Annotated in this window: 38 protein-coding genes (1 of these 38 running past the window's edge); 17 read left to right on the top strand and 21 right to left on the bottom strand. The window is 74.0% G+C overall.

Annotation, left to right across the window (positions count from 1 at the left end; all coding sequences use genetic code 11):
* The 3 genes from Ae331Ps2_RS32925 to Ae331Ps2_RS00435 form a co-directional block, all read right to left on the bottom strand.
* Window positions 1-496: transposase family protein (locus tag Ae331Ps2_RS32925; protein WP_305775545.1), on the bottom strand; the 496-nt coding region annotated here is incomplete at its 3' end.
* A 76-nt stretch (window positions 497-572) separates the two neighbouring features.
* Entirely contained in the window at window positions 573-956 is a 384-nt protein-coding gene (locus Ae331Ps2_RS00440; protein WP_170918317.1) for an inositol monophosphatase family protein, read from the bottom strand.
* Between the two features lie 234 nt (window positions 957-1,190).
* Window positions 1,191-1,565, bottom strand: a complete 375-nt coding sequence (locus Ae331Ps2_RS00435) for a VOC family protein (RefSeq protein WP_371335783.1) — start codon at window positions 1,563-1,565, stop codon at window positions 1,191-1,193.
* Between the two features lie 230 nt (window positions 1,566-1,795).
* Between Ae331Ps2_RS00435 and Ae331Ps2_RS00430 the strand changes: the two genes are divergently transcribed.
* A complete protein-coding gene (locus Ae331Ps2_RS00430) occupies window positions 1,796-2,356 on the top strand; it encodes a DUF1707 domain-containing protein (RefSeq protein WP_075313062.1) in 561 nt (186 codons plus the stop codon).
* 153 nt (window positions 2,357-2,509) lie between these two features.
* Here the strand turns inward: Ae331Ps2_RS00430 and Ae331Ps2_RS00425 are convergent, their stop codons facing one another.
* Both Ae331Ps2_RS00425 and Ae331Ps2_RS00420 read right to left on the bottom strand, forming a co-directional pair.
* Window positions 2,510-2,935: a PPOX class F420-dependent oxidoreductase gene (locus Ae331Ps2_RS00425; protein ID WP_020622093.1), complete on the bottom strand. Its 426-nt coding sequence runs from the start codon at window positions 2,933-2,935 to the stop codon at window positions 2,510-2,512.
* 34 nt (window positions 2,936-2,969) lie between these two features.
* Window positions 2,970-3,572: a TetR/AcrR family transcriptional regulator gene (locus tag Ae331Ps2_RS00420; protein WP_075329672.1), complete on the bottom strand. Its 603-nt coding sequence runs from the start codon at window positions 3,570-3,572 to the stop codon at window positions 2,970-2,972.
* A gap of 71 nt (window positions 3,573-3,643) precedes the next feature.
* On the opposite strand from Ae331Ps2_RS00420, the gene Ae331Ps2_RS00415 reads away from it, so the two are divergent.
* Window positions 3,644-4,855 carry a cytochrome P450 gene (locus tag Ae331Ps2_RS00415; RefSeq protein ID WP_075311433.1) on the top strand — a complete coding sequence of 404 codons (1,212 nt, stop codon included), beginning with the start codon at window positions 3,644-3,646 and terminating at the stop codon, window positions 4,853-4,855.
* Between the two features lie 14 nt (window positions 4,856-4,869).
* Here Ae331Ps2_RS00415 and Ae331Ps2_RS00410 read toward each other — a convergent pair whose 3' ends face one another.
* The gene (locus Ae331Ps2_RS00410; protein WP_075311435.1) at window positions 4,870-5,712 is read right to left on the bottom strand and encodes a helix-turn-helix transcriptional regulator; all 843 of its coding nucleotides are present in this window, start codon (window positions 5,710-5,712) and stop codon (window positions 4,870-4,872) included.
* A gap of 102 nt (window positions 5,713-5,814) precedes the next feature.
* On the opposite strand from Ae331Ps2_RS00410, the gene Ae331Ps2_RS00405 reads away from it, so the two are divergent.
* From Ae331Ps2_RS00405 to Ae331Ps2_RS00390, 4 genes are all read left to right on the top strand, one after another.
* Window positions 5,815-6,573 (top strand): SDR family oxidoreductase, encoded by a 759-nt coding sequence (locus Ae331Ps2_RS00405; protein WP_075311437.1) that lies wholly within the window; start codon window positions 5,815-5,817, stop codon window positions 6,571-6,573.
* Window positions 6,574-6,675: 102 nt separating this feature from the next.
* Complete coding sequence (locus Ae331Ps2_RS00400) at window positions 6,676-7,932, top strand: alpha-hydroxy-acid oxidizing protein (protein WP_075311439.1); 1,257 nt, start codon at window positions 6,676-6,678, stop codon at window positions 7,930-7,932.
* Between the two features lie 61 nt (window positions 7,933-7,993).
* On the top strand, window positions 7,994-8,401 hold the full coding sequence (locus Ae331Ps2_RS00395) for a hypothetical protein (protein WP_075311441.1): 408 nt from the start codon (window positions 7,994-7,996) through the stop codon (window positions 8,399-8,401).
* A 144-nt stretch (window positions 8,402-8,545) separates the two neighbouring features.
* Window positions 8,546-8,749 (top strand): cold-shock protein, encoded by a 204-nt coding sequence (locus tag Ae331Ps2_RS00390; RefSeq protein WP_020624259.1) that lies wholly within the window; start codon window positions 8,546-8,548, stop codon window positions 8,747-8,749.
* Between the two features lie 67 nt (window positions 8,750-8,816).
* Here the strand turns inward: Ae331Ps2_RS00390 and Ae331Ps2_RS00385 are convergent, their stop codons facing one another.
* The 3 genes from Ae331Ps2_RS00385 to Ae331Ps2_RS31740 form a co-directional block, all read right to left on the bottom strand.
* Window positions 8,817-9,464, bottom strand: a complete 648-nt coding sequence (locus Ae331Ps2_RS00385) for a TetR/AcrR family transcriptional regulator (protein WP_020624258.1) — start codon at window positions 9,462-9,464, stop codon at window positions 8,817-8,819.
* Between the two features lie 160 nt (window positions 9,465-9,624).
* A complete protein-coding gene (locus Ae331Ps2_RS00380; RefSeq protein ID WP_075311443.1) occupies window positions 9,625-11,241 on the bottom strand; it encodes an alpha/beta hydrolase in 1,617 nt (538 codons plus the stop codon).
* Window positions 11,238-11,549, bottom strand: a complete 312-nt coding sequence (locus Ae331Ps2_RS31740) for a hypothetical protein (protein ID WP_075311445.1) — start codon at window positions 11,547-11,549, stop codon at window positions 11,238-11,240. Before Ae331Ps2_RS31740 ends, Ae331Ps2_RS00380 begins: the two co-directional genes overlap by 4 nt.
* A gap of 250 nt (window positions 11,550-11,799) precedes the next feature.
* On the opposite strand from Ae331Ps2_RS31740, the gene Ae331Ps2_RS00370 reads away from it, so the two are divergent.
* A complete protein-coding gene (locus tag Ae331Ps2_RS00370) occupies window positions 11,800-12,264 on the top strand; it encodes an SRPBCC family protein (RefSeq protein WP_075311447.1) in 465 nt (154 codons plus the stop codon).
* A 9-nt stretch (window positions 12,265-12,273) separates the two neighbouring features.
* Here Ae331Ps2_RS00370 and Ae331Ps2_RS00365 read toward each other — a convergent pair whose 3' ends face one another.
* Complete coding sequence (locus tag Ae331Ps2_RS00365; protein WP_020625994.1) at window positions 12,274-13,035, bottom strand: IclR family transcriptional regulator; 762 nt, start codon at window positions 13,033-13,035, stop codon at window positions 12,274-12,276.
* Window positions 13,036-13,161: 126 nt separating this feature from the next.
* Between Ae331Ps2_RS00365 and Ae331Ps2_RS00360 the strand changes: the two genes are divergently transcribed.
* Genes Ae331Ps2_RS00360 through Ae331Ps2_RS00350 form a run of 3 tightly spaced genes read left to right on the top strand, consistent with a single transcriptional unit; the run spans window position 13,162 to window position 17,783 of the window.
* On the top strand, window positions 13,162-14,631 hold the full coding sequence (locus tag Ae331Ps2_RS00360) for an aldehyde dehydrogenase family protein (protein ID WP_075311449.1): 1,470 nt from the start codon (window positions 13,162-13,164) through the stop codon (window positions 14,629-14,631).
* Between the two features lie 42 nt (window positions 14,632-14,673).
* Window positions 14,674-16,230, top strand: a complete 1,557-nt coding sequence (locus Ae331Ps2_RS00355; protein ID WP_020625992.1) for an APC family permease — start codon at window positions 14,674-14,676, stop codon at window positions 16,228-16,230.
* Window positions 16,227-17,783, top strand: coding sequence for a GMC family oxidoreductase (locus tag Ae331Ps2_RS00350; protein WP_075311451.1), 1,557 nt, complete (start codon window positions 16,227-16,229; stop codon window positions 17,781-17,783). The genes Ae331Ps2_RS00355 and Ae331Ps2_RS00350 overlap by 4 nt, the downstream gene beginning before the upstream one ends.
* Window positions 17,784-17,792: 9 nt before the next feature.
* Here the strand turns inward: Ae331Ps2_RS00350 and Ae331Ps2_RS00345 are convergent, their stop codons facing one another.
* The 3 genes from Ae331Ps2_RS00345 to Ae331Ps2_RS00335 form a co-directional block, all read right to left on the bottom strand.
* Window positions 17,793-20,231, bottom strand: coding sequence for a glycoside hydrolase family 3 C-terminal domain-containing protein (locus Ae331Ps2_RS00345; protein WP_075311453.1), 2,439 nt, complete (start codon window positions 20,229-20,231; stop codon window positions 17,793-17,795).
* 29 nt (window positions 20,232-20,260) lie between these two features.
* Window positions 20,261-21,043: a helical backbone metal receptor gene (locus tag Ae331Ps2_RS00340; RefSeq protein ID WP_075311455.1), complete on the bottom strand. Its 783-nt coding sequence runs from the start codon at window positions 21,041-21,043 to the stop codon at window positions 20,261-20,263.
* A 90-nt stretch (window positions 21,044-21,133) separates the two neighbouring features.
* The gene (locus Ae331Ps2_RS00335; protein ID WP_170918318.1) at window positions 21,134-22,033 is read right to left on the bottom strand and encodes a LysR substrate-binding domain-containing protein; all 900 of its coding nucleotides are present in this window, start codon (window positions 22,031-22,033) and stop codon (window positions 21,134-21,136) included.
* Window positions 22,034-22,100: 67 nt separating this feature from the next.
* Here Ae331Ps2_RS00335 and Ae331Ps2_RS00330 point away from each other — a divergent pair, with 67 nt between their 5' ends.
* Window positions 22,101-23,348, top strand: a complete 1,248-nt coding sequence (locus Ae331Ps2_RS00330) for an MFS transporter (protein WP_075311459.1) — start codon at window positions 22,101-22,103, stop codon at window positions 23,346-23,348.
* A gap of 462 nt (window positions 23,349-23,810) precedes the next feature.
* A complete protein-coding gene (locus Ae331Ps2_RS00325; RefSeq protein ID WP_083695082.1) occupies window positions 23,811-25,226 on the top strand; it encodes an MFS transporter in 1,416 nt (471 codons plus the stop codon).
* Between the two features lie 75 nt (window positions 25,227-25,301).
* Here the strand turns inward: Ae331Ps2_RS00325 and icmF are convergent, their stop codons facing one another.
* Both icmF and Ae331Ps2_RS30870 read right to left on the bottom strand, forming a co-directional pair.
* On the bottom strand, window positions 25,302-28,568 hold the full coding sequence (gene icmF, locus Ae331Ps2_RS00320; protein WP_075329813.1) for a fused isobutyryl-CoA mutase/GTPase IcmF: 3,267 nt from the start codon (window positions 28,566-28,568) through the stop codon (window positions 25,302-25,304).
* A gap of 127 nt (window positions 28,569-28,695) precedes the next feature.
* Window positions 28,696-29,079: a hypothetical protein gene (locus Ae331Ps2_RS30870; RefSeq protein WP_139318977.1), complete on the bottom strand. Its 384-nt coding sequence runs from the start codon at window positions 29,077-29,079 to the stop codon at window positions 28,696-28,698.
* An 85-nt stretch (window positions 29,080-29,164) separates the two neighbouring features.
* On the opposite strand from Ae331Ps2_RS30870, the gene Ae331Ps2_RS00310 reads away from it, so the two are divergent.
* Window positions 29,165-29,947: a maleylpyruvate isomerase family mycothiol-dependent enzyme gene (locus Ae331Ps2_RS00310; protein WP_075313068.1), complete on the top strand. Its 783-nt coding sequence runs from the start codon at window positions 29,165-29,167 to the stop codon at window positions 29,945-29,947.
* A gap of 58 nt (window positions 29,948-30,005) precedes the next feature.
* Here the strand turns inward: Ae331Ps2_RS00310 and Ae331Ps2_RS32920 are convergent, their stop codons facing one another.
* The 3 genes from Ae331Ps2_RS32920 to Ae331Ps2_RS00300 all read right to left on the bottom strand — a co-directional run bounded on the left by Ae331Ps2_RS32920 (window position 30,006) and on the right by Ae331Ps2_RS00300 (window position 32,733).
* Window positions 30,006-30,446: a hypothetical protein gene (locus Ae331Ps2_RS32920; protein WP_249265650.1), complete on the bottom strand. Its 441-nt coding sequence runs from the start codon at window positions 30,444-30,446 to the stop codon at window positions 30,006-30,008.
* Between the two features lie 87 nt (window positions 30,447-30,533).
* Window positions 30,534-31,727: an alkaline phosphatase D family protein gene (locus Ae331Ps2_RS00305; protein ID WP_249265651.1), complete on the bottom strand. Its 1,194-nt coding sequence runs from the start codon at window positions 31,725-31,727 to the stop codon at window positions 30,534-30,536.
* A 43-nt stretch (window positions 31,728-31,770) separates the two neighbouring features.
* Window positions 31,771-32,733, bottom strand: coding sequence for an ROK family protein (locus tag Ae331Ps2_RS00300; protein ID WP_020626789.1), 963 nt, complete (start codon window positions 32,731-32,733; stop codon window positions 31,771-31,773).
* Window positions 32,734-32,823: 90 nt separating this feature from the next.
* Here Ae331Ps2_RS00300 and Ae331Ps2_RS00295 point away from each other — a divergent pair, with 90 nt between their 5' ends.
* Window positions 32,824-33,945 carry a DoxX family protein gene (locus tag Ae331Ps2_RS00295; protein ID WP_158071469.1) on the top strand — a complete coding sequence of 374 codons (1,122 nt, stop codon included), beginning with the start codon at window positions 32,824-32,826 and terminating at the stop codon, window positions 33,943-33,945.
* A gap of 73 nt (window positions 33,946-34,018) precedes the next feature.
* Here Ae331Ps2_RS00295 and Ae331Ps2_RS00290 read toward each other — a convergent pair whose 3' ends face one another.
* Window positions 34,019-35,215 (bottom strand): hypothetical protein, encoded by a 1,197-nt coding sequence (locus tag Ae331Ps2_RS00290; RefSeq protein ID WP_075311463.1) that lies wholly within the window; start codon window positions 35,213-35,215, stop codon window positions 34,019-34,021.
* 312 nt (window positions 35,216-35,527) lie between these two features.
* On the opposite strand from Ae331Ps2_RS00290, the gene Ae331Ps2_RS00285 reads away from it, so the two are divergent.
* Window positions 35,528-35,965 carry an SRPBCC family protein gene (locus tag Ae331Ps2_RS00285; RefSeq protein WP_075311465.1) on the top strand — a complete coding sequence of 146 codons (438 nt, stop codon included), beginning with the start codon at window positions 35,528-35,530 and terminating at the stop codon, window positions 35,963-35,965.
* 22 nt (window positions 35,966-35,987) lie between these two features.
* On the opposite strand, the gene Ae331Ps2_RS00280 is transcribed toward Ae331Ps2_RS00285, so the two are convergent.
* Window positions 35,988-36,689 (bottom strand): TetR/AcrR family transcriptional regulator, encoded by a 702-nt coding sequence (locus tag Ae331Ps2_RS00280; protein ID WP_075311467.1) that lies wholly within the window; start codon window positions 36,687-36,689, stop codon window positions 35,988-35,990.
* 89 nt (window positions 36,690-36,778) lie between these two features.
* Here Ae331Ps2_RS00280 and Ae331Ps2_RS00275 point away from each other — a divergent pair, with 89 nt between their 5' ends.
* Complete coding sequence (locus tag Ae331Ps2_RS00275) at window positions 36,779-38,188, top strand: NAD(P)/FAD-dependent oxidoreductase (protein WP_075311469.1); 1,410 nt, start codon at window positions 36,779-36,781, stop codon at window positions 38,186-38,188.
* On the top strand, window positions 38,185-39,903 hold the full coding sequence (locus tag Ae331Ps2_RS00270) for a long-chain fatty acid--CoA ligase (RefSeq protein ID WP_075311471.1): 1,719 nt from the start codon (window positions 38,185-38,187) through the stop codon (window positions 39,901-39,903). Before Ae331Ps2_RS00275 ends, Ae331Ps2_RS00270 begins: the two co-directional genes overlap by 4 nt.
* Window positions 39,904-39,905: 2 nt before the next feature.
* Here Ae331Ps2_RS00270 and Ae331Ps2_RS00265 read toward each other — a convergent pair whose 3' ends face one another.
* Window positions 39,906-40,745, bottom strand: partial view of an alanine racemase gene (locus Ae331Ps2_RS00265; RefSeq protein WP_075311473.1) — the 3' portion only. Its footprint extends 171 nt past the window's final position; 840 of the gene's 1,011 nt are visible here — the last part of the coding sequence; the start codon falls outside the window, past its right edge; it ends in the stop codon at window positions 39,906-39,908.

Here is a 40,745-nt window from a genome sequence, read left to right as displayed (position 1 = left end):
GGGTGTCGTGCTCGCGGCCCGGCCGCACGTCGCTGGTCCATAGCGGCCATCCATCAGGTGCGGTGAGGACCTGGATGTTCCCGCCGTGGCGGCGGTGCTTGCCCGACCACCACAGGTCGACCCCGGGGGTGAGGCCGAGCGCGCGGCACCGGTCGGTGGCGATCAGGGTGCCGTCGAGATTCACGTGGGTGTGCCCGGCTGTGCGGGCGGCGAGCAGGGCTCCGTGCAGGCCGGGTGCGGCCGCGGCGAGGACGTCGATGCCTTCGTGCAGGTAACGGTAGGCCGTTGCAGTGCTGATCGCGTTGTCACCGGCCAAACATCGGACCCGGGTAGCATCACAGAACCAGCGGATCACCAGCACTGCCTGGGCGAACGGGGTCAACGCCCGCCGCCGGGTGCCACGTCGACGGCGTTGAAGGACCAGGAGCCGCGCCAGATAGGCCACGGTGCGCTCCCCGATCGGGAGGACAGCGGTGTAGGTGACAGGATCAGACATGCAGGACCTCGGTGACGGTGTCGATCTGTGCTGGACCGAACCGATCTACCGGGGTCCTGCCCCGTTCCCGCTCATCTCACCACCCTCGGCGTGTCGCCACGACCTGCCACCCCGCTACTGAGAACACCTCAGTGGGGGTGCCGTCGATGCAGAGCGCGACGTTGAGGCCGTAGTCCCCGGCGCCGGAGGCGAAGTTGCGGGTGCCGCAGAGCGGGTCCACCAACCACATGCGCGAGCGTGCTCCACCGGACTCGCCGAGCTCCTCTCCGGTGAACGCATCACCTGGTCGACAGGCTCGAAGTATCGATCGAATCGCGCGTTCCGCATCGAGGTCCGCAGCGGTCGCGAAGTCGACCGCACTCTTCTGAATGCGTCGGAGCTGCCCACCCGGCGTCCTCCGGATCACGTCCATGCCAGCTCGTACGGCGTCGATAGCCAGCTCGACATCTGTTCCCTGCATCGACGTAACCCCCATTGCTCCGCCATGTCGTCGGCATGCGCCGGTCGGTGATGATCCCGAATCCTGCCCCGGCAGACGCGTCGGTCGAGCCCACCGACCGGACGTCGCTCCCTCCTCCTCGCACGGGGCCGATCCAGATGCCCACCCGTGCCCACGACGATCTGATCAGGCGTGCCCCGCCGGCCCGGCGGGCGAGCCCGTCGCCACCGCTGGTCCGGCGGATGACGCGCCAGGTCAGGCCGGGCTCACGGGCTCGATCAGGTCCCAGCGATTGCCGGCGATGTCGCGGAACACCACGAAGCGCCCGTAGGTCTCGGTGCGCGGATCAGTGAGGAACTCGACCCCGGCGTCACGCATGTGTGCGTATCGGCTCTCGAAGTCCTCGACCTGGAGGAAGAAGCCGACCCGGCCGGCATGCTGGTCGCCGATCGCGGAGACCTGGCGATCTCCGTCTGCCCGGGCGAGAAGGATCCCTGTCTCCGCGTCCGGCGGGCGGACGACGACCCACCGCTTGGGTCGACCGTCGTTGCTCTGAGCGGGGGAGTCCTCGACCAACTCGAATCCCAGCGCGTGGGTGAAGAAGTGGATCGCCTCGTCGTAGTCGTCCACGATGATCGTGGTGAGTTGAAGGAATACCATGCTCGCCAGGGTGGCAGTTGCACCTCCTGGTGCGCTCCGGCCGGGGAAGCGGCAGCCGACTCCCGATGCCGGAGCGGGAGGCAACGCCACGGCGGTGTCGGTGTCGATGTTGATGTCGAGACCGTCCTCGGGTGGTCCCTGAACCGTGCTCCGGGAAGACCCCGAGTCGTTCACCGACGACGGTGCCTATGGTCGAGTGCATGACCTCGTACGAGAGTTCCGACGCCGCCGTCCCAGCTCGGGACCTCCGCGTCTCGTACGCAGAGCGGGACCACGTGTCGGCCTTGCTCAACCGGCACCATCTCGAAGGTCGGCTCGACGGGGCAGAACTGGCCGACCGGCTGGCCGCTGTGTCCACTGCGGTCACCCGAGCGGACCTGAACAGCGTCGTCCTGGATCTCCCGGGGGCCCAGGACGCCGTGCCGACACGTGATCTGCTCGAACTGACGAATACCGCGGGCGACCTCCGGCGTGCCGGCGAATGGCTGGTCCCGCCGCGCGTGGTCGTGCGCTCCTGGTTCGGCAACGCTCACCTCGACATGCGTCGCGCGCGCTTCGTCACCGGTGACGTCGTCGTCGACGTGGACATCGTCATCGGGAACATCGACGTTCGGCTACCGCCGGGGGCGTCCGTGGACATCACGGGCGTGCGCGCGGCGGTCGGAACCGTCCGCGACAGGGTGGGCGAGTCGGCGTCGCGTGGTACTCCGCACGTCATCCTCGTCGGCGGTACCCAGGTGGGGAATGTGACCGCACGATGACGCCGCGCGCACCGGTCCTGGCCGGTCGGGGTCGGGTCTCCTGACCCCGCACCTGATCGGTGTGCCCATGTGGGGAGGCGGTGTACGGCACGGTCCCCGATCACACCGCCCGCGTCTCGCCGCAGTGGGATCGACACGATGCCGCAGCGGCCCTCACCCCACGTCGCGCGCCCGGATCCCCGCCTCGTGCGGATCCACCTGCTGCTCCTCGGGTGACAGCGCGAGGGTGAGGATCCGCGTCGGGTGGATCCGGATGATCGCGCTCGACCCCGTCGACTGCCCCGCGGAGTCCGCCGGCTCGGTCAGCGCCTCGCCCCGTCCCCGGATCTCGACGAACCGCACCCGCCACGGGGCGGTCGACAGAACGTCGTCGACGACGAAGGCGACCTGCCCGTTCGCGGCGACGTTGCGGAACTTGCGGCTGCGCTCCATCCCGTGGCCGCCGATGTCGATGGTGCCCAGCGTCGTGTTCACACCGAACCCCACCGGGCTGGCCTGCAGCGTCCCGTCCGGCCGGGCGGTGGCGAGCCGCCCGATCCACTGGCTGCGCAGGTAGGCGATCTCCTCGTCGGTGAACATGACGGCGACGCTAGGACCTGAATGGTGCTTCAGGTCAAGACGTGGCTCGCGCGACCGCGGCCCGCGCGTCGGCCTCCGGCATCCCGAGGGTCAGCAGGTGCCCGAGGGCGACGTCGGTCTCGGCGCCGTCCCACCGCCCCTCCTGTGCGGCGCGCATGTAGGCCAGGGAGCCGGCTTGCAGTACCTCGGCCAGCACCGGGGCCGCGGCGTGCCGGGAGAACACACCGGATCGCTGCCCGTTCTCCAGCAGCCGGACCATGATCGTGTGGAACGGGCCCATCGCGGCGCGGACCTCGTCGTCGGCGGTCCGGCGGGCCAGCGCGATGACCGGGCCGTAGCGCCGCGACGTGCTCCAGGTACGCAGGAGGGTGGCCGCGAGCTCGACGGCCGGGTCGGCCGCGTCGGGGTCGACCTCGCCGACCTTCTCGACGAAGTCCGCCGACGCCGCCCGGACGAGTGCGACCACGAGGTCGTGACGGCTGGTGAAGTGGCCGTAGAGGGTGCGCCGCACGACCCCGGCGCGGGCCGCGACCTCGTCGAGCGAGGCATCCGGGTTCTCGCGCAGCACGGCCTGCGCGGCGTCCAGGATGGACCGCCGGTTCCGCTCGCGGGCCGACGGCCGCTCCGTCCGTTTCATCACGCGTGCATTTTTGCACGATGAGTGCAATCCTGGCGAGTGTCGAGGACACCCAGTGCGAGGAGCGGACGATGACGATCGACCACGACACCCGGCCGGTACGGCTGGACCAGGACTTCTTCGACGATCCCGACGAGCTCTACCGCCGGTTGCGCGACGAGAGCCCGGTCGTCCGCGCGACCGGGCCGAACGGGCTGACCTTCTGGATGATCACCCGCTACGCCGACGCCCGTGCCGCGCTCAACGACCCGCGGCTGCAGAAGGACTCCCGCCGGCTGCCGGAGGTGCTGCAGCGCCAGGGCGCGACCTCGATCCGCCAGTTCGCCGACTCCCTCGTCGCGCACATGCTCAACGCCGACCCGCCGGACCACACCCGGCTGCGCAAGCTCGTCGGACGGGCGTTCACCGTCCGGGCGATCGCCCGGCTGCGGCCGCGGATCGAGCAGATCGCCACCGAGCTCGCCGACGCCGCCGAGCAGGCGGGCCCCGAGCTCGACCTGCTGGACCACTTCGCCTTCCCACTGCCCATGACCGTCATCTCGGAGATCCTCGGTGTCCCGGGGGACCGCCGCGACGACTTCCGGCACTGGTCGAACCTACTGCTCTCCAGCGGGCCCGACGAGGAGCGTGGCGCGGCCGCCGCGTCGATGGCGCAGTTCCTGTCCGCGCTCGTCGCCGAGAAGTCCGCCCACCCCGGCGACGACATGCTGTCCGAGATCGTCCGCGCCTCGGAGGACGGCGACTCGCTCAGCCCCACCGAGGTCACCGCGATGGCGTTCCTGCTGCTGGTCGCCGGGCACGAGACCACGGTCAACCTCATCGGCAACGGCGTGCTGGCACTGCTGCGCGACCCCGACCAGCACGTCCGGCTGCGTGCCGACCCCGACCGGGTGCCGCAGGCGGTCGAGGAGTTCCTCCGGTACGACGGCCCGGTCAACCTCGCCACGATCCGCTTCACCGACGAGCCCGTCGAGTACTCCGGGGTGAGGATCCCGGCCGGCGAGGTCGTGCTCGTCTCGCTGATCGGGGCCAACCGCGACCCCGAGCGCTACCCGGACCCGCAGCGGTTCGATCCCGACCGCGACACCTCCGGGCACCTCGCGTTCGGCTACGGCATCCACCACTGCCTCGGCGCACCGCTGGCCCGCCTGGAGGCCGACGTCGCGTTCCGGACGCTGCTCGCGCGGTTCCCGGACATGACGCTCGCCGGCGCCCCCGGGCAGCACCGGCAGAGCACGCTGATCCACTCGCTCACGGCGCTCCCGGTGCGCCTGCACCCGTGACCGGCGCCGGGTGATCAGCCCGCGCTGAACTGCTCGCTGCCGATCACCCGGAGCAGCTCCAGGCGCCGTTCGGTCTCGCTGCGCGGCGCCGCGGTGAGTACCAGCAGCGCCTGGGACCGGTCCTCGGTGAACAGCGCCTGGCAGTCCACCTCCAGCTCGCCGAGCTCCGGGTGCAGCAGCGTCTTGTGGTCGGCGAACCGGCGTCCGACCTCGTGCAGCTCCCACAGGGCGGCGAACTCGGGGCTGCGCTCCGACAGCACCCCCACCAGCTCGCCGGCCCGCGACCGGGGCCCGAGCATCGCCAGTGCCGCCCGCAGCGTCGCGACCTGCGCGCGGCTCTGGCGGGGGCGGTCGTCGGGCGGGTACATGCGCCGGGCGTCCGGGTCGGTGAACCAGCGGAAGACCTCGCTGCGGGCGAGCCCGGCGTGGTGGGTGTGGTCGCCGAACAGCGCCCGGGCCATCTCGTTCTGCACGAGCGTCTCGCCGAGCACGGTCAGGATCAGTGCCGGGCTGTCGTGCAGCCGGTCCAGCACCCGCAGCAGCGCGGGGGCCACGTGCTCGGACACCGGGCCCGACGCCGGCGCGTTCCGGCCCGCGCACCGGAACAGGTAGTCGCGTTCCTCGGTGCCCAGCCGCAGCGCCCGGGCCAGCGACGCCAGCATCTGGTCGCTGGGCTGCGGCCCACGCTGCTGCTCCAGCCGCGTGTAGTAGTCGGTCGACATGACCGCGAGCGTGGCGACCTCCTCACGGCGCAGCCCCGCCGTGCGCCGGCGGGCACCGTCGGGGAGCCCGACGTCACCGGGACGGAGGCGGGCACGGTGCCGGCGCAGGAAGTCGGCCAGGGCTGCACGGTCCACGTCACCGAGTATCCGCGGGCACCCGCCGGGCAACCAGGGACCGGTGATCCCCCGATGACCGGTCTCTGCCGCCCCCGTCCGCCGCGCGGCGACGGTGGGGACATGCAGATCACCGGACGCACCGTCTTCATCCCCGGCTCGACGAGCGGCATCGGACTCGCACTGGCCCTGGCGCTGCACGGGCGCGGCAACACCGTGGTCCTCGGCGGCCGGCGCCGCGACCTGCTCGACGAGCTCGTCGCCGCCCACCCCGGCCTCGACGCCGTCGAGATCGACACCGCCGACCCGGCGAGCATCACGAAGGCCGTCGCCGAGGTCCTCGACCGGCACCCCGACCTCGACGTGCTCGTCGCGATGGCCGGGATCATGCGGGTCGAGGACTGGCACACCCCCGAGGGGTTCCTGGCCTCGGCCGAGCAGGTCGTCACCACCAACCTGCTCGGCCCGATCCGGCTGATCGGCGCGCTCGTGGAGCACCTGCGGGGACGGCCGGTCGCATCGGTGGTCACCGTGTCGTCGGGGCTGGCGTTCGTGCCGCTCGCCGCGACGCCCAGCTACAACGCCACCAAGGCCGCGGTGCACATGCTCACCGAGTCGCTGCGCCTGCAGCTCGCCGACACGACCGTCGAGCTCCTCGAGATCGTGCCGCCCTCGGTGGCGACCGAACTGCTGCCCGGCCAGCAGGACAGCCCGATCGCGATGCCGCTCGACGACTTCGTCGCCGAGGTCCTCACGCTGCTCGAGGCCCCGACCCCGGGCGGGGAGGTCCTCGTCGAGCGGGTGCTGCCGTTGCGTCGTGCCGAGGCCCGCGGCGAGTACGCCGACGTCGTCGCCCGGCTGAACGCGGCCGACCCGCACTGACCGTCGCACCGCACCCGCCCCCGGACGCGGCCCGGTCCGGCGTCCGTCCGGGCGGTCGGCGCGGCCCGTAGGCTCACCCGCGCGACGACGGGGGAGGGCGCCATGACGGCACCGGGCCGGGCTCGGCAGGACCGCATCTACCGCGACGGCGTCTCAGGCGCCCGGCCCCGGGTCCCGACCGGCCCCGACGAGCTGGAGCGCCGCGCGCGGCGGGCCATGAGCCGGCGCGCCGACGCCTACGTCACCGGCGGCGCGGGCGCCGAGACCACGATGCGCGCGAACCGGGCGGCGTTCGCCCGTCGGGAGATCGTGCCGCGGGTGCTGCGCGACGTCGGCGAGCGCGACCTGACCGTCGAGCTGTTCGGCCGCACGCTGCACGCGCCGCTGCTGCTCGCCCCGATCGGGGCACTGGACCTGGTCCGGCGCGGCGCCGACCTCGCCGTCGCCCGCGGAGCCGCGGCCGCCGGGATCCCGATGGTGATCTCCAACCAGGCCGGGGCGCCGATGGAGGAGATCGCCGCGGTCGGCGGCCCCACCTGGTTCCAGCTGTACTGGTCCACCTCCGACGAGCTCGTCGACAGCTTCCTGCGCCGCGCCGAGTCCGCCGGCTGCGACGCCGTCGTCGTCACCCTCGACACCACGATGCTGGGCTGGCGCCCCCGCGACCTCGACCTGGGGCACCTGCCCTTCGCCCGGGGCATCGGGATCGCCCAGTACACCTCCGACCCGGTGTTCCGCCGCCTGGTGGAGGAGACCCTCGCCGCGCCGTCGGCCGGGGCGCCGCCGAAGGTCACCCCGCAGGCCGTGCGGACCCTGCTCGAGATCACCCGCAACGCCCCCGGACGGTTCCGGGACAACCTGCGCTCGCCCGTCCCGCGGGCGGCCGTGGAGACCTTCCTGCGGGTCTACTCGCGACCGCGGCTGTCCTGGGAGGACCTGGCGACCCTGCGCTCGCGGACCCGGCTACCGATCCTGCTCAAGGGGGTCCTGCACCCCGACGACGCCCGCCGCGCCGCCGACGCCGGTGTGGACGGGGTCGTCGTGTCCAACCACGGCGGCCGCCAGATCGACCACGCGGTCGCCTCGCTGGACGCGCTGCCCGGTGTCGTCGACGCGGTCGGCGATGCGCTGCCGGTGCTGCTCGACTCCGGGGTGCGGACCGGGGCCGACGTCGCGACCGCGGTCCGGCTCGGCGCCCGCGCCGTGCTGCTGGGGCGCCCGTTCGTGCACGGGCTCGCACTGGACGGCGCCCGCGGCGTCGCGCAGGTGCTGCAGAACGTCGTCGCCGAGCTCGACCTGGTCTGCGGGCTGGCGGGGGCCACCACCCCGGCCGGGATCGAGCTGCGCGGGCGTCCCTGACGGGTCACCCGGCGGTGCGGTCCGGCGCGCCCGGCCGCCCGCGCCGTGGCACGGTCGGACCATGACGCGTACGACGGCGACCCGTACCCGGCAGGACCTCGCCCGCCTCGCGCTCGGCGCGATGCTGGTGTTCGCCGGGACCTCGCACCTCACCTTCGCCCGCCGCGAGTTCCGTGCCCAGGTCCCGCCGTGGGTCCCGATGGACACCGACGACGTCGTGCTGCTCTCCGGGGCCGCCGAGATCGCGCTCGGCGCCGCGCTGGCCGGCCTCCCGAAGGAGCGCCGCCGGGTCGGCGGCCTGGCCGCGGCGTTCTTCACCGCCATCTTCCCGGGCAACCTCTCCCAGTACCGCAACCGCGTCGACGGGTTCGGCCTCGACACCGACGCCAAGCGGGCCGCGCGGCTGGCCGGGCAGCCGCTGCTGGTGGCCTGGGCGCTCTACGCGGGCGGGCTGATCCCGCGCCGGTAGCCGGTGCCGGCCCGGAGAACCGGGCGAACGGGACGTCCGACACGACGCGCCGGTACCCGATAGCACGTCGCCTGTAGCACAGCGGGGTCCGGTACGGCTAATGTCCACCCCGTAGGAACCGGCAAGACGCGAGGAGACATCCGGATGCCACAGGGAACCGTCAAGTGGTTCAACGCGGAGAAGGGGTACGGGTTCATCACGCCGGACGGAGGCGGGCAGGACCTGTTCGTCCACTTCAGCGCGATCCAGTCCTCCGGATACCGCAGCCTCGACGAGGGGCAGACCGTGACCTTCGAGGTCACCCAGGGTCAGAAGGGTCCGCAGGCGGACCAGGTCGTTCCCACCTGACCGCCTGATCCGACGCCGACGCCCGGGGTGCTCACGCGAAGCACCCCGGGCGTCGTCGTGTCGGGGGTCAGGACGCCAGGCGGGTCTCCAGCCCGGCGATGACGAGCTCGACGCGGCTCAGGGTCCAGCTGCGCGGCGGGTCGTCGATCCGGTCCCGGAAGACCGAGCGGACCTGGGCGTCGAACGGCTCGGCCGACTCCAGCACCTGGTCGCGACGGCGCGCGTCCCCGATGCCGAGGGGATTGGCCGCCAGCCACGGCTGCATGCCCATCTGGAAGGCGGTCGAGGCGCCCAGCACCGCGTCCTCCGCGGTGAAGCCCGACTCCAGCAGCCGGTCGGTCAGCCGCCGGAACGCCGACAGCAACGCCTCGGGGGACTCCGGCAGCCGCACCATCGCGGGCGCGAGGCCCGGGTGCTCGGCCATCACGTCGAACGTCGCCGCCGCGAACGCCAGCATCTGCTCCTGCCAACGGCCCTCGTCGGTCGCGGGGAACACGCCGTCGGTCACCACGTCGTCCACCAGCGCGGCGACGAGCGCCTCCAGGCTGGGGAAGTGGCGGTAGAACGTGGAGTACTTCACCCCGACCCGCGCGGTCACCGCGCCGACCGTCAGGTCGGAGAAGCCGAGCTCGCGCGCAGCGGCCAGCAGTGTCGCGCGGTCGGTCAGTGGCGGGCGGCCGGTGCGCCGTGCCGGTCTGCTCTCGGTCTCGGTCACGCCCGAATGCTACTGCCCGTGGCCGCGTCCGGGACAGGCTAGTCGCGGTCGGTCTGACGACTACGTGTGACCTGCCCCATCACTGGTTCATTGAGCGGCTGGTCGTTCGGCCGGCCGGACGTGCGGTCGTCTCGCAACGCAGGTCGAAGGTGACGGAGCGTCACAAAGGAACAGGCGCTCCGGCGACGATCCGGCCGAGCGTGCGCAGGCTCGGCGAGCCGGGATCCCAGTAGCCGCCGTGCGCGGCGGCGAACGCGGACTCGTCGTTCGGGGTCGCCGGGTCGTCGGTGCTCGGGAGCGCCGAACCGGGGGCCGAGTCGAACACCCGGGCACCGAACCCCGGTGCCGCCGGGTTCGGGCCGTGCAGGAGCCCGGTGGGGGCGAACCCGCGCGAGGTCGCGAAGCCCTCGACCCCGGGCACCCGGTCGATCGGGTCGTGCCGCGCGGTCGTCGCCCAGACGTGCCCAGGTGCGGTGCGGAGCTCGGAGGCGTGTCCCGCGCCGGTCCCCGGGCTGCCGACGAACACCACGTCGTCGGCGGCCAGGCCGCCGCCCCGGGCGGCGTTCCCGACCACCGTCGAGCCGTAGGAGTGCCCGACGACGGTCAGGTGCACCGGGCCCGCGTGCCCGGCCCGCAGACCGTCCTGGAAGGAGCGCAGGTCTCCCGCGGCGGCGCGGGCGGCCCCCGGGTCCGCCGCCGCGACCAGGTCGGGTGGCGCGTCGTAGCCGGTCCACAGCACCGCGGCGACGGTGGCGTCCGGCGCGGCCGCCCGTGCGGCGGCACGTGTCGCCTCGACCCGGGCCAGGTCGCCGGGCACCCCGTCCCAGCCCGCGGTCGTCCCCGGGACGTGGGTGAGCACGTGCGCGGCGTGTTCCGGGTCGCCGACGGCGAGCACGAGCCGCCCGCCGGTGCTCCCGCGCTCCAGTCGGAGCAGGTACGCGTCACCGGCGTCCAGGCGTCGGCGGGTCGCCTCCAGACCGGCCGACGCGCGCCGGGCGCGGTCCGCGCCCGCGGTGTCCCCGGCCCGGTCGAGCAGCGCCGCCCGGGACAGGAGCCGGGACAGCTCGGCGTCGAGCAGGACCCGGTTCGCCCGGTCCCGGTCGGCGACCGGTACGCCGTCCAGCCCGCCGACGAGGTCGGGCCGGGTGTGCAGCAGCTGTTCCCGTCGCACTTCGGGCAGCCCCATCCACCAGGACCGCACGGCGCCGGCGCCCGCACCGGGGGGTGGCGCCGCGGCCGGCGCGACCGGGCGGGGGGCCGCCGCGGGGGCCGGGCGGAGCGCATCGAGCGCGGCGGCCGTGGCGTGGTCGGACCGGGTCGCGGCACCGACGGCGTCGGCCACCGCGGTGGACAGGCGGGCCAGGTCCGCCCCGAAGCGCGCGACCATCGCGGGCAGCTGCCACACCCCCAGCCAGTGCGCGCCGACGCCGGCGGACAGCGTGCCGCGTTCGAGGTCGACGACGAACTGCGGGTGCACCGCCAGCGCGGCGAGCACGAGCCGGCGCTGGGCGTCGAGGACCTCGCCGGCGTGGGTGCCCAGCACCTGCGCGGCCCGGGTCGCAGTGCCCGCGTCGTCCCGCAGCCGGCGGACCTGCTCGGCGCGGTCGCGCGCGGCCGCGTCGGCGTCGGCCCCCGTCCACGACCGCGGTGCGGAGCGTTCCAGCTCGGCCGCGCGCTCGGACAGGGCCCGGGACAACCCGTCCCAGGTACCGGCACGACGCAGCCACGCACCGGGGTCGGCCGTCACGAGATCGCGCAGGGCGGGCCCGGTGCTCACGAGGCGCGCCCGGCGAACGCCGCCGCGGCGTCGTCGTCGGCGGCGCGCCAGGACGTGGCGGCCGCGCGCAGGGCCGACGCCGTCGACGCGGTGTGCTCCGCGTGCTCCCGGGTGGCCCGCGCCATCGCGTCCTCCCAGGCCGTGGCCGCCGTCCCGGCTGCGAAACCCGGCACCGGCGCGGCGGGGCCCACGAGCGCCGTGTCGTCGGCGAGATCGTCGGCGATGTGGTCGAGCGCCGCGGCGGCGGCGTCGAGGCCGTCCGGGTCGGAACGTGCCACCCCGCCCGACGACGGGTGCGGGCCGGGCACGGGCCGCCCGCTCGTCCACCGGGTCCCCGGTCGGTCTCGGTCGTGCACCGCGGCACCTCCGTCGTCGGTGGCGGGCCCGCCCGGCCCGCCCGCGTCGGACAGGAGTGTGCGTGCCGCGCGGTCCCGGCACGGGCGTTCGGTGGAATCCGGTGTGGGTGCTCTCGATCATGACCGGTCGCCGTGAGACCATCTGCGCCGGTCGGAGCAGCGGGCCGGGGCCCGGTCGGCCCCGGCCGGGGAGAGGAGCGTCGTGGTCGGCGTCCAGCGGGTGATGACGGTGCGCACCCCTGCCGAGACGGTGCTCCGGTACCTGTCCGACCACGGGAACAGCGAGATCTGGGACCCGACCGTGCGTTCCAGCACCCGTTCCGACGGTGGCGGACCGATCGTGGTCGGCGCCGCCTGGCGCACGGTGGCGGTGTGGGGCGGGCGGGAGAGCGAGCTCGACCACACGTTGCAGGAGCTGACGGCGGGCCGGGTCGTGTTCGTCGCGGAGAACCCGGCGGTCAGCGCGACGGAGGAGATCGTCGTCGAGCCCGCCGAGGGTGGGGGCAGCGTCGTCAGCTTCCACGCCCGGGTGCGGCTCAAGGGGCTGCTGAAGCTGGCGGCGCCGTTCCTGCGGCGCGAGTTCGAGCGGCACGGTGACGAGCTGGAACGCATTCTGCCCCCGGTGCTGGAACGCCTGCAGGGGTCCGCGCCGGCCCCACCGCTGTAGGCCCGCGGCTCAGCGGTCGCGCCAGAAACCCATCCGACGGCTGATCTCCCGCCCCGCGGCGACGACCTCCGGGGTGATCCGCTCGATCCGCTCGGCCGGGAGCCGGTAGGCGGGCCCGGACACCGACAGGGCGGCCACCACCGCGCCGCCGTGGTCCAGCACCGGTGCCGCCACGGCGTTGAGCCCGGTCTCCAGCTCCTCCAGCGACCACGCGTACCCGTGTCGGCGGACCCGGCGCAGCTCCTCGACGAGCGTCTCGCGGCCCTCGTCCGGCACCGTGTCCGGCATCGTCGTCGGGTCGTCGAGCACGACCGAGGCGAGCAGCACCTTGCCGCTGGAGGTGTTGTGCATCGGGGTGATCCGGCCGAGCCAGTTGAACGTGGTGACCATCGACGGGCCCCGGGCCTGGTCGACGTTCACCGCCCACCCGCGGTCGGGGATGGCGATGTTGACGGTCTCGCCGAGTCGCTCCGCGAGCGTCTCGCAGACCGGGTGGCCCTGGGTGGTGACCTCCAGGCGCTCGGCGACGCGCCCGGCGAGCGGGATCAGCCCGAACCCGAGGCGGTACTTGCCGCGGTCGGCGATCTGCTCGACCAGCCCGCGCTCCTCCAGCGCGCCGAGCAGCCGGAAGGCGGTGGACTTGTGGACGTCGAGCGAGGCGGCGAGCTCGCTGACCCCCGCCTCGCTCCGGTCGGCCAGCAGGGTGAGCAGGGTGATGGCCCGGTCGACCGACTGCACCCCGGGCTCCCGTCCGCGCACCGTGTTGCCCATGGCGCAACCCTAACCCGGCATTCGGCACGTCGCCACGCGGGGCGACCGGAAAGCGTGACCATCTCCCGCGCGAGGACGACGGGCCCGGGTTTGCACACCGACCCGTTTCCGGTGAAAGCTCGCGCCGTGCCGAGCCTCTACATCGACGGAAGTTGGACCACCGGATCCGCCGGGACCGCCCCGGTGGTCAACCCCTACGACGCCTCGACGGTCACCGAGGTCGACCAGGCCGGGCCCGACGACGTCGACCGTGCGGTCGCCGCCGCCCGCCGGGCCTTCGACGACGGGCCGTGGCGGCGGACCACGACCGGCGAGCGCGGGGCGCTCCTCGGTCGGATCGCCGACCTGCTGGTCCGGGACCGGGAGAAGATCGCCCGGTTGGAGACCCTCGACACCGGCAAGACGATCGCCGAGGGCCGCCAGGACGTCGACGACGTCACCGCCGTCTTCCGCTACTACGCCGGGCTCGCCGACAAGGACGCCGGCCGGATCGTCGACACCGGCAACCCGGCCGTCGTGTCGCGGATCGTGCACGAGCCGGTCGGCGTGTGCGCGCTGATCACGCCGTGGAACTACCCGCTGCTGCAGCTGTCCTGGAAGGTCGCCCCGGCGATCGCGGCCGGCAACACGATGGTGATCAAGCCCAGCGAGGTCACCCCGCTCACCTCGATCGTGCTGGTCGAGCTGTGCGAGGAGGTCGGGATCCCGGCCGGGGTGGTCAACATCGTGCTCGGCGACGGCCCCTCGGTGGGCGCCCCGCTCACCGAGCACGCCGACGTCGACATGGTCAGCTTCACCGGCGGGCTGTCCACCGGCCAGAAGATCATCCGGGCGTCGGCCGAGACCGTGAAGCGCACCGCCGTCGAGCTGGGCGGGAAGAACCCGAACATCGTGTTCGCCGACACCGACTTCGAGCTCGCCGTCGACTACGTGATGCTCGCGGTGTTCCTGCACTCCGGACAGGTCTGCTCCGCGGGCGCCCGGCTGATCATCGAGGACTCGATCGCCGACGCCGTCGTCGACGAGGTGGTGCGCCGCGCGCAGCTGATCCGGCTCGGCAACGGCCTCACCGACGGTGTCGAGGTCGGGCCGCTGGTCTCCGCCGCGCACCTGGCCAAGATCGAGGACTTCGTCGCCGCGGCACGCGCCGAGGGTGCCACCATCCGGTGCGGCGGTGCCCGTCCGGACGACCCGGAACTGGCGAAGGGCTACTTCTACCTGCCGACCGTCATCACCGACCTGGCGCCGGGATCGCGGCTGATCCGCGAGGAGACGTTCGGCCCGCTGCTGACCGTGGAGCGGTTCAGCACCGAGGAGGAGGCCGTCCGGCTCGGCAACGACACCGAGTACGGCCTGGCCGGCGCGGTGTTCACCGCCGACATGGGCCGGGCCCACCGGGTGGCGTCCGCCCTGCGCCACGGGACCGTCTGGATCAACGACTTCCACCCGTACTTCCCGGGCGCGGAGTGGGGCGGCATGGGCCGCTCGGGCAACGGCCGCGAGCTGGGGCCGACCGGGCTGGCCGAGTACCAGGAGATCAAGCACGTCTGGACCAACACGGCTCCGCAGCCCCAGGGATGGTTCTCGGGCCGCTGATACCGCCATGATGGCGCGACGAAACGGCCCAGGAGGTCCAGGATGACCGTTCCCGAACCCGCCCGGCGGGATCCCGCACCGGACGCGGACGGCGACGGGGGAGGGCTCGCCGAGTTCGGCTACAGCCAGACCCTCGACCGCAGCATCGGCAAGTTCGCCAGCTTCGCGGCCGGGATCAGCTACATCTCGATCCTGACCGGCACGTTCCAGCTGTTCTACTTCGGCTTCGGCACCGGTGGTGCGGCCTACTGGTGGTCCTGGCCGATGGTGTTCGCCGGCCAGTTCATGGTGGCGCTGTCGTTCGCCGAGCTGGCCGGGCGCTACCCGGTCGCCGGGTCGGTCTACAACTGGTCCAAGCAGCTGGCCGGGCCGACCGTGTCCTGGCTCGCCGGCTGGATGATGTTCACCGCCTCGGTGGTGTCCCTGGCGGCGGTCGCGCTGGCCGCGCAGCTCACGTTCCCGCAGATCTGGTCGGGCTTCCAGCTCGTCGGCGACGCCTCCGACGCGGGCGACGCCGCCGTCAACGGCGTGCTGCTCGGCGCGATCCTGATCGTGCTCACCACGGTGATCAACGCCGTCGGGGTGAAGCTGATGGCGCGGATCAACTCCACCGGGGTGTTCATCGAGCTGATCGCCGCCGTCGTCATCGTCGTGGCGCTGCTGCTGAGCATCCGCAACCCCGTCTCGGTGCTGTTCGAGACCCCGGCCCCGGCCGCGGGCGGCGGCGGGTACTTCGGCACGTTCCTCGTCGCGGCGCTCGCCTCGGCCTACGTCATGTACGGCTTCGACACCGCCAGCTCGCTCGGTGAGGAGACGGTCGACCCGCGGCGCACCGCCCCGGCGGCGATCCTGCGCGCGGTGATCGCCTCGTTCGTGCTCGGCGGGCTGATCCTGCTCGGCATCATCCTGGCCGCACCCGACCTGGCCGACCCGCGCCTGGGCACCAAGGACGGCGGCGGGCAGCTCGTGCTGCTGGAGGTCGCCGGCGGCACGATCGGCCGGATCTTCCTGATCACCATCAGCATCGCGGTGATCGTCTGCCTGCTCGCGGTGCACACCGCGGCGATCCGGCTGATGTTCGCGATGGCCCGGGACAACGCGCTGCCCGCGGGGTCGGTGCTGGCCCGGATCGACCCGAAGCACAAGACGCCGGTGGTGCCGGCGATCGTCGTCGGCGTGGTCGCGATCCTCATCCTGGTCGCGAACGTCGGCGTGCCCGAGGTCTTCACCGCGGTCACCAGTGTGGCGATCATCATGATCTACATCGCGTACCTGCTGGTCACGGTGCCGATGCTGGTGCGGCGGCTGCGCGGGCGGTGGCCGGACGAGGGCCAGAAGGGGTACTTCTCCCTGGGGCGCCTCGGCCTGCCGGTCAACGTGCTGGCGGTGCTGTGGGGCGCGGCGATGGCGATCAACCTGGCGTGGCCCCGCGAGGAGGTCTACGGCACCGGGTGGCTGCGGTTCGTCGCGTTCCTGTTCATCGGCGTCGTCGCGCTCGCCGGGCTGGCCTGGTTCCGGCTGCGCGGCCGTCACGGGCTGGGCTGCCTGCCCGAGCACCGGGCGAAGGAGATCGAGCAGGGCATGGGGGAGACGGCATGACCGACCGGTTCGACTACGTCGTGGTGGGTGGCGGCTCGGCGGGCTGCGCGCTCGCCGCGCGGCTCTCCGAGGACCCCGCGGTGCGGGTGCTGCTGCTGGAGGCCGGACCGTCCGACGTCGGTGACCCGAACATCCTGCGGCTCACCGACTGGATGGCGCTGCTCGACTCCGGCTACGACTGGGACTACCCGGTCGAGCCGCAGGAGCGCGGCAACTCCCACATGCGCCACGCCCGCGCGAAGGTGCTCGGCGGCTGCGGCTCGCACAACTCCTGCATCGCCTTCTGGACCCCGCGGGAGGACCTCGACGAGTGGGCCGCGTCCGGCCTGACCGGCTGGTCCGCCGAGGAGTGCTGGCCGCTGATCCGGCGCCTGGAGACCAACGACGGCGACTGGGACGGCCACGGCCGCTCCGGCCCGGTCAACCTCATGCAGATCCCCGCGAAGGACCCCTGCGGCGACGCCGTGCTGGCCGCCGCAGCGCAGGTCGGCATGCCGACGGTGCGGTTCAACGAGGGCCACACCGTGACCGACGGCGCCGGGTACTTCCAGATCAACTCCTTCCCCGACGGCACCCGCGCCTCGGCGTCGGTGTCCTACCTGCACCCGATCCTGGACTCGCGTCCGAACCTGGAGGTGCGCACCGACTGCTGGGCGTCGCAGGTGCTGTTCGACGGCACCCGCGCCACCGGCGTGGAGTACCAGCGCGGCATCGGCCCCGGCCGCGAGACGGTGCACGCCGACCGCGAGGTGATCCTCTCCGCGGGGGCGATCGACACCCCGAAGCTGCTGATGCTCTCCGGCATCGGCCCGGGCGAGCACCTGCGCGAGTTCGGCATCGAGGTCCGCTCGGACCTGCCCGGCGTCGGGTCGAACCTCGACGACCATGTGGAGGGCCTGGTCTTCTGGGACGCCGCGAAGCCGATGGTCACCGAGTCCACCCAGTGGTGGGAGATCGGGCTGTTCCACCGCACCGACCCGGCCCTGGACCGGCCGGACCTGATGATGCACTACGGCTCGGTCCCGTTCGACATGAACACGCTGCGTTGGGGCTACCCGACCACCGACAACGGGTTCTGCCTCACCCCGAACGTCACCCGCGGCCGGTCCCGGGGCACCGTGCGGCTGCGGACCCGCGACTTCCGCGACCGGGCCCGGGTCGACCCGCGCTACTTCACCGACCCCGAGGGCCACGACATGCGGGTGATGACCGAGGGCATCCGGCTGGCCCGACGCATCGCCGAGCAGCCGCAGCTGAAGGAGTGGATCGCCGCCGAGCTGGCGCCGGGCCCGGACGCCGTCACCGACGACGAGCTCGCCGACTACATCAACAAGACCCACAACACGGTGTACCACCCGGCGTGCACCGCGCGGATGGGCGCCGACGGCGACCCGGACGCCGTCCTGGACCCGCAGCTGCGGGTCCGCGGGGTGCAGGGTCTGCGGGTCGCCGACGCGTCGGCGATGCCGTTCCTGCCGGTGGTCAACCCGAACATCACCACGATGATGATCGGCGAGAAGTGCTCGGACCTGCTCCGGGCGGCGCACGGCTGACCCGCCGGCTCAGCCCTCGCCGACGACCTCCACCGTCGCGTGCAGCGGGGTGTCGGCGACCGAGAACCCCAGGTGCAGCTCGTAGGTGCCCGGCTCGGTCGCCCACACCCCGCCCGCGCGGTGGCGGAACGCGCGCCGCGACACCGTCACGGTGGCCGTCGTCGTGCCGGGGGCGGCGTCGACGACGGCCCAGCCGGCCAGCCAGCGGGCGGGGCGTTCGACGTCGGAGCCGGTCCGGGACAGGTAGGCCTGCACGACCTGGCGGCCCGCCCGGTCGCCGGTGTTGGTCAGGGTGACCGTCACCGCGACGCCGTCGGCCGACCAGGGCCCGGCGACGGCGTCGTCGAGGGTCCAGGTGGTGTAGCCCAGTCCGTGCCCGAACGGGTACGCCGGCGTCTCGCCGTGGCGCAGCCAGTTGCGGTGCCCGAGGTGGACGCCCTCGTCGTAGCGCAGGACGCCGTCGGTCGGGCGCCCGGACAGCACCGAGCGCTCCTCGCCGGTGGCGGGCCACGTGGTCGGCAGCCGCCCGCCCGGCTCGGCGTGCCCGAGCAGCACGTCGGCGACGGCGTCGCCGAACCGCTCGCCGCCGAACCAGCCGAGCAGCACCGCGGCCACCTCGTCGCGCCAGGGCAGCAGCACCGGTGCCCCGGAGTTGACCACCACCACGGTGCGCGGGTTGGCCGCGGCGACCGCCCGGACCAGGTCGTCCTGGTGGCCGGGCAGCGCGAGCGAGGTGCGGTCGAAGCCCTCGCTCTCGATCCGGTCGTTCGTCCCGACGACCACGACCGCGACGTCGCAGTCCGCCGCCAGCGAGGCCGCTGCCGCCACCTCGGCCCGAGGGTCGGCGACGACGGTCTCGGTCCCGACGGTCAGCGCGAACAGCGCCATCCCGGCCTCACCGCCGGAGGGGCGGAACCGGAACACCAGGTCGACGGGCGCGTCGGTGGTGATCTCCGCGGTCGCCGACGGCGCCTCGAAGATCGCCGCGCCCGGCCCCTCGTCGCCGGTCAGGACGGCCTCGGTGTCGAGCACGGTCGCTCCGTCGGCGCTCACCGTCACGTGCCCGACGGCGGCGGCCCCGATCCGGTGCGCTCCGGGCTCGGGTGACCACCGCGTCGACACCTCGACGGTCTCGGCGCCGCCGGGGATCTCTCCGCCCATCCAGATCAGCGAGGCCCCGAGCCGGTGCTCGCTGCGCAGCGCGGTGCCGTCCGCGGCGCGGAACACCGCGCGCAGGCCGGGCTCCCCGGTCACCGGGTCGGTGACCGTCTCCGGGTCGAACGGCTGCACCCCCTCGGCGACCTGCGCGCCCAGCCGGTACCGCACGCGGTCCCCGCCGAGTGCCGTGCGCAGCCCGTCGAGCGGCGCGACGACCGCGGCGGGCCGGACCGTGGCGCTCCCGCCGCCCTGGGTGCGGGCCAGCGCGGCGTTGTGCCCGAGGACCGCGACCGTCCCGAGCGCCGAGGCGTCCCACGGCAGCTCGCCGGTGTTGCGGACCAGGACACTGCCCGCGGCGGCGAGCTCGCGGGCCACGGTGGCGCCGTCCCCGGGGGCCGGGGCGGGGGGCGGGGTCGGTCCCCCGTCGAGCGCACCGACCCGGGCGGCCAGGCGCAACAGCCGGCGCAGCTTGCCGTCCACGACGGACTCGTCGACCTCGCCGCCGCGCACCGCCGCCACCAGCCGCTCGCCCCAGGTGCTCACCGGGCCGGGCATCACCAGGTGCTGCTCGGCGCGCGCCGACGCGACGGTGGTGCGCACCGCGCCCCAGTCCGACATCACGAGCCCGTCGAAGCCCCACTCGCCGGTGAGCGGCTCGGTGAGCAGCGGGTTCTCGCTCATCGTCGCCCCGTTGACCGCGTTGTAGGCCGACATGACCGCCCAGGCCCCGCCCCGGGTGACGGCCGGTTCGAACGCGGCCAGGTACAGCTCGTGCAGCGCCCGCTCGCCGACGACGTTGTCCACGGTGAAGCGCTCGGACTCGGCATCGTTGGCGACGTAGTGCTTCGGCGTCGCGGCGACCCCGTGCGCCTGCAGCCCCTCCACGTACGCGGCGGCGAGCTCGCCGGTCAGCAGCGGGTCCTCCGACAGCGCCTCGAAGTGGCGGCCACCGAACGGGGTGCGGTGCAGGTTGATCGTCGGCCCGAGGACGACGTCGGCGTGCTGCCGGCGGGCCTCGGCGCCCAGGGTCGAGCCGTAGCGGCGGGCGAGCTCCGGGTCCCAGGTCGCCCCCAGCGCCGTCGACGACGGCAGCGACAGCGACGGGGACCGCTCGTCGAAACTCTCCCCACGCACGCCCGACGGACCGTCGGACAGCACCATCCGGCGCAGCCCGATCGCGGGCTCGGCCGGGGTGGACCAGAAGTCGGCCCCGGTCAGCAGCCGGACCTTCGCGTCCAGGTCGAGTCGCGCGATGAGCGTGGTCAGCAGATCCTCGTCGACGGTCGCCATGGGATCGACCGTACCGACGCCGGGCCGGGTCAGCGGGCCGGTCGGCCTGCGCCCGCCAGCGCGCCGGGCAGCTCCCGTGCCGCCTCCAGCAGACTCGGGCCGTACCAGGTCAGCAGCCGCCCGCTGACCAGCACCGACGGCGCGTCGAACGCCTCGGGGCCGTCCTCGGCGGTGAACAGGTACGGCTCGTCGGGCAGCACGACGAGATCGTGCTCGGGCAGGTCGGCGGGGTCGAAGCGCGGATAGCGCTCCGGGGAGTCGGCCAGGACGTTGTCGACGCCGAGCCGGTCCAGCACGGCACCGGTGAAGGTGTCCGAGCCGACCGCCATCCATGGCCTGCGCCAGATCGGGACCACGGCCCGGCGACGGTCGCGGGCGGGCTCGACCGCCGCCCACAGCGCACGGGCCTCGCGCAGCCAGCCCGGCTCGTCCAGCCCGCACGCGGCCAGCATCCGCCCCAGCGAGTCGAGCCCGCCGTCGACGTCGCGGATGTCGGTCACGTACACCGGGAGACCCGCGGCGCGCAGCGCGTCCAGGTCGGGGAGCCGGTTCTCCTCCTGGTTGGCGACGACGAGGTCCGGCGCCAGCGCGACGATCCGCTCGACGTCGGGGTTCTTCGTCCCGCGGACCCGTTCCGCACGGAGGTCGGCGGGGTGGGTGCACCAGTCCGTCGCGCCGACCACGATGCCGGGCGCGGTCGCCTCCAGCGCCTCGGTCAGCGACGGCACGATCGACACGACCCGCCGTACGGTGCCGGGGACACCGACCTCGCGGCCCTCGTCGTCGACCGGTGCCTCCACTCCCGCAGTCATGGTGCCGACCGTAACCCGACGGGCGCCGACCGGCCGGGGACGGCGGTCGGCCCGCGTCCCGGGCGTCCCGGTCGGGCCGGCGGCGCCGGCTCAGCCGGTCGGCACCAGCCAGCGCGGCCCGTGCCGGACGACGAAGGCCCGCAGGTCCCGCACCGGTGCGGTCGGCCGCGGGTCGGCCGCGTGCACCATCCCCAGCGTCCGGACCGTGTGCGGGCTGCGCACCGGCACCTGCACCACGCCCGGCACGTCCGGTCCGGCCGGGAGCAGCGCGACGCCCAGCCCGGCCCCGACCAGGCCGCGTAGTGTCGCCGTCTCCCCGCCCTCGAACGCCCGCCGCGGGCGGAACCCGGCCTGCGCGCACCACGACTCCACCACGCCCTGGAGCCCGTAGCCGCGGGCGAACAGCAGGAACGGGTCGTCGGCGACCTCGGTGAGATCCGCGGAGTCCGCGCCCGCCAGCCGATGCCCGGACGGCACCGCCAGCAGCAGCTCCTCCTCGGCCAGCGGGGTCGCGACGAGCCCCGGCTCGTCGGGCATCGGGGAGGTCAGCGCCAGGTCGACCCGGCCGTCGCGGACCCGTTCCAGCAGCGCGGCGTGCGGCACCTGCACCAGCTCGATCCGCACCCGCGGGTGGTGCTCCCGGAACTCCCGCAGGATGCCCGGCACCGCGGTGGTGCCCATCGTCCCGAGGAAGCCGAGTGCGACCCGGCCGGTCACCGGGTCGGCGTCGCCCGCGACCTCGGCCACGCCCGCGGCGAGCTCGGCCAGCGCGGCCTCGGCCCGCGGCAGCAGGGTGCGCCCGGCCACGGTCAGGGCCAGCCCGCGCCCGGCCCGCCGGAACAGCGCGACGCCCAGCTCGTCCTCCAGCCGGGCGATCGCCCGGGACAGCGTGGGCTGCGGGACCCCGATCCGCTCCGCGGCGCGGGTGAGGTGACCGTCGCGCGCGACCGCGACGAACCGGTGCAGCGCCGGCGACAACGACTCATGCATGGGTGAATGATAGGGCGTCGATGCATGCATTGGACGCATGCATCGACAGTGCCTACGGTCGTATGCGATGACAACGACCGCGCACCTGCCAGCCCCGACCGCCACCCGGACCGCCCCGCCGCACGAGCGCGGCACGCCCGGCTACCGGCGGCTCGGCGTCGCCCTGTGGCTGTCCGGTCTGGCGACGTTCGTGCTGGTCTACAGCGTGCAGGGGCTGCTGCCGACGCTCTCGGCGGAGTTCGGCGTCTCCTCGTCCACGGCCAGCTTCGTGCTGTCGGCGACCACCGGCACGCTCGCCCTCGCCGTGCTGCCGCTGTCCGCGCTCACCGAGTCCTGGGGGCGGGCGCGGGTCATGACCTGGGCACTCGCGGCGTCGGCGGTGCTCGCGCTGCTCGCCCCGCTGGCGCCCACGTTCGAGACCCTCGTCGTGGTGCGCGGGCTGCAGGGGATCGCCCTCGCGGCACTGCCCGCGCTGTCGATGGCCCACGTCACCCACGAGGTGGCCCCGCGGCACCTCGGCGGTGCGGTCGGGCTGCTCATCGCCGGCAACACCCTCGGCGGGCTGTCCGGGCGGCTCGTCGCGTCGTGGGTCGCCGAGCTCGGCGGCTGGCGGGCGGGCCTCGCCGCGGTCGGTGTGGTCTCGGTGCTCGCGACCGTCGTCTTCCGGCTGCTCCTGCCGCCCGCGACGGCGCCCACCCCGGCCCGCACCCGGCTGCGCGATCTCGGCGGGCCGCTGCGTCGCCACCTCACCGACCGGGGTCTGCTGTGCCTGTTCGGGATGGCGTTCCTGCTGATGGGCGCGTTCGTGACCGTCTACAACTATCTCGGCTTCCGGCTGCTGGCCCCGCCGTTCTCGCTGCCCGGCACCCTCGTCGGGCTGGTGTTCCTCGGCTACCTCGCCGGCAGCTGGGCCTCCACCGCTGCCGGGCGCCTGGGGGACCGGTTCGGGCGCCGCCCCGTGCTGTGGGTGGCGACGCTGCTCGCCCTCGCCGGGATCTGGGTGACCCTGCCCGATCTGCTGCCCACCACCCTCGCGGGGCTGCTGATGGTCACCGTCGGCTTCTTCGGGGCGCACTCGGTCGCCAGCTCGTGGGTGGGGCGCCGCTCGGCGATGCTGCCGGGGGCGGTGCCGGCCCAGGCCTCGTCGCTGTACCTGGTCGGCTACTACGCCGGGTCCAGCATCGGCGGCGCCCTCGGTGGGGTCGCCTACGACCACGCAGGCTGGGCCGGGGTGACCGGCTACGTCAGCGTGCTGCTGCTGGGCGCGCTGGCGCTGGCGCTCGTGCTGCGCCGGACCCCGGCACCCGCGGTGTGACACGCGCTTCTGCCCACCTGGACCAGTGAGGCGTCGCAGCGGCCGCGGCGCTGCTCCATCGGTGCCGTCGCCACCCGACACGCCGAGTCGTGGTCGTCCGAGCGGGTGGTGGGAACCCGGAGCGTGGGAGTGGTGCCGTCCGGTCCGCCACCCCTGCGGAGCAGTGCCCCCGTGCTCGCGGCCCGTCGCGGTCTGTCACGGTGGGGTCTCGCCCCCAGCACCACGGAACTTTCGGAGGAACCCGATGCGGAAGGCCGGACGCAAGCTCTCCAAGGCCGCCGAGTCGTTCGTCGAGGCGATCGGCATCCTCGGCGGCTGGAACCGCGGCCGTCGCCGCAACCGCTCCCGCCGCTGACGCCGGCCAGGCCAGGTGATCGCGAGCTGGCCGCCCCGCCCGAGGTGATTAGCTTGTGGTAAGCACATCATGTCCGTTTCCTCCGGGAAGACAGGTGTGCCCACCACGTGACCGACGCCGCCCACGACACCCACCGCCCGCCCGGGGACGGCTCCGCCGGCCTGCCCGGCGACGACCCGCTGCCCCGCCGGGTGCCGGTGTTCGCCGTCGTCGGCCTGGCGCTGCTGATGTTCTCCCTCGACGGCACGTCGGTCGCCACCGCGCTGACCACGATCAGCGGCGACCTCGGCGCCGACCTGGCCTGGACCGCCTGGGTGGTGACCGTCGCCGCCGTCGGACAGATCCTCGCGCTGCCGCTGGGCGGGTGGCTCTCCGACCGCTTCGGCGGCCGCCGGATGTTCCTGGCCGGGGTCACCGCGTTCACGGTGATGTCCGCGCTGAGCGCGCTCAGCCCCTCGATCGGCGTGCTCATCGCCTGCCGGCTGGTGCAGGGCCTCGCGGGCGGCGTGATGCTGCCGGCCGCCAACGGGATCGTCGCCCACCAGTTCGGCCGTGACCGGGACCGGGCGCTCGCCCTGTTCACCAGCGTCTTCCCGATCGGCGCGATCCTCGGACCACTGGTCGGCGGGCTGGTGCTCACCACCTGGACCTGGCACGGCATCTTCTTGGTGAACGTGCCGATCGGGATCCTGCTCGTCGCGGTCGGGCTGGCGCTGGTCGACGACCCGCCGCACCGGCGCACCGCCCGGATCGACGCCGCCGGCATCGCACTGCTCGTCCTGACCCTGCTCGCCACGATGCTGACCATCACCCGGCTCGGCTCGCCCGCGTCCGGGCCGGGCTGGACCGTCCTGGCCGGCGTGGTCGCACTGGTGGCGGGTGCGGTGTTCGTCCGGCACGCCCGGCGGCGGCCCGACGCGGTCGTCCCCGTGCACCTGCTCGCCGGACGCGGTCTGGGGATCATGAACGTCACCAACGTCGTCTTCGGCGCCGTGGTGATCGGGTTCTCGGCGACCCTGCCGCTCTACGCCCAGGTCCGCTACGACCTTCCCGCGTTCGTCGCCGGGGCACTGCTCACCGGCCGCGCGATCGGCACCATCGTCACCTCGGCGGTCGCGGTGGCGCTGCTGCGCCGGCTCGGGTTCCGGCCGCTGCTGCTCGGCGGGCTGGTCGCCGTCGTCGCCGGGCTGGTGGTCACCGCGGTGACGCCCCTGTTCGGTGGGCCCACGGTGTGGCTGCTGGCCGGGTCCACGCTGCTCGGGCTGGGCACGGGCCTGTCCGGCCCTGCCGCCAACAACGCCGGCATGCACCTGGTGCCCGACGAGGTGGCCGCGGTGTCCGGGCTGCGCATCATGTTCCGGCAGATGGGCGGGATCGCGGCGGTGTCGGTGCTGACCGCCGCCGTCACCGCCGCCGACGACCCGGGCCTCGCCGCCGGGATCGCCTACGGGGTGCTGGCGGTGGCACTCGCCGCGGTCGGCCTGGCCGCCGCGCGGATCCCGAACCGGCGCGGCCGCTGGTGAGAGGCCCGCCCCCGCGGCAGGGGGGGGGCGCGACCCCGGTAGGGCGGGCCGGGCTCACCCGGGCCCGCCCCGACCTCACATGTTCCGCCGGTACTGCCCGCCGACCTCGAAGAACGCCGTCGTCAGCTGACCCAGCGAGCACACCCGTGCGGCCTTCATCAGCTCGTCGAACACGTTGCCGTCGCCGGTCGCGACGTCCTGGAGCCGCCGCAGCGCCTGCTCGGCCTCCGTGCGGTGCCGGGACTGGAAGTCCGCGAGCCGGTCGAGCTGGGACTGCTTCTCGGCCTCGGTGGCGCGGGCCAGCTCGATCTCCTGGGGCTGCTCGTCCGGGTCGGCCGGCTTCAGGAAGGTGTTGACGCCGACGATCGGCAGCTCACCGGTGTGCTTGCGGTGCTCGTAGAGCATCGACTCGTCCTGGATCCGGCCACGCTGGTAGCCGGTCTCCATCGCACCCAGCACACCGCCGCGCTCGGCGATCGACTCGAACTCGCGCAGCACCGCCTCCTCCACAAGATCGGTGAGCTCGTCGACGACGAACGAGCCCTGCAGCGGGTTCTCGTTCAGCGACAGGCCCCACTCCTTGTTGATGATCATCTGGATGGCCATCGCGCGGCGCACCGACTCCTGCGACGGCGTGGTGACCGCCTCGTCGTAGGCGTTGGTGTGCAGGGAGTTCGCGTTGTCGTAGAGCGCGCAGAGCGCCTGCAGCGTGGTGCGGATGTCGTTGAAGTTCATCTCCTGCGCGTGCAGGGACCGACCCGAGGTCTGGACGTGGTACTTCAGCTTCTGCGAGCGCTCGTTCGCCCCGTAGCGCTCCTTCATCGCGATCGCCCAGATGCGGCGGGCGACCCGGCCGATCACCGTGTACTCGGCGTCCATCCCGTTGGAGAAGAAGAACGACAGGTTGGGCGCGAAGTCGTCGACGTCCATGCCGCGCGCCAGGTAGCTCTCGACGAAGGTGAACCCGTTCGCGAGGGTGAAGGCGAGCTGGCTGATGGGGTTCGCCCCGGCCTCGGCGATGTGGTAGCCGGAGATCGAGACGGAGTAGAAGTTGCGCACCTTGTGCGCGATGAACCACTCCTGGATGTCGGCCATCATCCGCAGCGAGAACTCGGTGGAGAAGATGCAGGTGTTCTGGCCCTGGTCCTCCTTGAGGATGTCGGCCTGCACCGTGCCCCGGACGTTCGCCAGCGCGTAGGCGACGAGCTCCTCGCGTTCCCCCGCGTCGGGCTCGCGGCCCTGCTCGTCGCGGAACCGCTCGACCTGCTGGTCGATCGCGGTGTTGAGGAAGTAGGCGAGGATCGTCGGCGCCGGGCCGTTGATCGTCATCGATACCGACGTGGTCGGTGAGCAGAGGTCGAAGCCGTCGTAGAGGGCCTTGAGGTCGTCCAGCGTCGCGATCGAGACGCCCGAGGTGCCGACCTTGCCGTAGATGTCGGGGCGGGTGTCGGGGTCGTGGCCGTAGAGGGTGACCGAGTCGAAGGCCGTCGACAGGCGCTTGGCGTCGGAGTCCTGGGAGAGGTACTTGAACCGGCGGTTGGTGCGGAACGGGTCGCCCTCGCCGGCGAACATGCGCGCCGGGTCCTCGCCCTCGCGCTTGAACGGGAACACCCCGGCGGTGAACGGGTAGAAGCCCGGCAGGTTCTCCTTGCGCAGGAAGCGCAGGAGCGCCGCGTCGTCGTCGAAGCGGGGCAGCGCGACCCGGCGGACCTTGCTGCCGGACAGCGTCTCCCTGGTCAGCTTCGTGCGGAACTCCTTGTCGCGCACGGTGTAGACGTACTCGTCGCCGGAGTAGTCCGCGACCCGCGACGGCCAGGCCGCCAGCAGCTCGGCGGACTCGGCCGGGACCTTCTTCTCGGCGGTGCGGAGCGCCTGCGCCAGGTCGTCGCCGCCGACCAGCTCGGCGGCGGTGCGCAGGTGCTGGGCGGTGCGGGCCGCCTGCGCGTGGGACTCGGTGTCGGCGTGGTAGCCGCGCACGGCCTGGGAGATCTCGGCGAGGTAGCGGACCCGGTCCGGCGGGATGACCGCGGCGTGGTGGCTGGAGGTCTTGGTCGTGACGCGGGGGAGCCTGCCCTCGCCGATGGCCAGCCCGTCCTCGGCGAGGAGGCCGAGCAGGTGCTGGTAGAGCGCGGTGACGCCGTCGTCGTTGAAGGTGGCGGCCGAGGTGCCGAAGACCGGCATGTCCTCCCAGGTCGCGCCGAACTCCTCGCGGTTGCGCACCAGCTGGCGGCCGACGTCGCGCCGGGCGTCCTCGGCGCCGCGGCGCTCGAACTTGTTGATCGCGACGACGTCGGCGAAGTCCAGCATGTCGATCTTCTCGAGCTGCGCCGCGGCGCCGAACTCCGGCGTCATCACGTACAGCGAGTGGTCGACGAACGGGACGATGCCCGCGTCGCCCTGGCCGATGCCCGGGGTCTCGACGACGACCAGGTCGAACCCGGCCGCGCGCAGCACCGCGATGGTGTCGCCGAGGCGCTCGGGCAGCGAGCCACCGTCGCCGCCGCGGGTGGCGAGGCTGCGGAAGAACACCGGGCTGTGACCGCCTCCGGCGCCGGCGGACCCGGACGACAGCGCGTTCATCCGGATGCGGTCGCCGAGCAGCGCACCGCCGCCCTTGCGCCGGGTCGGGTCGACGGCGAGCACCGCGATGCGGAGCTTGTCCTCCTGGTCGAGCCGGAAGCGGCGCACCAGCTCGTCGGTCAACGAGGACTTGCCGGAACCACCGGTGCCGGTGATGCCGAGGACCGGGACGGGCCGCTCGGACGCGGCGACGCGCTCGCGGACCTCCGCGGGCAGCGTCCCGGACTCGGCGAGGGTCAGCGCCCGCGCCAGCGTGGCGGTCTCCCCGGAGAACAGCCCGTCGAACGACGACGGCGGCTGGGCCGCGAGGTCGGTGTCGCACTCGCGGATCATGATGTTGATCATCCCGGGGAGGCCCAGGTGCTGGCCGTCCTCGGGGGAGAAGATCCGGGAGACGCCGCGGGAGTGCAGCAGCTCGATCTCCTCGGGGACGATCACGCCGCCGCCCCCGCCGTAGATCCTGATGTGGCCGGCGCCGCGCTCGCGCAGCAGCTCGACCAGGTAGGAGAAGTACTCGACGTGCCCGCCCTGGTAGGACGAGATCGCGACGCCCTGCACGTCCTCCTGGATCGCGGCGGTCACGACCTCGTCGACCGAGCGGTTGTGGCCGAGGTGGATCACCTCGGCCCCCTGGCGCTGCAGGATCCGGCGCATGATGTTGATGGCGGCGTCGTGCCCGTCGAACAGGCTGGCCGCGGTCACGAAACGGACCGGATGCGTGGGGACGTGCAGCTCGGCCTGGGCGTTCGTGCCCGTGCTCATCTCCGTGCTCATCGGCGACGTTCCTCCCGCCGGGCGGACGGCGGTGTCCCGGCCGGTTTAGTTTGACATCCTAGTATTGGACGTACAAGGAAGTCGGCGAGCGTCACAACGGGTCGTGCGGTGCGGGTCAGGCCGCGTCGCGTGCCGCGGGCTCCTCGGCGGCCGGAGCTGCCTGCTCATGGGCCCGCCGTGCGTGCCGGCCGGTCGGCCAGGCGGCCCCCGGACCGGTCCCGCCGGACCCGTCCTCGTGGGCGACGGAGCCGTCCTCGGCGCTCGGGGTGGTGTCCACGACGTCGGACAGCGCACGACGCGCCCGGGCGAGCTTGCGCGCCCGCCAGCGCTTCCCGGCCAGGCCGGCGACGAGACCGAGGGTGGGCAGCAGGATCCCGGAGGCGATGACCAGCACCACGGAGTACGCGGGGAACGCGGCCACCAACAGGAATGCCGTCAACGGCCAGTACAGCAGCGCCCGCCCCGCGCCCCGTCGCGTCCAGTCGCGATGAGGCGGCATGATCCATGCCTACCCGAATCGGGCGACCGTCATGCACGACTCGCCGCAACCCACCCACATGTTCCGCGACCGGGGGTACGAATTCATGACCACGACACCGGAGCGCACCGCTGTCGACCCGTATGCCGCCGTCCTGCTCGCCGAGAACGACCGGCTCGCCGCGCTGCTGGCGACGGCCGACCCGGCCACCCCCGTCCCGACCTGCCCCGGCTGGTCGCTGCTGCAGCTGCTCCGCCACGTCGGGCGCGGGCACCGGTGGGCGGCCCGGATGGTCGCCACCGGTGCGACCGAGGCCCTCGACCCGCGCGAGGTGCCCGGGGGCAAGCCGCCCGAGGGCGGCCCGGAGGTCGCGGCGCAGTGGCTGCGCGACGGCGCGACCGAGCTGCTCGACGCCGTCGTCGCGGCGGGGCCGACCGCGCCGGTGTGGACCTTCACCGGGCCGCGGCCCTCGGCGTGGTGGGTGCGGCGGCGGCTGCACGAGGCGACGGTGCACCGCGCCGACGCCGCCGTCGCGCTCGGGGCGCCGTTCCCGATCGACCCGCAGGTGGCCGCCGACGGGGTCTCGGAGTGGCTGGGTCTGCTCGCGGCCCGCCCCGCCGCCGACGAGCCGCCGCTGGCCGACGGCGCCACGCTGCACCTGCACGCCACCGACGACGTCCCGGACGGGGCGGGGGAGTGGATGGTCCGCGGCGCGGGCGGACGGGTCGTCTGGGAGCACGGGCACGGCAAGGGCGACGCCGCGGTCCGCGGCACCGCCGCCGACCTGCTCCAGGGCGTCACCCGCCGGATCCCCGCCGACGACGACCGCCTCCAGGTCCTCGGCGACGCCGGCGTCTGGACGGGGTGGCTGGCCCGCACCGGATTCTGAGCGGGACCGGTCACGCGCGTGCGCGGTCGGGCGGGGGACAGCGGTGCCGGCGCCGCGCTCAGCCCGCCGGGACCGTCCCCGCGCGCTGCTGCGCCGCGGCGGGCGGCGACTGCGGGGTCAGCACGACCTCGGCCGCGGTGTCGAGCACCGCGGCCGAGCGGGGCCGCTCGAACCGGCACGACGCCCGTCGCCCGTCGGTCTCCAGGGTCGCGACGAGGTTGCCGAACAGCGGGCCGGCCGTCCGCTCCCAGGCCACACCCGCGCTGCCGGCCCCGGTGCGGCGGGTCCAGCGGGTCGTCAGCCTGCCCAGCAGCCGCGACCAGGTGATCCGGAACATCACCCGCATCACCGCGGGGACCACGTTGTGCACCGGGGAGCAGGTCAGCTGATGGACCCGGGTGCCCTCCGGGCCACGGCCCGGCCGGTCCCCGGGTGAGTGGGTGTGCACGTCGGCGACGGCGGCATAGGAGTGGTGGACGTCGCCCGACAGCACCGACACCGTGGCGGGCGGTGCGTCCCCGCCACGCGGGCGGCACGCCTCGCGGATCAGCTCGGCGAGCCGGGCGAAGGAGTGCCCGAACGCGGGTCAGTGCTCCAGGTCGGCCTCCTGGCGGGCCCACTCGGCGACCGCCGCGACCCGGCCGGCCCCGTCCGCGCCCTTCTCGGTCGCGGCCTCCAGATCGGAGATGACCTGCGGCATCAGCCAGGGCACCGAGGTGCCCAGCACGAGGTGGTCCACGTCGCCGGGGGCGAGCGCCTTCGTCCGGATCCAGTCGAACTCGGCGTCGGAGACCATCCGCCGCGGCGTGGACTCGACGATCCGCCCGTTGCGGGAGTCCAGGACGATCAGCCGGGTACGGCCCAGCTCCCAGCAGAAGGAGAAGCGTTCGTCCTTGCCGCGGGCGTCGCCGGTGCCGGTCTCGACGTCCCAGCGGGCGGCCCGCTGCGACAGCAGCGGCCAGACGTCGCCGTCGGCGGCCTGCACCTCCTGCCAGGTCCGGTCGGCGGCCAGCTCGGCGGGGGAGAGGTTGCCCAGGTGCTGGTGGACCCAGTACGAGGCCAGGCCGGAGCGGATGCGCTCGGACCACCAGGGCTTGCGGGCGATCTGCTCGCGCCACGCGCCGGAGGTGTTCCAGTCGTCGCGGACGTCGTGGTCGTCGAAGATCATCGCGGTGGGGACGGTCGAGAGCATCCACCGCACCTCGGGGTCCGACCAGGTGTCGCGGTAGAGGCCCGAGTACTCGTCGAAGCCGACGATCTCGTCGTCGGGCCAGTCCGGGTGCTGCTCCCGGCGCCCGGCGATCCGCCGCCGGGTCTGCGGGGTGAGCTCGTCGGCGTAGACCTGGTCGCCGAGCAGCAGCAGCGTGGTCGGCCAGGTCTCCGGGGGCAGCCCGGCCATCCGGCCGGCGTAGACGTCGAGTGCGTCGAGGCCGTACCGGCGGGCCTGCTTCGGGTCGGCGAGCTTCACGTAGCGGCAGGAGCCGAACACGATCCGCTGGTGGGCCTCGGAATCCGCGCCGCGCGTCGTGATCAGGCTCGGCGGGAACGGCGAGTGCGGCAGCGGCCAGACCCGCTCGCCGTCGAGATGGACCTCGTAGGCGGTGCGGGTGTCCGGCGTCAGCCCGGTCACCTGCACCAGGGCGAAGTGGTGGCCGGCCACCTCGAAGGTCTCGGCGTCGCAGCCGAGCACCGAGACGCGGCACGGGCCGGAGGTCTGCACCCAGACCAGGGCGCTGGTCTCGTCGACGTGCCGCAGCACCGGTCCGAGCAGGAGTGTCACCCGTCCGAGGGTAGTCGCGCCCCGGTCCGGTCGCGGAGCGAGATCAGGTCTCCTCGAGTGCCAGCAGTCCCGCACCGATCTTCCCGGCGTCACCCTTGTAGGTGGCGGGCAGCACCGGCGGGATCGGGCGGACCTCGGGCGGTCCGTAGTGGAACTCGCGGGCCGCCCGGCGGGCCGGTTCGAGCAGGAGCTCGCCCGCGTCGACGAGTCCGCCGCCGATCAGCACGACCTCGAACTCGAAGATCGCGTTGATGCTGGCGATGCCGATCCCCAGCGACCGTCCGAGCCGCTGGAACAGCGACGCCGCCGTGCTGTCGCCCGCCATCGCGGCCATGGTCACGTGCTGGCCGGTGACCTCGCCGCCGGCCTCCTCGGCCAGGGTCGCGATCATGCCCCGCGGGTCGTGCAGGGCGGCGCTGCGCCCCATCCGGGTCAACGCGGTCCCGGACGCGACGGCCTCCAGGCAGCCGTGGTTGCCGCAGCCGCACTTCGGGCCGTCCGGGTTGACGTTCATGTGCCCGACCTCGGCGCCGAGCCCGTGCGGGCCGCGGTAGATCTTCCCGTCGAGCACGATCCCCGCGCCGATGCCGGTGCCCACGGTCAGCAGCACCATGTCGTCGTTGCGGGTCCCGCCGAGCCGGGCCTCGGCCAGCCCGGCGACGTTGCCGTCGTTGTCGACGACCACCGGCAGCCCGCACGAGGCCTCCAGCAGGCCGCGCACGTCCCAGTTCTCGTAGTTGTTGTTGGGTGCCCAGCGGATCCGGCCGACCGGCCACTCCACGGTCCCCGCGGCACCGACGCCGATCGCGCAGACGTCCGCGCCCTCGGTGCCGCCGCGCAGCTCCTCGACCATCTCCCGCAGGAGGGTGGTCATCGTGTCCGCATCGGACGTGTCCGGGGTGTTGCGCCGCAGCTCGGCGTGGACCGTGCCATCCTCGCCCACGATCGCTCCGGCGACCTTCGTTCCTCCGATGTCGAGCCCGATGGCCCGCCGTCCGTTCGTCACCCGGGCATGATTGCCACCCCGTGGCGGTGACGCCACACCCACCCCGGGTTTGCGGCCGGGCGGGCCGGGGAAAGGTGCCCCATGCCAGTCTTGCGACGTGTAGCCCGACCCGCCCTCGCCGCCGTGTTCATCTTCGGCGGAATCAACGAGCTGCGGAATGCCGACGCGTTGTCGTCCGCCGTCAAGCCCGTCCTCGACCAGGCCGCCCCGGCCATCGACAAGGTCGTGGAGAACGCCCCGCTGGAGCGGCGCCCGGACAACGAGACCCTGGTCAAGGTCGACGCCGGTGTGAAGATCGTGGCGGGCTCCCTGCTCGCCCTGGGCAAGTTCCCCCGCCTGTCGGCCACCGCGCTGGCCGCCTCGCTCGTCCCGACCACGCTGGCCGGGCACCGCTTCTGGGAGGAGACCGACCAGCAGAAGCGTGCCAACGAGCAGATCCACTTCCTGAAGAACGTCGGCCTCCTCGGCGGGCTGCTCATCGCGGCCGCCGACACGCACGGCAAGCCGTCGCACGCCTACCGGACGCGCAAGGCCGCCGAGCGGGCCCAGGCCCGGCTCTCCGGCTCCGGCTCGGACACCGGTGCCCAGCTCGCCGCAGGACTGGCCGGTGCGGGCACCTCGATCGCCGCGGCCGCCGCGGGCAGCCGGGAGAAGCTGGCCGGGGCCGTCGAGGAGTACGGCCCGGTCGTGCGCGAGCGCGCCACCGAGTGGGGAGGCAAGGCCTCCGAGCAGGCCGCGCACCTGTCCGAGGTCGCCTCGGACAAGGCCTCCACCTGGTCCGAGCAGCTCTCGGCCGCCGCCGAGCGCACCTCCAAGGCGGCACAGAAGAAGGCGAAGGTCGCCGAGAAGCGGGGCGCCAAGCTGGCGAAGGCGGCCGAGAAGCGGGGCGCCCAGCTCGAGAAGCTCGTGGACAAGAAGGGTGCCCAGTACCGCAAGGCCGCCGGGCGCACCGGTGGCAAGTGGGTGCGCGAGGCCGAGAAGCGCCGCGCCCGCTGGGAGAAGCAGGCCCGCAAGGCCGCCGCCCGCGCGGAGAAGCGTGCCCCCGAGTACGTCGACCGGTTCTCCACCCTGGTCACCCAGGCCCAGTCCCAGGCCGCGAAGCTCGGCTCGGACCTGGCCGACCGCGCGTCGGTGGCCGGTGCCGAGGCCGCCAAGCAGGCCAAGGCGTCGGCGAAGGACGCGCGCAAGCGCGCCAAGGCCGTCGCCCGCTGACCCACCGCGACACCCGTCCACGGCCCTCCCGTCCGGCACCGCGCCGGACGGGAGGGCCGTGGCGTGTCCCGGGTCAGATCGGGCGCAGCACCTGCAGCTCGCCCGAGTCGAGCGACCGCACCTCGACGACGACGCGGCCGTCCCACACCGGGGAGCGCAGCGCGTTCGCCATCCGCGTGAACAGCGCCTGGCTGCGGGCGTTGGCCGCCGCCTGGTCGGCGATCAGGTTCGGCATCATCCCGCCGGAGCGCTTGCGCACGGTCTGCGGCAGCGTCGACAGCGTGGTCAGCAGCCGGTGCAGCCGCGCGACGTCGGCGGCCCGGCCCGCGAGGTCGCTCTCGACCAGGGGGCGCAGCGCGGTCAACGGCCGGTTCGGGGCACGCAGCAGGTGGTCCGCCGCGGTGAGCAGGATGCGCCGGGCGTCCAGGACGAGCGCCTGGTAGGCGCCGTGCACCGCGGCCGGGAACCCGGTCCAGCCGAGCTTGCCGACCTCGCCGAGCGCGTCGCGCAGCGCCAGGCCGGGCGTGCCCGACGGGTCGGCCCCGGCGACGGCCCGCTCCCAGCCCGCGATCCAGGCGTGCGTCTGGTGGCGCAGCACCGACAGGTTCGCGACCGCCGTCTCGAGCCCGCGCGAAGGGGAGCCGCTGTCGGTCCCGGCGCCGTCGACGACGAGCGAGCCGCGCTCGAGCAGCTCGGTCTGGGCCTCGCGCAGCGACTCCTCGGCCGCCCGCAGCCGCGAGTCCAGCCGCATCACGCACGACGGCGCCAGCTGGTCGACCGCGGCGGTCAGCTCGTCGAGCACCCGGGTCTGGGTACCGGTCGCGGCGATCTCGGCCGCGGTGGTCAGGGTGAGCAGGCCCAGCCCGGCGCCGTGCCGGTCACCGGGCGCGGTGGGCGCGACCGGCACCAGCGCCGACGACCCGGGGGCCGCCGCCGCCGTCTCACCGCCGGCCAGGCGCAGCAGCGGCTCGGCGCCGAACGCTTCGGGCAGCGCGAGCCGGAAGGTGAGCCCCGCGGCGGGACCGCGGCCCGCGTCGGGCGCGAGCCGCCGCGCCAGCTCGCTCGATGCCGACAACGTCGCCCAGGTGCGGTCGTCGTCGACGGCCGGGGTGGGGGCCCAGCTCAGCAGCAGGGCCGGGCCGGGAGGCGGACTCCCGTTGCGGAGGGGACGCGGGCCACCGTTGCGTTCGGGGGCGCCGGTCTCCGTTCCGCCGGGCCGCCCGTCGAGCGGGAGCACGATGCCACGCGGGTCGTCCGGTTGACCGAGCATGTCTCTCCAACGACGTCACGGGCCCCGAGGTCACGAGCCCGGCGGAAGGGGGGCGTGTCCATGGTGCCCTGCGCCGTCCGGGCTCCGACCCTCGCCCCGGGTACCCGGGGCCCGGTAGAACTCCGGTGTGCGGACCGCGTACGTGATCGGCACCCTCGACGCCGAACTCGCCGAGGTCCTGCGCGCCGCGCGGACGGGCGAGAGCCCGGAGCCTGCCGGACAGGGCAGCGAGGTCGCCCGCGCGCCGCCGAGTACGTGGCACAGGACCTCACCTGCGGCGGCAGTCCTGACACTCCCGAGGAGGAGTTCCCGATGCCCCGTCCCTATTCCAGCGCCGTGATCACGGCACCGCTGGCCGAGGTGTGGCCGCACGTCCGTGACTTCGGTGGCCTCCACCGCTGGCACCCGGCGATCGCGACCTGCGAGCTGATCCGTGGCGCGTCCGGCAGCGAGATCGGTGCGCAGCGGCGCCTGACACTGGCCGACGGCGGCGGCACCGTCGTCGAGGAGCTGACCGCACTCGACGAGCGCGGGCACGCCCTCACCTACGAGATCCTCGAGTCGCCGTTCCCGGTGCGCCGCTACGTCTCCACCATCCGGCTGGCCCCGGTCACCGCGGTCGGGCACACCTTCGGCGAGTGGTGGACCGAGTTCGACGCGGACGGGGCCGACGAGGGCGAGCTCGCCGGGCTGTTCGCGAACGGCGTGTTCGCGGCCGGGCTGGCCGCGCTGGCGCAACGCTGGGTGTGAGCGGACGGACCCTGCTCCGAGGTCAGACGCGGGGCAGGGGCACCCGGTCGCCGACGGTGCCGTCCGGTCCGCGCAGCGACGCCGTGGCCAGCCCCTCGCGCAGCAGCCAACGGCCCAGCTCGAGGGTCTCGGCGACCTCGTCGGGCGAGAGCCGCAGCCCGTCGGGCTGCAGGCTCAGCCCGATCACGCCGTTCCACGCGCCCCACAGGTAGCGGGTGAGCCTGCCGGCGTCGACCGGTCGAGCCTCCCCGGCGGCGACGGCCGCGTCGATCCGGGCGGCGAAGTCGTCGAGCAGGCCGCCGACCCGTTCCCGGATCCGCGTCTCGATGTCGCCCCCGCCCGAGTGCACCGCGCCGGCGGGTCGGGGGTGGGCCAGGAACTGGAAGGCGCCCGGGTGCTCCAGGTGGAAGCGCAGGTAGGCGTCGCCCCCCGCGAGGACCCGGCCGAGCGGGGTCAGCTCGGGTGCGTCGGTCCGCGCCATGTACGCGGCGAACAGGTCCAGCGACCGCTCGACCAGGGTCAGGTAGAGGCCGAGCTTGCCGTCGAAGTGGGTGTAGATCGAGCCCACCGACACGTCGGCGAGGTCGGCGATCTCCTCGATCCGCGCGGTCTCGTGCCCCTCGCGGCGGAAGACCTCCTCGGCGGCGTCGAGGATCGCGGCCCGGGTCCTGGCGCGCCGGCGTTCGCCCCGCGCCGCTGCCGTCGTGCCTGCGCTCGTCGTCACCGGGACAGGATAACCACAGTGTTTTAGAAGTGCGTTCACTGAATGAACGCTCTTGTAAAACACTCACCGAACTGCCATCGTCGCTGCTCATGGAGACCCACACCGACGTGCTCGTCGTCGGGGCCCGCTGTGCGGGTTCCGCCGCCGCCATCGCCCTGGCCCGCCGCGGCCGTGCGGTCGTCGCCCTCGACGGCGCGACCTTCCCCTCGGACACGCTGTCCACCCACCTGTTCTTCCCGCACCACTGGGCGGAGCTGGAACGGCTCGGGGCCAGGGACCGGGTGCTGGCGCTGGACCCGCCGCTGCATCCGCGGGCCGCGCTCGGCACGCCGGAGGTCGAGATCACCGGTCGCTACGGTGCCTACGAGGGCATCGCCACCGGGTCCTGCGTGCGCCGCCCCGGGCTCGACCTCGCGCTGGTGGAGACCGCTCGCGCGGCCGGGGCCGAGGTCCGCGAGGCAACCCGGGTGACCGACCTGCTCCACGACGACGACGGACGCGTCGTCGGGGTCCGCTGGAAGGACCGCGAGGACCGCACCGGGGAGATCCGGGCGAAGCTGGTGGTCGGCGCCGACGGGCGTCGCTCCACCGTCGCCCGCCTGGTCGGCACCCGCGAGCACCACCGCTGGGAGAACCAGCGGATGATGGCCTTCGCCTACTACGACGACCCCCGCGAGGAGCTGCGCGGCGTCGCCGCCCAGTGGCGCGAGGGGCGCGAGCTCGCCACCGTCTTCCCGTGCGACGGCGGGAAGTCCGTCGTGCTGCTCATGCCGCCGGTGGAACGCGCGGAGGAGTTCCGGCGCGACGCGACCGGCGCGTTCTCCTCGACCGTGGCCGCGATCGCGCCGTTGGCCGAGCGGCTGCGCGGCTGCACGATGGCGTCGAAGGTCCGCACCTCGCGCAGCCACCCGTCGTACTTCCGGCACTCGCAGGGGCCGGGTTGGGCGCTCGCCGGCGACGCCGGTCACTTCAAGGACCCGGTCACCGCCCAGGGCATCCGCGACGCGCTGCGCTTCGGCCGCCTGCTCGGCGAGGCCGTCGCTCCGTACCTGGACGACCCGGCCGACCTCGACGCCGCGCTCGCGCGCTGGGAGTCCGACCGCGACGAGCAGTGCCTGCCGATGTACCAGTGGGCCAACGGCCTGGGGCGTGACGACGACGTCTCACCGCTGGAGCGCGCGTCCTACCGCTGGTTCGCCGCGAGCGAGGACCGCGCCACCGAGCTGTGGGACGTGTTCTCCCGCCGGCGGCCACCGACCCAGGTCTTCCGCCCGACCCGGCTCCTGGGCTGGGTCCGCGACTGCGTGCGCGACCCGGCGGTGGACCGCGCCGAGCTGTGGCGGGTGCTGCGGCGCGACGTCGGCCGGGAGATCGCCAGGGTCCGTGAGGCACGCGGGTTCGTGCAGAATCGCGAGGAGTCCGCACGGCGCGGCCTCACCCCGGCGACCGCGTCCCCGGAACGGGCGCCGGCCCTGATCGCCCCGGAGGCCGGAGCATGACCGCAACGTTGCTGGACGCCCTGCACGACACCGTCGCCGCACGCCCCGACGAGGTCGCGCTGCGCACCCGGGACCGGGCGGTCCGGTGGACCTGGTCGGAGTACGACGCGCTGGCCCGCCGCGCCGCGTCCGGCCTGGCCGGGCTCGGTGTCGGCCACGGCTCGGTCGTCGCGCTGATGCTGGAGAACCGGCCCGAGTTCCACGTCGCCGACCTGGGCGCCGTGCTGCTCGGGGCGGCCACGGTGTCGATCTACAACACCTCCTCGCCCGAGCAGATCGCGTACGTGCTGCGCGACTCCGGCGCCACGGTCCTGCTCGTGCAGGAGAGCTTCGCCGCCGTCGCGGCGGCACCGGCTGCGGCGGCCGGCTGCCGGGTCGTCGTCCTCGACGGGCCCGGCCCGGAGGGCGCCACCGGGTGGGACGCGCTGCTGACGGCCGAGCCGCTCGCCACGCCGGCCGCGGTGACCCCGGACGACCTGCTGACGATCATCTACACCTCGGGGACGACCGGCCCGCCCAAGGGCGTCGAGCTGACCCATCGCAACCTGATGAGCGCGAACCGCACCGTCGGCACGGTGTTCGGGCTGCGGCCCGGGGACCGCGTGGTGTGCTGGCTGCCGCTGGCCCACATCGCCGAGCGGGACGCGTCGTACTACATGGCCATCCTGTTCGGCCTCGACGTCACGACGTGCGCGAACCCGCGGGAGATCGGCGCGGCGCTGCGCGAGGTGCGCCCGCACTCGTTCTTCGCGGTGCCCCGGATCTGGGAGAAGCTCAAGGCGGGGGTGGAGGCCGCGGTCGCGGCCAGGGAGCCGCGGGAGCGCGCGCTCGTGGAGGCGGCGATCGCCGACGGGACCGAGGCCGCCCGGCTCACCCAGGCCGGGGAGCCGGTGCCCGCCGAGCTCGCGGCCCGGGTGGAGGCCGCCGCGCCGGCCCTGGCGTCGCTGCGGGCCGCACTGGGCCTGGACGAGGCGCGGTCGGCCAACATCGGTGCCGCCCCGAGCGCGCCGGAGCTGACGCTGTTCTTCCACGCGATCGGCGTCCCGCTCGGCGAGATCTACGGCATGTCGGAGAACTGCGCCGCGTGCACCTGCAACCCGTCCGACGCGATCCGGGTCGGCACCGCGGGCCCCGCGCTGCCCGGGACCGAGCTGCGCCTGGACTCCGACGGCGAGGTCCTGATGCGGTCCGAGGCCGTGATGCGGGGCTACCGCGGCAAGCCGGAGGAGACCGCGGCGGTGTTCACCGAGGACGGCTTCCTGCGCACCGGCGACATCGGCGTCATCGAGGACGGCTACCTGCGGATCGTCGACCGGAAGAAGGAGCTGATCATCAACGCGGCGGGGAAGAACATCTCCCCGTCGGCGGTGGAGTCGGCGATCAAGTCCCGGTCCCCGCTGATCGGCCAGCTGTGCGTGATCGGCGACGCCCGGCCCTACAACGTCGCGCTGGTCGCGCTGGACCCGGACGTCGCGGCCGGCCGGGCCCACGACGACCCGACGGTGCGCGAGGAGGTCGCCCGCGCGGTGAAGGAGGGCAACGCGCGCCTGGCCCGGGTCGAGACCGTCCGCCGGTACGCGATCGTGCCCGACCCGTGGATCCCCGGCGGCGACGAGCTCACCCCGACCATGAAGCTCAAGCGCCGCCCGATCACCGAGAAGTTCGCCGACACGGTCGAGTCGCTGTACGACGGCGGCGGCATCGACGCCGGCTGACCTCACCAGCCGCGCAGGTCGACCGCCCAGGTGTCGACGACCCGGTCGCCCTCCACGACGTGCATCCGCTCGTGGAGGGCGACGGTGGGGTCGACGTGGGCGGGCACGATCCGCACCCGGTCGCCGGTGGCCGGTGGGGCGTCGGCGGCGAACACGAGGTGCTCGTCGGCGCAGAACCACACGTTTCCCTCAGGGACGGTGGGGTTGCCGTGGTCCATGCCGAACGCCTTGAGTCCGGCGTCGGCGACCGCCCAGCCGGGCATGTCGCCGTCCGGCGCGGTCGTCGAGACCACCGTGGACAGCACGGTGAGCGCCTGGCGGAACGGCAGCCCGGCGGCGGTGTAGGCGGTGTCCATCAGCGCGTAGGACCCGGCCTGGATCTCGGTGCACGCGGTGTTCACCGCGTGAGTCCCGGTGCCGCCGCCGGAGACGATCTCGCCGCCGACGTCGGCGTGCGCCGCGCGGAGCCGGTCGGTGCACTCGGTGGTGAGCCGGTCCCGTTCGGCCTCGTCGGGGAGCATCTGCAGGTGGCCCTCGTAGCCCATCACCCCGCGCACGGTCAGCCCGGCGGCGCGGGCGGCGTCGGCGAGCGCCCCGGCGCGGGCCGGCGCGATCCCGCAGCGCGGCAGTCCGATGTTGACGTCGATCAGCACCTCGCGCACACCGCCGTCGACGGCCGCGCGCAGCGTCTGCTCGGAGTCGATCGCGAGTGTCACCCGGGCCCCGGACCGCACGACGGCACCGAGGCGGCGCGCGTCGAGCACCTCGTTGGCCAGCAGCAGGTCCGTGCCCAGACCGGCCGCGGCCATGCCCTCCACCTCACGCACCGTGGCACAGGTGAA

The organism is Pseudonocardia sp. Ae331_Ps2 (assembly GCF_001932405.1).
Lineage (GTDB): Bacteria > Actinomycetota > Actinomycetes > Mycobacteriales > Pseudonocardiaceae > Pseudonocardia.
Note: the sequence above shows the minus strand (reverse complement) of the source record. Positions and strands in the feature narration are given on the sequence as shown.

Bases quoted from the DNA above. Each gene is read 5' to 3' on its own strand.
- Ae331Ps2_RS00440 (WP_170918317.1), bottom strand. From the start codon at position 956: ATGCAGGGAACAGATGTCGAGCTGGCTATCGACGCCGTACGAGCTGGC.
- Ae331Ps2_RS00430 (WP_075313062.1), top strand. From the start codon at position 1,796: ATGACCTCGTACGAGAGTTCCGACGCCGCCGTCCCAGCTCGGGACCTC.
- Ae331Ps2_RS00425 (WP_020622093.1), bottom strand. From the start codon at position 2,935: ATGTTCACCGACGAGGAGATCGCCTACCTGCGCAGCCAGTGGATCGGG.
- Ae331Ps2_RS00420 (WP_075329672.1), bottom strand. From the start codon at position 3,572: ATGAAACGGACGGAGCGGCCGTCGGCCCGCGAGCGGAACCGGCGGTCC.
- Ae331Ps2_RS00415 (WP_075311433.1), top strand. From the start codon at position 3,644: ATGACGATCGACCACGACACCCGGCCGGTACGGCTGGACCAGGACTTC.
- Ae331Ps2_RS00405 (WP_075311437.1), top strand. From the start codon at position 5,815: ATGCAGATCACCGGACGCACCGTCTTCATCCCCGGCTCGACGAGCGGC.
- Ae331Ps2_RS00400 (WP_075311439.1), top strand. From the start codon at position 6,676: ATGACGGCACCGGGCCGGGCTCGGCAGGACCGCATCTACCGCGACGGC.
- Ae331Ps2_RS00395 (WP_075311441.1), top strand. From the start codon at position 7,994: ATGACGCGTACGACGGCGACCCGTACCCGGCAGGACCTCGCCCGCCTC.
- Ae331Ps2_RS00390 (WP_020624259.1), top strand. From the start codon at position 8,546: ATGCCACAGGGAACCGTCAAGTGGTTCAACGCGGAGAAGGGGTACGGG.
- Ae331Ps2_RS00365 (WP_020625994.1), bottom strand. From the start codon at position 13,035: ATGGGCAACACGGTGCGCGGACGGGAGCCCGGGGTGCAGTCGGTCGAC.
- Ae331Ps2_RS00355 (WP_020625992.1), top strand. From the start codon at position 14,674: ATGACCGTTCCCGAACCCGCCCGGCGGGATCCCGCACCGGACGCGGAC.
- Ae331Ps2_RS00350 (WP_075311451.1), top strand. From the start codon at position 16,227: ATGACCGACCGGTTCGACTACGTCGTGGTGGGTGGCGGCTCGGCGGGC.
- Ae331Ps2_RS00345 (WP_075311453.1), bottom strand. From the start codon at position 20,231: ATGGCGACCGTCGACGAGGATCTGCTGACCACGCTCATCGCGCGACTC.
- Ae331Ps2_RS00340 (WP_075311455.1), bottom strand. From the start codon at position 21,043: ATGACTGCGGGAGTGGAGGCACCGGTCGACGACGAGGGCCGCGAGGTC.
- Ae331Ps2_RS00335 (WP_170918318.1), bottom strand. From the start codon at position 22,033: ATGCATGAGTCGTTGTCGCCGGCGCTGCACCGGTTCGTCGCGGTCGCG.
- Ae331Ps2_RS00330 (WP_075311459.1), top strand. From the start codon at position 22,101: ATGACAACGACCGCGCACCTGCCAGCCCCGACCGCCACCCGGACCGCC.
- icmF (WP_075329813.1), bottom strand. From the start codon at position 28,568: ATGAGCACGGGCACGAACGCCCAGGCCGAGCTGCACGTCCCCACGCAT.
- Ae331Ps2_RS30870 (WP_139318977.1), bottom strand. From the start codon at position 29,079: ATGCCGCCTCATCGCGACTGGACGCGACGGGGCGCGGGGCGGGCGCTG.
- Ae331Ps2_RS00310 (WP_075313068.1), top strand. From the start codon at position 29,165: ATGACCACGACACCGGAGCGCACCGCTGTCGACCCGTATGCCGCCGTC.
- Ae331Ps2_RS00290 (WP_075311463.1), bottom strand. From the start codon at position 35,215: ATGCTCGGTCAACCGGACGACCCGCGTGGCATCGTGCTCCCGCTCGAC.
- Ae331Ps2_RS00285 (WP_075311465.1), top strand. From the start codon at position 35,528: ATGCCCCGTCCCTATTCCAGCGCCGTGATCACGGCACCGCTGGCCGAG.
- Ae331Ps2_RS00275 (WP_075311469.1), top strand. From the start codon at position 36,779: ATGGAGACCCACACCGACGTGCTCGTCGTCGGGGCCCGCTGTGCGGGT.
- Ae331Ps2_RS00270 (WP_075311471.1), top strand. From the start codon at position 38,185: ATGACCGCAACGTTGCTGGACGCCCTGCACGACACCGTCGCCGCACGC.